This is a genomic window from Polaribacter gangjinensis, assembly GCF_038024125.1.
Classification (GTDB): domain Bacteria; phylum Bacteroidota; class Bacteroidia; order Flavobacteriales; family Flavobacteriaceae; genus Polaribacter; species Polaribacter gangjinensis.
In genome coordinates this window covers 1,978,168-2,035,838 of record NZ_CP150662.1, presented here as the reverse complement: position 1 = coordinate 2,035,838, position 57,671 = coordinate 1,978,168, and the positions used below count along the sequence as shown (strand labels likewise).

Here is a 57,671-nt window from a genome sequence, read left to right as displayed (position 1 = left end):
CTTTCTGTGTTTACAAGTTACAATGATAGTAATTTATCAAACTGGAACTGGACAAATTCTTTTTCATACAATTTATGGAAAAGTTTAGGATTAGGTTTTGAATTTGGTTTGCGAAACAACAAACAAGAAGCCTTAAACAATGCTTTAATAACTGATACAACTGCAACTTTTGGTACTATTGATAATAAAATCCAAAATTATTGGTTGTTTGGTGTGAGTTATGCGTTTTAATAAATCATAAAAAATCCAAAAACCTTATCATTCAATTGATAAGGTTTTTATCTTTGAGCCACTTTAAAACAACGATTCTATGAACGATTTTCGATTATATACAGAAATGGGTCTTTTCCATGTATTGGATATCAAAGCCTATGATCACATTTTATTTTTGATAGTTTTAGCGGTTATTTTTAGTTTTTCGGAATGGAAAAAAGTACTTTGGCTAGTAACTCTTTTTACCATTGGTCATTCACTTTCACTCACGTTAGCTGCTTTTGAAATCATCAATATAAAAGTTGAAATCATCGAATTTTTAATTCCTGTAACCATTTTTATCACAGGTGTAACCAATATTTTCAATGCCAAAAAAACATCCAAAACAAAAGATAGCATCAATTTGATTTTTGCCTTATTTTTTGGCTTGATTCACGGACTTGGATTTTCTAATTATTTCAGAGCCATGATTGGCAAAGAAGATGATAAATTGGTACCCTTGGCAGAATTTGCTCTTGGTATTGAAGCTGCACAAGTAATAATTGTGTTGCTAATTTTAACAATTGGCTACCTATTACAAAATGTTGCCAAAGTAACCAAAAGAGATTGGATTTTGGTTACCTCATCAATTGTAATAGGATTTTCAATTCAGATGATGCTTGACAGAGTGTTTTGGTAAATTATTAACTATTTTTACGCACAAATCTTTTTACTTTCGCTGTTGATGAATGATGAAAAACAACTAAAATACGATATTGCTTACTTAAAAATGGCGCAAGAATGGGGTAAATTATCTCATTGTAAACGCAAACAAGTAGGTGCATTAATTGTAAAGGACCGAATGATAATTTCTGATGGATTCAATGGAACTCCAACAGGTTTTGACAACTGTTGCGAGGACGAATCTGGCGCTACAAAATGGGAGGTATTACATGCAGAAGCCAATGCTATTTTAAAAGTTGCTGCTTCTACACAATCTTGTAAAAACGCAACTTTATATATCACAATGTCTCCTTGCACACAATGCAGCAAACTCATTCATCAAGCAGGTATTAAAAGGGTTGTGTATGCAAATGCTTACAAAGATCCTTCTGGTTTAGATTTTTTAGAAAAAGCTGGTGTAGAAATTAACCATTTACCATTATTATGAATAAAAATAATTTACCCATTTATTTTTCATTAGCAGTAATTATCGGAATTATTATCGGTATTTTTTTTGGTGGAAATTCTTCAAGTTCCGTTTTTTCAAAAAATAATTTACAAGAACAAAAAATAAAAAAACTCATCAATTTTATTGAGCAAGATTATGTTGATGATGTAAATACAGACAAACTTTTAGATGGTGCTATTGCTGAAATGCTCGAAAAATTAGATCCTCATTCTGTATACATTCCAAAAGAAAATTTGCAAGCTGTTACAGAAAGTATGGAAGGTAATTTTATTGGAATTGGCGTAGAATTCAGAATCATAAACGACTCAATTACAGTAGTTCAGCCCATTAAAGGAGGGCCAAGTATCAAAGCTGGAATTAGAGCTGGAGACCGAATTTTAATGGCAAATAACGACACTCTTTATGGGAAAAAAATTCGTGCAGCCAATGTTCCTAAATACCTAAAAGGAAAACCATTGACAAAAGTAAAATTGCAGATTTATAGAAAAACAACTGATTCATTATTCAATGTCGATTTAATTAGAGATAAAGTAAACATTAAAAGTGTCGATTTATCATACATGATTAACGAAAAATTGGGTTACATCAAAATAGATCGTTTTGCAAGAAATACCTACAGCGAATTCAAAACCGCTTTAACCGCTTTGAAAAAAAGTGGCATGACTGATTTGGTGTTGGATTTACGCGGAAATGGTGGTGGTTATATTGATATTGCTACACAAATTATTGATGAATTTCTTGAAAACAAAAAACTCATGGTATTCACCAAAAATAACAAAGGAACTGTAGAAGAATATTTTGCAACTGCCTTAGGCGCTTTTGAAAAAGGTGGATTGTATGTATTGATTGATGAAAATTCAGCCTCAGCATCCGAAATTGTTGCAGGAGCTTTGCAAGACAATGATAAAGGAAAAATTATCGGACGCAGATCGTTTGGAAAAGGATTGGTTCAAGTAGAAATGGATTTGGGTGATGGTTCTGCAGTGCGTTTAACAACAGCCCGTTATTACACACCAACAGGACGTTCTATTCAAAAACCTTACGGAAAAAATGCTTCAGAAAATTATTATGATGATTATGAAAACCGAATTCAAAGTGGCGAATTGTTAAGCAAAGACAGCATTAAAGTTGTTGATTCTTTAAAATACAAAACCCCAAAAGGCAAAATAGTTTATGGTGGTGGAGGTATTATTCCTGATGTTTTTGTGGCTATTGATACTACTTCTTATTTGTCTGGATTTTACTTTAATTCCATCAATAATTTTGCATTTGATTATGTGGATGCCAACAGAAAAAAACTAGAAAAATGGAAATTGAATGATTTTATTGAACAATTTGATAAAGACAAATCTGTGCTTCAAAAATATTTAGTTTCTATTAAAGAGCGTGCAAATCCATCTATGAAAACCAAAGAAAATATTGAAAAATATTTAAAAGCTTCTATTGCAAATGTACTTTTTGGTGATCTTGGTTTTTACAAAATAATTCATCAAGATGATAAAATGCTCCTAAAAGTTTTGGAGTTGGAAACTAAAAAAGAATAGTGTTTCTTTGTAAGCATGATTTCAATCACCACATCAAACCATAAAAAAGTCTATTTTGCATCAGACCAACATTTGGGTGCTCCTACAATGGAGGCAAGTTTGCCTAGAGAAAAAAAGTTTGTTGCTTGGCTAGAAAGCATCAAAAACGATACTGAAGCGATTTTTTTATTAGGCGATTTATTCGATTTTTGGTTTGAATACAAAAAAGTTGTTCCCAAAGGTTTTACAAGAGTTTTAGGCAAATTAGCCGAAATCTCTGATAGTGGAATTCCGATTTATTTTTTTGTTGGAAATCATGATTTGTGGATGAAAGATTACTTTGAAAAAGAGTTAAACATTGCTGTTTTTCATCAACCACAAGAATTTCTCATCAATCAAAAAAAGTTTTTAATTGGTCATGGTGATGGTTTAGGCCCTGGAGATATTGGTTACAAAAGGATGAAAAAAGTATTTACTTTTCCGCCATTTAAATGGATGTTTCGTTGGTTACATCCTGATTTGGGTGTAAAACTTGGTCAATACATGTCTGTAAAAAACAAACTTATTTCAGGTGAAGAAGACTTCAAGTTTTTGGGAGCAGAAAATGAATGGCTTGTGCAGTATTGCAAAAAAAAGTTACAAGAAAATCACTATGATTATTTTGTTTTTGGTCACAGACACTTAGCTTTAGAAATAAAATTAACCGAAAATAGTACTTATTATAATCTTGGAGATTGGATTCAGTACTATACCTTTGGTGTTTTTGAAGAAACCCGTTTTTCTTTATCAAAATTTAACTAAAATCCTTTAAAATAAGGCGTTTAACTAAAAACCTTTAACCTTGTTTTAACAAAATAATTTTGTTAAAATTGTAGTTTTGTTTACTTAAAAAATTAATCATCAATTATTATACATAATGGACGTAGATGTTAGAGCTATTAATGAAAAAATAGAGAGAGAAAGTGCCTTTATTGACCTTTTGAGTCGAGAAATGAATAAGGTAATTGTAGGTCAAAAACAAATGATAGAAAGTTTGTTGATTGGTTTGCTTGGAAATGGTCATATTTTATTGGAGGGTGTTCCTGGTTTGGCAAAAACGTTGGCAATCAATACCCTATCAAAAGCAGTGCAAGGAAGTTTTAGTCGTGTACAGTTTACACCAGATTTATTGCCTGCAGACGTTGTTGGAACCATGATTTACAACACCAAAGTGAATGATTTTTCCATCAAAAAAGGACCCATTTTTGCAAATTTTGTATTAGCAGATGAGATCAACAGAGCACCTGCAAAAGTACAATCTGCTTTGCTAGAAGCCATGCAAGAACGCCAAATTACTATTGGTGATACCACTTTCAAATTGGAAGAACCGTTTTTGGTAATGGCAACTCAAAACCCTGTAGAACAAGAAGGTACGTATCCTTTACCAGAAGCTCAAGTGGATCGTTTTATGTTAAAAGTAGTGATTGATTATCCACTTTTGGCAGAAGAACAAATCATCATGCGTCAAAATTTAACAGGCGATTATTCATCTGTAAATCCAGTAATTTCTACAGAGCAAATCATTAGAGCTAGAAAAATGGTGGATGAAGTGTATATGGATGAAAAAATCGAGAAATATATTTTAGACATCATTTTTGCAACACGTTATCCAGACAAATACAAATTAGGTCAATTGAAAGATTTGATCAGTTTTGGAGCTTCTCCACGTGGAAGTATCAATTTGGCAAAAGCAGCAAAATGTTATGCATTCATCAAACGAAGAGGGTATGTAATTCCTGAAGATGTTAGAGCTGTTGTTTTTGATGTTTTGCGTCACAGAATAGGAATTACCTATGAAGCTGAAGCTGAAAACTTCACCTCAGTTGACATTATCAACGCAATTATCAACGAGATTGAGGTGCCTTAGATTTAGTTTTCAGTAATCAGTATCAGCAAACAGTTATTTAGTAATAACGATAGCTGATATTGAAAATTACAACTGAAAACTGAAACTGAAAACTGTGACTGCAATATGGATACCAAAGAAATACTTAAAAAAGTTCGGAAAATAGAAATTAAGACAAAACGTTTGTCTAATAATATTTTTGGAGGCGAATATCATTCTTCGTTTAAAGGACGTGGAATGACGTTTTCTGAAGTGCGCCAATATCAGTTTGGAGACGATGTAAGAACCATTGATTGGAACGTAACTGCACGTTACAACGAACCTTATGTAAAAGTTTTTGAAGAAGAGCGTGAATTGACAATGATGTTGATGGTGGATATTTCTGGATCAGAATTTTTTGGAACAACCACACAATTCAAAAGAGATACTGCCACTGAAATTGCAGCAACATTGGCTTTTTCAGCAACACAAAACAATGATAAAGTTGGTTTGATTTTATTTTCTGATGCGATCGAATTATACATTCCGCCAAAAAAAGGAAAAAGTCACGTGTTGAGAATCATCAGAGAATTGATTGAATTTCAGCCAAAAAGCAAGCAAACGAACATTTCTGAAGCATTGAAATTTTTATCAAATGTGATGAAAAAAAGAGCGATTGTTTTTATACTTTCTGATTTTATGGATGATGATTACGAACGTACTTTAAAAATTGCTGGTAGTAAACACGACATTACAGGAATCAGAGTGTATGACAGATTTGATGAAGAAATTCCGAATTTAGGATTGGTACCCATGTTAGATGCTGAAACAGGAAATGTTCAATTGGTAAATACCTCGTCAAAAAATATCAGAACAAATTATAAAGCCAATGCTTTGCGATTGATGGATTATTATCAAAATACTTTCAAAAGAAGTGGCGCAGGAACCATCAGCACAAGAGTTGATGAAGGTTATGTAAAAAAATTATTAGGCTATTTCAAACAAAAAGGAAGATAGTTTTATCAACATGAAAAAAATTTTAACATACATATTCGTATTGTTTTCAGCTATTGGATTTGCCCAAAGTTCTATGGTAAATTCGCAAGTTGAAACATCTAGCATTCGAATTGGAGAGCAATTTCAATATAAAATTACCGTAAAAGGAACTGAAAACGTCATTCTACCAAAACTAGTTTTGAGTAAAGGTTTGGAAATTATTGATTCTGCAAAAGTAGATACTGTCAACAATATGTTGATTCAAAAATATGTGTTGACAGGTTTTGATAGTGGTGCTTATTACATTCCTCAACAACAAGTTTTTGTTAGAAATCAAGCATTTTTTACAGATTCATTGTTAATCAATGTAGCAACTGTTGAAATCGATACTACTAAAATCAAAAAGTATCCTATAAAATCCATCAAAAGTGAACCTTATGTTTTTGACGATTTCAAAATGTATATTTACTTACTTTTAGCAGCTTTAGCCATTATCGGATTCTGGATTTACTATTTTGTCATCAGAAAACGAAAAGTAGAAGAAGACAAACCAACCTATAAAGTATTGCCTCCTTTTGAAGAAGCTATTTATAAATTGAATGAATTGGATAGTAAATTATTGTGGCAAAACAATCAGGTAAAAGAATATTATAGTGAACTGACTGAAATTGTGCGAAATTATATTGAACGCGAATTGCAAGTGCCTGCTTTAGAAAAAACGACGGATGAAATCATTGGTATGTTGCGTGATTTTCAAAATGCAAATACCATTCAAACTTCTAAAGAAACCATCAAAAAATTAAAAGAATTATTGCAGGAAGCTGATTTGGTGAAATTCGCAAAATCGAAACCAATTGCCATAGAAATTGAAGAAGACAGAAAAGATGCTGAAGAAATCATCAGTAATTTGAAACCTAAACCAACACCAAAAAAAGATGAATTGGAATAATTTCGAATTTCTAAATCGCGAATTTTTGTGGTTGCTTGTTTTAATTCCTTTGCTTGCAATTTGGTATTTTTTATCACATAAAAAAGAAGGAGCAACCTTGTTAATGCCCAATGTAAAAGGGTTTAAAGCAAACACTTCTTTGCTTGCAAAACTAAAACCATTGTTGCATGTTTTACGTCTTTTGGCAATTGCGGCCATCATTATTGCTTTTGCAAGACCAAGAAATGTAGCAGTAAGTTCTAAAATAAAATCTAATAACGGAATTGATATTGTAATGGCAGTTGACGTTTCAGCAAGTATGTTGGCTCGCGATTTAAAGCCAAACAGATTAGAAGCTTTAAAAGTGGTTGCCATCGATTTTGTGGATAGAAGACCAAATGACAGAATTGGAATCGTTTTGTATGCTGGAGAAAGTTTTACACAAACTCCCATTACAAGTGATAAAAGCATTGTAAAAAGCGTCATTTCTGAATTGCAATGGGGACAATTAGATGGTGGAACTGCTATTGGAATGGGTTTAGGTTCGGCTGTTAATAGATTGAAAGACAGCAAAGCAAAAAGTAAAGTGATTATTTTGCTGACAGATGGTGTAAACAATTCTGGAAATATCGATCCAAAAACAGCAGCTGAATTGGCAAGAGAACTTGAAATAAAAGTATATACAATTGGAATTGGAACCAATGGAATGGCCGATTTTCCTTGGAGTAAAGATCCAAGAACTGGATTGTTGAATTTTAGAAAGCAACAAGTAGAAATTGATGAAAAACTGTTACAATACATTGCAGATCAAACAGATGGACAATATTTTAGAGCTACAAACAATCAAGATTTGCAAGAAATTTATGATGAAATTGACAAACTCGAAAAAACAGAAATAGAAGAATTTAAATATTACAATTACGAAGAGCTTTACAGACCTTTAATTTTTTTAGCTTTAGGTTTGCTTGTTTTAGAGTTTTTATTGAGAAACATTTTATTTAAAAGCTTTATATAATGTCAGAATTATACAGATTAGAAGAACCAAAATATTTTTTATTATTAGCCATCATTCCTGCAATGATAGTGGTTTTTCTGATGATTTTTTGGTGGAAAAAAAGAACACAACGTCTATTTTCTAATGCTGTTTTATTGAAAAAATTAGCGCCAAACACATCACCTTTTAAGGCAAGTTTAAAGTTAACAATGTTGCTTTTTGCCATTACTTTTTTAATAATTTCTTTGGTAAATCCAAAAATGGGTTCAAAATTAGAAACCGTAAAAAGAGAAGGTGTTGATGTTGTTTTTGCTTTAGACGTTTCCAAAAGTATGTTGGCTGAGGATATTGCGCCAAACAGATTGGAAAAAGCGAAACAAATCACCTCAAAAATTATTGATAATTTAGGTTCTGATAGAGTTGGAATGATTGTTTATGCAGGAAATTCGTATCCATTAATTCCAATTACAACAGATCATGCAGCTGCCAATATGTTTTTGCAAAATGCCAATCCTGAAATGGTTTCAAGCCAAGGAACAGCCATCAGTGAAGCATTAGAATTGGCAAAAACTTTTTTCAATGATGAAGAGCAAACCAATCGTTTTTTAATCATCATTTCTGATGGTGAAGATCATCAAGAAGAAACCAAAGAAGTTGCTCAAAGTTTGATAAATGATGGTGTAAAAATTTATACCATTGGTATTGGAACAGAAAAAGGAGGTCCAATTCCTATGCGTTTAAATGGCACAATGATTGGTTATAAAAAAGACAATCAAGGAGAAACTGTGATTACCAAAAGAAATTCAGAAATTTTAGAAGACATTTCTTCTATTGGCGAAGGAAAATACATTGATGGAAATTCAACAGAAAATCCAGTAAATGAAATAACAGAAATCATCACAAATGCTCAAAAAAGCGAGTTTGAAACCAAACAATTTTCTGATTATAAAGATCAGTTTCAATGGTTTTTGGCAATTGCAATTCTGTTTTTATTGCTAGATGCTTTCTTATTTGATAAAAAAACAAAATGGTTAAAAAATATCGATTTGTTTAACGAAGAAAAAACAACAACGTAACATGAAAACACTACTAAATACGCTTATCTTTTTAGGAATGTTCCTTGCTGGGTTGGAAATTGTCGCTCAAAAAGATTCGATTGCAATGCAAAGAAGTGCACGAAAATTAGTGAGAGAAGGAAATGCTTTGTACGAACGACAAAAATTTACAGATGCTTCTGTTGCCTATAAAAAAGCATTAAATAACAGCGCTTATTATGACAAGGCAAGTTATAATTTAGGCAATGCTTTGTATCAAGATAAAAATTATCAAGAGGCAATTCCGCAATACGAATTAACAGCAAAAACAGCTACTGATAAGTTTACAAAAGCAGAAGCTTATCACAATATTGGTAATGCCATGATGGAAACAAAAAATTATCAAGGAGCTGTTGATGCGTATAAAAACTCGTTGCGAAACAATCCAAATGATGATGAAACTCGCTACAATTTAGCGGTTGCTCAAAAAATGTTAGACAAACAAAATCAAGATAATAAAGATAATAAGGATAATAAAGACAATAAGGATAAAAAAGATAAAAAAGACCAAAATCAAGATAAAAAAGAAGGAGAAGACAAAGACAAAAAAGACGATAAAAACAAAGATGGTGAAGGAGATAAAGACAAAAAAGATCAGAATCAAGATAAGAAAGAGGATGAAAAAAACGATAAACAAAAACCAAAACCTCAACAAGGAAAAATGTCTCCTGAACAAATAAAACAATTGTTGGAAAGTCTTCAAAACGAAGAAAAAAAGACCCAACAAAAAATGAATGCTCAAAAAGCAAAAGGAGACAAGTTAAAACAAGAAAAAGATTGGTAAATTTGCCCGTTTTTTAGAAAAAAAATGAAACTTAAAATTTACATATCATTCATAATAAGCATATTATCATATTCAATTTTTGCACAACAGGCTGAATTGAGTGTTTCAATAAGTAAAAATACTTTGGGTTTAAATGAACGTTTGCGCATTGAATTTTCGATCAACAAACAAGGTGGAGATAATTTTACACCACCAAAATTCAAAGATTTTAAAGTGATTGCAGGCCCAAGTCAATCTGTGAGTCAGTCTTGGATTAACGGAAAAGTAACCTTTTCACAATCATATACTTACATCCTAAAACCAAACAGAAAAGGCGAATTAATTATTGAACCTGCATCTATTGAACTGAATGGATCAACTGTAAATTCAAAATATTTAAAAGTCGTTGTAACTGATCCAATTGATATTCCTGATGATCCAAATGACCCTGAATATATTGCGAATCAAAACATTCATTTGGTTGCTGAAGTTACCAAAACGAATCCTTATGTTGGCGAGGGAATTTATGTAGAATACAGATTGTATGTTAGTGAAAATGTGAGTGTTTACGACACTTCTGTAACAGAAGCTCCACAATACAATGGTTTTTGGAATCAAGAAATTCAGATTGATGGTTATCCTGTAAAAATGGGAAAATACAATGGTCAAAATTATAGGTATATTGTACTTCAAAAAGCATTGTTAGTCCCCACAAAAACTGGAAACTTAACGATTGATCCAATGAAAATGGATATTGTAATTGGCGTTCCAACAGGAAGAGCTGATTTTTTTGGAAATGTAATCACAAAAAATATCCGAAAAGAATTTGCTTCACCAAAAAAAACAATCAACCCAAAAGAATTGCCAATGAATGGAAAACCTGAAAATTTTACAGGTGCAGTTGGTGAATTTAATTTCAATGTAACATTAAGTAAAGAAGTGTTAAAAGCCAATGAATCATCGCAAATAAAAGTAGATGTTTCAGGAAAAGGAAATTTAAAATTGTTTGAACTTCCAACCGTAGAAACTCCTACTGAATTGGAAAAATATCAACCAGAAAGAAAAGAAAATGTTCGTATTAGTGCAGATGGAATCAGTGGTTCTGTGTCAGATTCTTACACAATTGTTCCTCAATTTAAAGGAAAATATAAAATTCCGAAAGTTTCATTTTCATATTTTAATCCAAAATTAGGCACCTATAAAACCATCACAACAGATGATATGTATGTGGATGTTTTAGAAGGAAAAGAATTGGTAACAAATAATACAACTTCATCAAATACTGTTGAAAAACAAGAAGTTGTATCATTAGGAAATAATTTTAGATACATTCAAACTAAAACGGTATTTCAACCCAAAAAGACGGAAGATTTTTACAATTCGAACTTATTTTATTTATTGTTATTAGTGCCATTTTTAGCGATTCCAATTAGTATTTTTATCGGAAAAAGAAATGAAGCACGAAATAGTGATTTAGCTGGACTTCGTTTGCGTAAAGCCGAAAAATTAGCTCGAAAATTCTTGTCAGAAGCTCAAAAACAATTGGGTAAAAAAGAGGCATTTTATGAAGCTCTAGAACGTGCTTTACACAATTATTTAAAAGCAAGATTAAATATTGAAACTGCTGATATTAGTAAAGAAAAAATCACTCAAATTTTAGAGGAAAAGAAAGTTGATGCTGAGACAATAACCAAATTTATTGAAGTATTACAAGCATCAGATTTTGCAAGATACACACCAGTTACGAATACTGAAATGAACAAAGAATTCGAAAAAGCAAAACAAGTAATCGTTCAATTAGACAAACAATTATAATTATGAAAAAAATAATTTTTTTATTGCTGATGTTTGCGAACACTTTATTTGCTCAAAATATTGACGATATTTTTTATTCGGCAAATGATTTTTATAAAAACGAAAAATTTGAAAAAGCCATTGAATTGTATCATCAAATTGAGTCGAAAGGAACAATTTCGGTTGAATTGTATTACAATTTAGGAAACTCGTATTATAAAATCAACAAAGTTGGACCAGCCATTTATTATTTTGAAAAAGCGTTGAAATTAGACTCAACAAACGAAGATGCTCAAAATAATTTGATTTTTGCAAAGCGATTGGCCTTAGACAACATTCAAGAAATTCCGAAAAATATCTTTCAAAAAATCAACGCAAACTATTTACAGAAACTTTCTTACAATCAATGGGCGATAGTTTCAGTAGTTTTTTCGTTCTTAGCTTGTATTTTATTTCTACTCTTTTATTTTGCAAATTCTCCTACTATAAAGAGAATTTATTTTAGTTCAAGTATCAGTAGTTTTTTGCTGTTAATTATTTCTTTTTCAATTACTTATAATCAGTTTTCATTCTCTCAAAACAATAAAGAAGCGATTGTTTTTGCAGAGACATCTGCTGTAAAAAATGCACCAACTTTCAACTCAGAAGAAGTGTTTATTTTACATGAAGGTACAAAAGTTATCGTTTTAGACGCAATAGATAACTGGAAAAAGATTAAATTAGCGGATGGAAAGCAAGGTTGGATCATTGCTAAAGAAATAAAAGAACTGTAAAATTTGATTGAAATCTCTAAATTATCTCTTTTAAAACTGCTCATTTTACTGTTATTAACGGTAAAGTTATCAAGTTTTCTGTCTGATAATTTTTCACTAAATACCCCAGAAAAAATTGTAAATTCTTGTCCTGACGAAATGGAAATTGAAGTAGAATCAGAAACTGCTTTTTTCCAAAAAATATCCAAAACCACTACCTTTACGTTTACCAAAGTTTTTTCTGTAAAAGCACCTGTTTTTAAAAACACCTTTTCTCAAATAACAAACCTTTTAGAGTTTTCTACACCACCTCCAGAGATTTTTTCATAACCTCGAAAATCAACCCTTTTTATCAATCATAAACTTACTTTTAGTAGTAAGTAAAAATTCATTTAAATGTTTAAAACGTTAAAAAACGATATTCCAGCAAGTATTGTAGTGTTTTTTGTGGCACTACCTCTTTGCTTAGGAATTGCTTTGGCAAGTGGTACCCCACTATTTTCTGGATTAATTGCTGGAATCATAGGTGGAATTATTGTGGGCTCTTTAAGTGGCTCAAAAATTGGTGTAAGTGGACCTGCTGCAGGTTTGGCTGCAATTGTATTAACTGCAATTGGCACTTTAGGAGGTTATGAAAACTTTTTAGTTGCCGTTGTTTTAGCGGGTGTTATTCAATTATTATTTGGTGTTTTAAAAGCCGGTATTATTGGATACTTTTTTCCTTCATCGGTAATTAAAGGGATGTTATCAGGAATTGGAATCATCATTATTTTAAAACAAATTCCTCATTTTTTAGGATATGATGCTGATCCAATTGGTGATGAAGCATTTTTACAAGTTGATGCAGAAAATACATTTTCTGAATTAGAAAATGCTATAAATAATATCATTCCAGGATCATTAATAATTGGTGTGATTGGATTATTGGTTATTCTTTTTTGGGATAAAGTTTTGGCAAAAAAAGCAAAATTTTTCACCATCATTCAAGGACCTTTTGTGGCTGTAGTTTTGGGAATTGTATTTTTTGTGGTTACACAAAATCATAGCAGTTTAGCTATTACCCAGTCACATTTAGTGAATGTTCCAATTCCTGATAGTTTCAGCTCTTTTTTAGGACAATTAACTTTTCCAAATTTTGAAGTTATTGCAAGTTATGATGTTTGGATAATAGCCTTTACAATTGCTTTAGTAGCTAGTTTAGAAACTTTATTGAGTGTGGAAGCCACAGACAAATTGGATCCTGAAAAAAATGTAACTCCTACAAATAGAGAATTGCTAGCGCAAGGAACAGGAAATATTTTATCTGGTTTAATTGGTGGTTTGCCAATTACTCAAGTAATTGTTAGGAGTTCTGCCAACATTCAATCTGGCGGAAAAAGCAAATTATCTACTATAATTCATGGATTTTTATTACTAATTTCTGTTTTGTTAATTCCAAGATTATTGAATAAAATTCCATTATCGGTATTAGCAGCCATTTTATTAGTTGTTGGATACAAATTGGCCAAACCATCATTATTTAAAAGTATGTATCAATTAGGCTGGAAACAATTTTTACCATTTATAGTTACTATTATTGGAATTGTTTTCTTAGATTTATTAAAAGGAATTGGACTAGGATTAATAGTTGGAATTGTAATAATTTTGATAAAAAGTTATCAAAATTCTCACTTTTTACACAAAGAAGTTGATATTAATGATAAAAATCATTTAAAAATGACACTAGCTGAAGAGGTAACTTTCTTTAACAAAGGGGCTATTTTAAATGAATTAGATAAAATTCCGCAAAATGCTCATCTTGAAATTGATGTAAGAAAAACACAATATTTAGATTATGATATCATTGAAATTTTAGACGATTTTATCATAAAAGCCAAAGATAGACACATTGAAATTAAAATAATATCAACCCAAAAAACAATTGAAAACCCTGAAAGTTTCGTGAAATTTTACAACGAAATTACACCAAAAAAATCAAAGAAATGAAAGGTACCTATTACGAAAATCTGCTTATAAACAATAAAGCTTGGGCAGAAGAGATGATTGCTAACGACAAAGATTATTTTTTAAAACTTTCTAAAGCTCAAACACCACCATTATTGTGGATTGGCTGCTCTGATAGTAGAGTGCCAGCAAATGTTATTACAGGAACACTTTCTGGTGAAATATTTGTACACAGAAATATTGCAAATATGGTTGTACATACAGATATGAACATGTTAAGTGTTTTAGATTATGCTGTAAATCACTTAAAAGTAAAACACGTTGTGGTTTGTGGTCATTATGGTTGTGGTGGTGTGGAAGCTGCAATGTCAAATAAATCTTTAGGATTGATTAATAAATGGATTCGAAATATCAAAGAAGTATATCGTGAAAACTATACTGAATTGAACAAAATTAAAGATGATAAAAAACGTTTTGACAGATTGGTTGAACTCAATGTAATCGCGCAGGTTTATGATTTGGCAAAAACATCCATAGTTCAAAAATCATGGAAAGATGATTCTGGTTTAGAACTTCATGGTTGGGTATATGGTTTGGATAATGGGCTTATCAAAGACTTAAAAGTAACTATGAAAAGCGATGCGCATCTAGAAGATATTTTTAAGTTAGATATTTAAATAAATCATTCAATTAAAAAATAAAACCATCAAAATAACATTTGATGGTTTTTTAGTTTTACAAAACTACTTATAAAACATCACTTTAAAATAACTGAACAACCGCATAATAAATGGGCATCCCAATAGTAATATTAAAAGGGAAAGTAATTGCTAATGCCATAGGAATATAAATTCCTGCATCTGCTCTTGGCTCTGCTAATTTCATAGTTGCAGGAACAGCAATATATGAAGCTCCTGCTGCTAAAATGGCAAATAACAACCTATTTCCATCACTTTCTGTGATAAAACCACTCAAATATGCTACCAACATTCCGTTAAAAAGCGGAACAATAATTCCAAATACGAATAAAAATACCCCATATTGTTGAAATCCTTTAATTCTGCTGGCAGTAACCATTCCCATTTCTAATAAAAAAAGTGATAAAAATCCTTTAAAAATATCGGTTGTAAAAGGTTCTATTCCTCTTGCTTGTGTGGCATCAGACACCAAACCAATCACTAAACTTCCTACTAACATTAACACACTTCCACTTGTAAATGAGTGTTTTAAAACAGCAGAAACCGATTTTTTATCCGTTTTTGTAGTATCATTCAGCATAATCAAAATAACTCCAACAATAATTGCAGGAGATTCCATTATTGCCATAATTGCAACCATATGTCCACCAAAAGTGACTCCTTGATTTTCTAAAAAAGAAACTGCCGTTACAAAAGTTACTGCACTTACTGATCCGTATGCAGCAGCAATTACACCTGCATTTGGCGTACCAACTTTTGATTTTAAAATATAAAACGTATATATAGGCACAATTACAGAAAGCGCAATGGCAAATAAAATGGAATATAAAATTTCTGAATCAAAATCACTATGAGATAGTTCTTGACCTCCTTTAAAACCAATCGCAAATAATAAATACAGAGAGATGAATTTTGATGAAGAATCAGGAATTTTCAAATCGCTTTTTACAAGCGACGCAATAATTCCCAAAACAAAAAACAATAACACTGGGTTTGTTAAATTACTGATTAAAATATCAATATTCATTTTGGTCGATTTTAAATTGCAGCAAAACTAATTCCATAAATTCATATATTTTTATTTAATTTTGTTATGCAACACATTAACATTATTTATGAACTTTACCTTACATCAATTAAAGGTATTTATTACCATAGTTGAACACAAAAGTATAACAAAAGCTGCAAATGAATTGAATATGACACAACCAGCAGCATCCATACAACTAAAAAACTTTCAGGATCAATTTGAAATTCCGTTGTCAGAAGTAATTGGAAGGCAATTTTATGTCACTGAATTCGGGAAAGAAATTTATCAAATTGCGCAAGAAATCCTTAATAAAACAGAAACCATTCAATACAAAACAGAGGCTTTTAAAGGCTTGCTTTCTGGAAAATTAAGAATATCTGTAGTGTCAACTGGAAATTATGTAATGCCCTATTTTTTAAATGGATTTTTAAAAAAACATCCAAATGTGGAATTGGTTTTAGACGTATCAAACAAAACTAATGTCATTAAAGATTTAGAGCAAAATTTGGTCGATTTTTCGCTAGTTACAGTCAGTCCAACGCATTTAGAAATCAATGAATTGCCAATTATGGAAAATAATTTGGTGTTGGTAGCTTCAAAAAACAACACGCTTTTGAACAATGATAACAATGAAAAGTCGATTTTTAAAACCATTCCATTAATTTTTAGAGAAGAAGGTTCAGGAACAAGACATACTATGATGGAATTTTTTAAGCAAGAAAAAATTGCTCCAAAAACGCAATTGGTTTTAACATCTAATGAAGCCATAAAACAAGCTGTTGTGGCTGATATTGGCGTTTCAATTGTGTCGTTATTGAGTATTAAAAATGAATTGCTACAAAACGAAATTAAAATAATCCCAACAAAAGGATTGCCTTTACAATCAACTTGGAAACTTATTTATCTAAAAAAGAAAGAATTATCGCCAGTTGCAGCTGCATTTTTAGCGTATGTAGCCTCAGAAAAAGAAAGTGTCTACAAGCAATATTTTGATTGGTTAGATGCTATTTTAGAGTAAGGCTTTTTTATAGTCAAAAACCCTTTTCCAGTCTTCAGGTTGTTCAGTAATTGAAGGAAAAAGTGTGGTTGAGATTATTTTAATTGGTTCATACAAAACTGATTCTTCTTTAACTTTTTCTGTTAGAAAAGGAATTTTGGTTTTTATTTTATCCATAAAAACAAAAATAAAACTAAAGATAAGTGCCGTTTTTAAAACCCCAAAAAAACCACCCAAAAGTTTATTGACCAATCCTAAAGCGGTTATATCGGCCAATTTTGTCAATAATTTTCCTGTAAAAATGACCAATAAAACAACGCCTAAAAAAGTAATAATATATCCTACAATTTTATTGGTTCTGCTGCTCCACCCTAAAATACTATCGCTTAAAAAATCTTCTGCATAATAGGAAAAATGAATAGCTACATAAATTCCCAACATCACTGCTACTAACGATGCAATTTCTGAAAAAAGTCCTTTTATAAAACCGCTTATAAAGCCTAAAACTAAAAAGGAAACCAAAACAATATCAAAAACAGTCATTGAAAAGAAAATTTATCCAAACCTACACCTTTTTTTTACAATTTAAAAATGAAGCGAGTATCTTTACATTTTTAAAATAGTGAATAATGACTAAAGTGGAAAGCTTAAAAGAAAAATGGGATTTTTTAGTAGAAAAACTAACCGAAAAATTTTCTGATGGAGAGGAATTAAATTTAGATGGAATTATTTATTTAATTGGTGTTCAAGAACTTGGACAAGGTTATCGCGCTTTTAAAAAAGATGAAAAAGTCAATTTAATGCACATTGCCATTTGCAAATTATTAGAACCTTATGGCTATTATGAATTCGATTTTTTTGATGAAGAAGGTTGGCCTCATTATAAAATTATTACTGAATTGCCCAACTTAAAACCAGGCGAACAAACCATTTTAATGAAAGAAGCCATTTTGGGTTATTTTGATGCAATTGAGTTTTTTAAAGATTAAGTAACACTCAATTTCCGAATCATAATAGACAAAACTTTCGGAAAAAATCGTTTTACGAAAACGCCCAATTTCTCTTTAAACCCGCCAATATATACTTCCTCTTTTTTTTGTTGAATTGCTTTTGCCATTAATTTTGCAAAACGCTCAGGTTGCATTCCGTTTTTTGTAGCAACATCCATTTTTTGTTGCGGAGTTCCATTGCCAGTCAACGCATTTTTGGAAACATTGGTATTTACAAACCCTGGACAAACCAACGTTACTAAAATATTATCGTGAAAATGCTCCGCACGCAAACTGTCAAAAAAACCATGCAATGCGTGTTTGCTTGCTGCATAAGTTGAACGTAAAGGCGTGCCAATTTTACCAACAATACTAGTGGTTACCACAAAATGTCCGCTTTTATTTTCAATGAAATGGGGCAAAATCGCTTTTGTTAATGCCACTGTTCCAAGATAATTAATGTCCATCAAACGTTTGTCAACCAAAATATCAGTATCTTTTACTAAAGAACGCTGACTAATTCCGCCATTGTTTACCAAAATATCTATCTTGCCAAAAACGGCAATTGCTTCCGTAACTTTTTTAGAAACCTGCGTATAATCTTCTAAATCTAAAGGAATGATTTGAACATTTTGGGGAATTTTACATTCTTTTTTTACCAATTCTAAGCTATTGATATCTCTTGAAGAAAGAATCAATTTGGCATTTTGTTGGCTCAATTCAATGGAAAGGGCTTTTCCAATTCCGGAAGAAGCTCCTGTAATCCAAACAATTTTATTTGAAAAATCCATGGGCATAATTTTAACGTTACAAGATACCAATTTTCAGCTAGAAATAGTACTTTTGATGTGAATTTGAAAAATGAATCAAAAAAGAAAAATTGACACAAAAATGACAAAAACAATCCTTGGATTCTTAATTTTCGTTAGTTCAATAAGTTTTTCACAACATAAAATTAAAGGAATTTTGGTTCCAAAAGTGAAAACAGATTGGGTAATTTTATATAAAATTGAAGGCACAAAACAAGTTTTTATAAGCAATACCAATTTAAAAACGGATTCTTTAAAAATTGGAAACAAAAAAGAAGCAGTAAGTGTTTTTGAAATCACACTTCCTTCCAATGCAAAATCAGGCGCTTACAGAGCAACATACGCTTTAGAAGGTGCAGGTTCTGTTGATTTTTTCTTCCATAAAGAGGATGTTACTTTTCGTTTAAATCCACAATATCCTGATGAAACGATTACTTTTTTAAAATCCGAAGAAAATAAATTATACAAAGAGTATCTAGCAAAAATTAGTGCAGCTCAAGAAAAGCTTGATTCTATTCAGATTTCAGCGTTTCAAAATCAAGGAACAAAAAACAAAGAAGCTTACAAAAAAGCACTCGCAAAAGTGCTAAAAACACAACAAAAATATGAAGAGCTTGCCAAAAATAAGTACATTTTTCCATTGGTAAAAGCAACTTTACGGAACAATATTCCTGAAATTGAAACTTCACCAGACGCTTACATGGAGGCAATGAAAGTTTCGTATTTTGATAAAATCGATTTTTCGAATGAAACATTGAAAAACTCTTCATTTATCACAGACAGAGTTGCTGATTTTGTATTTTATTTAAATTTTTCAGATGACGAAAAAACGCAACAAAACTTGTACAAAGAAGCCATCAAAAAAGTACTTGGAAAAATAAAAAGTCAAACGTATCAAAAAGAAATTATTGAGTATTTAATTACTCAATTTGAAGCCACTAAAAACCTTGAAATTATTGATTATATTTTTGAAAATCAATATAATAAATTGCCAGAAAATTTACAAGACACTACATTTAAAAAAGAAAAATTAGCCTTATTTGCAACTGAAATTGGTAGAATTGCCCCTAATTTTTCTTGGACAGAAAAAGGTAAAAAGATGCAATTATCTACCTTAAATGATGCATCACAATATGTATTGGTTTTTTGGAGTACAAGTTGCTCACACTGTTTGCGCGAAATTCCGCAATTACACACTTTTATGAAAGACAAAAAAAACATAAAAGTCATTGCTTTTGCACTTGAAAAAGAAGCTTCTGCTTGGGAAAGTTTTTCAAAAACAAATCTTTTTGGATTTCATAATGTCGTGGGTTTAAAAAAATGGGAAAACGAAATTGCCAGAACCTATCAAATTGTAGCTACACCAACTTATTTTGTATTGGATAAAAACAAAAAAATCATCGCAAAACCTGATGAAATTGATGATGTTAAGGCATTTTTTAATAAGAAATAAATAGAATAACTTTTTAAAACTCCATTTAAAAATACAAAAAAGCATCCTCTAAATGTTCTAATTTATGAGTGTTTTTTTCTAAGGTTATGGCAATAATATCAAAACGAACATTGACATCTAAATTTCGTTTAGTAACATAAAAGTCAATTGCAGAAACCAACAACTTTATCTTTTTTTTGGTCACAAAATCTTCTGGATTTCCGAAATAATTAGATGTTCTTGTCTTTACTTCTACAGCAATTAATGTGTTTTCTTTCTGTGCAATTATATCAACTTCTGCCTTTAAATACCGATAATTACGCTCACAGATTTTGTAGCCTTTATCTAGTAAATAGTCAATAGCCAATTGCTCTCCAATTTCTCCTAATTCGTTGTGTTCAGCCAATTTTTTATTTTATTTCTGATGAAAAACTACTATTGAGGTATCTTTTTGAATGGTTATATCCACTTTTCTTCCAAAAAATAAGGCTCTATTGTCTGCTTCATGACCAGCAGGAAAATCAAATAAAACCGGAATTTCCTTTGGTAAAACATCCAAAATTAGCTCTTCAATAGTGCTTCCCCAAGAGGTAGAATTTTTCCTGATTTTAGAGAAATTTCCTAACATAACTCCTTTTACATTTTTAAAATAACCCGCTCTTTTTAAACTCTGCAACATTCTGTCAATGGCATATTCATACTCCCCAATTTCTTCAATAAAAAGGATTTTTCCATCTGTTTTTAACTGACTTTTAGAACACAACATCGACATCAAAATGGATAAATTTCCGCCTACAATTTCTCCCGATATTTTTGCATTTCTATTGTATTTTGAAGACGGAATTTCATAACGCAATTCTTCACCAAAAAGTGCTTTTTTAAAGCTTGCGATCGTTTCGATAATTTCTTCTGGTTTTTCCTCCAAACTTGTAGGCATCATCGCATGTAAAGTTTCAAAACCCAATGAATTCAGGTGATTGTGAAAAGCAGTTATATCAGAATATCCAACAATCCATTTTGGTTTTTTTCGAAATTTTGAGAGATTTATTTTATCCAAAATTCGCACAGACCCATAACCTCCTCTTGCTGCCCAAATGGCTTTAATAGTTGGATCGTCTAAAGCTTCCTGAAAATCTTGTAAACGCTCATCATCTGTACCTGCAAAATGATTGTTTTGATTAAAAACATTTTTACCAATAACTACTTTTAATCCCCAAGATTCAAGTAATATTTTTGCATTTTCAATAGTTGTTTCTCTGTTTTTTAAAATTCCTGCAGGAGCAACAATTGCAACTGTATCTCCTACTTTTAAATAGGATGGTTTGATAAATTTTTCTTGACCAAAAGAAGAAGTAATATTCAATAAGAAAAAAGTAAAAATTATCAATTTATTTTTCATTTGCCATAATTTTTATAATTGCCTAATCCAATGGTAAGTCCAAGTCCTACACTTGATTTTTTTGCGATATTTGCATATAATTTGATGCCACTTGAAGCACCAAAACTTGTTAATTTACCAACTGGAATGAATCCAAAAATCTTAAATCGCTCTTTTTGGGGATTGAACCAATTTATTCCAATTTCTAATGGAAAACCAATATAATCATCGTTACTAACAAGAATATCATCCTGAGTTTCCTTAAAATTGACTTTTGATATTCCTCCTGAAAAATGATACGCGAATTCATTTTTAATATATCTTTTTCCAATTAAAAAAGAATATTCTTTTAATGATTTACTAAAAACATTATAAGGAAAAAACACTAAAAAATAATCCGCTTCATAAATTCTACTTGTCTCTAAAAATCGAAAAGTGAACAAATTATTTTTTCTTTGATAATTGAAACTAAAACCTCCTGAAAACCCTTTAACTGCACCAGATGAATAACTAATTATCATCTCACCAAAATAAATAGAATTACTTTTAAAAGGAATTGTGTCAAGTTCTTTTTGTCCAAAAACGGATAAAAAACTCATCATAAAAACAAATAAAAGTAATTTGTGGTTTTTCAAATTAAACACAATTTTCAATCTTTGTAAATGTATCAATTTCAATCGAAATTCAACCGCTGTTTTTTGTACTTTTGCCAATCAAACAAAGATTTTTATTCATAAATCAACCCAAATTTTAATGAATACTCCAAAAAGATATACTATCACAGCTGCTTTACCCTATACAAATGGGCCAATTCATATTGGACATTTGGCTGGAGTTTACGTTCCTGCAGATATTTATGCAAGATATTTACGTTTAAAAGGGCAAGATGTTGCCTATATCTGTGGTTCAGATGAGCATGGTGTTGCCATTCCAATGAAAGCAAAAAAAGAAGGTGTTTCTCCACAAGAAATTATTGATAAATACCATACAATCATCAAAAAATCATTTCAAGATTTCGGAATTTCTTTTGATAATTATTCCAGAACTTCGGCTGAAATTCATCATAAAACAGCTTCCGAATTTTTTACAAAATTATACAATCAAGGAGATTTTATTGAAGAAACTACTGAGCAATTATTTGACGAACAAGCCAATCAATTTTTGGCAGATCGTTTTGTGGTTGGTACTTGTCCAAAATGTGGATTTGATGGCAGTTATGGAGATCAATGCGAAAGTTGTGGTACAAGTCATAATGCCACAGATTTAATCAATCCAAAATCAGCAATTACTGGAAATATTCCTACTGTAAAAGAAACCAAACATTGGTTTTTGCCTTTAGACAGGTATGAAGATTTTTTACGAAAATGGATTTTAGAAGGTCATAAAAACGATTGGAAACCCAATGTTTACGGACAAGTAAAAAGTTGGATTGATGACGGTTTGCGTCCAAGAGCAGTAACTCGCGATTTGGATTGGGGAATTCCTGTGCCACTTGAAAATGCTCAAGGAAAAGTATTGTATGTTTGGTTTGATGCGCCAATTGGATACATTTCCTCTACCAAAGAATGGGCTGCAAGAGAAGGCAAAAATTGGGAAGATTATTGGTTAAAAGACGACACCAAATTGGTTCATTTTATTGGAAAAGACAACATTGTTTTTCATTGCATTGTGTTTCCAAGTATGTTAAAAGCACATGGTGATTTCATTTTACCTGAAAATGTCCCCGCAAATGAATTCCTGAATTTAGAAGGAAATAAATTGTCAACTTCAAAAAATTGGGCAGTTTGGTTACACGAATATTTAGAAGATTTTCCAAATCAACAAGATGTTTTGCGTTACACGTTAACCGCAAATGCACCAGAGACAAAAGACAATGATTTTACTTGGAAAGATTTTCAGGCAAAAAATAATAATGAATTAGTAGCTATTCTTGGAAATTTCATCAATCGAGTTTTTGTGTTAACTCATAAATATTATGACGGATTTGTGCCAACTCCAGGAGAATTTTCGGCAATTGATGAAGATGTTTTGGCAGCTTTAAAAGCATTTCCAACCACAATTGGCAATGCTATTGAACGTTATAGATTTAGGGAAGCTTCACAAGAATTGATGAATTTAGCACGTTTAGGAAACAAATATTTGGCGGATGAAGAACCTTGGAAAGTAATCAAAGTAGATGAAGAACGCGTAAAAACAATCATGTTTGTTGCCTTGCAAATTGTTGCTGGTTTGACAGTTGTTTCTGAACCATTTTTACCTTTTACAGCAACCAAATTGAAGAATTTATTGAACATTGTTTTTTGCAAAAAAGACAAAGGAATTTCTTGGGCGGATGTTGCTGAAAAAGATATTTTATTGCAACCTAATCATCAAATTTCACAAGGAGAATTGTTGTTTTCAAAAATTGAAGACAGCACTATTGAAGCACAATTGGAAAAACTGATTGCTACCAAAAAATCAAACGAACAAGAAAACAAACAAACTTCTCCGCAAAAACCAACCATTGATTTTGAAGATTTTACGAAATTAGACATCAGAATTGGAACTATTTTAGAAGCAGCAAATGTGCCAAAAACGAAAAAATTATTGCAACTAAAAGTAGATGTTGGAATGGATGTAAGAACCATCGTTTCAGGAATTGCAGAAAGTTTTTCACCATCAGAAATTATAGGGCAACAAGTAAGTGTTTTGGTCAATTTAGCTCCGAGAAACATCAAAGGAATTGAAAGTCAAGGGATGATTTTAATGACTGAAACCAAAGAGGGTAAATTGGCTTTTGTAGAGCCTTCTGAAAAAGTTACGAATGGAAAAGAAATAAGTTAACAATGATGATTAAAAAAATTTTATTCTTTTCTATTTTATTAGTGTCAAGCAACCTTTTAATATCTCAACAAAGATTAGTTTCATTTATAAATGACTTAAAAACAACTACTTCAAATTTAAAAGATGCAATACCAATTGTAAATGAAAAAACAGGGGAAATTGGGTATTTTATTGTTGATGCAAAAAATGTTTATGGATATAAATTAAATTCAGAATTTCAAGTCATAGACAAAATGGTATCTGAAGAAAAAAGTAGAGAATATAAAACTTTAATTGGATCAAGCGTTTCAGAATCAAATTCATATCGAGTTTTTTTAACAAATAAAAACAAAAATAAATTTTCTTCAATCAATTTCTCTTTTGAAAATAAAATTAGTTCTTCAAGTGATTTTATTATAAGTTCAGAAGAAAATTTCATACAAACTATTGACAGGAACAATCAATTTTATTTGATAACAGGGTCTAAATTAAACTATGACATCTATATCTATACTTTTGATGAAAATGGAGTTCCTAAAAAAAATCTAATAGAAATTAATATTATTGATAATAAGAAAAATTTATCTATTATACCAATTTTAATAAATTCTGGTTCAATCAAAAAAATTGAAGATAACACACCAATATCAATAGAGTTAGCTTCGGAAAAAGTAAAAATGTACTCAAGAGAAAATTTGATTGTTTTCACTACAGACAATAACAACAAATTTACCCAAGTTTTTGAAATAGATTTAAATACTTTTCAATCTTCGTTTAATAGATTTAATAAACCCATTTTTGAAGGGAATTCAACAAAGACTAATTCATTTTTAAATGGCGATGTTATCAGTACTTTAGCAGTAAATAAAGAAAATTTATCTATTGATTTTTTAAACTACAAAACTGGTGAATTAATAAAAAATTTAACAGTTAATGCTGATGAAACTATAATTTTTAAAAACACTCCAATTATACAAGAAGGAGGCAGTTTTGAGGATTATAGAGAGTTAGAAAAAACGAAACAGTTTTTAAGAAAAATTTCGTCTAGCAATGCTGGAATTTCTTTCAGAAAATTTTATGATAAATTCCATGTTGTAATTGGAGGCTATGTGATACAAAGAACAAATGGGGCAATGATGATGCCTTTTGGTGGAATTCCAATCGCAGGCATTGGTAATGTTACTGTATTTTTTAATCCAACTCAGTTAGCATTTAATTCAGCGTCCAATAATAAGGCAACAAGAATAGAATGTTTATTTGATCAAGAATTTAATCATTTTGAAGGGATAATTGGAAAAAATGCCTTTGATAAAATGCAAGATTACAGTATTAAAAACCCTGGAGAAACAGTTTTTAAATATAAAAACTACTTTATTAACGTTGATTATCATTTATTTTCAAATGAAGTTATTTTTAGAAAATTTGAAGATTAAGTTGGTTTAAACTAAAAATTATGTCAAAAAAACTCGCACTCATTGCATTTGTAGTCTCTTTAGGAGGATTTTTATTCGGATTTGATGCCGGAATTATTTCTGGGGTCATGTCGTATGCAAGTCCTGAATTTCAATTAACGGAGCTTCAAGAAGGTTGGGTGGTGAGCTCGCCCTCTTTTGCAGCCATGATTGCCATGTTATTTTCAGGAAGATTGAGTGACATTTTTGGTAGAAAAAAAATCTTACTGATTGTCGCATTTTTATATGCTTTGTCTGCTTTATTATCAGCAGTTGCGAATTCTTACGAAGTTTTATACATCGCAAGAATGATTGGTGGCTTGGCTTTTGGTGCGGCTTTGGTATTGGCACCTATGTATATTGCAGAAATTTCAACTTCCAAAAACCGAGGGAAATTAGTAGCAATTCAGCAATTAAATATCGTTTTAGGTTTTTTTGCTGCATTTTTAAGCAATTATTTTTTCAACAAATACAATACTCCTGAAAGTTCTTTTTTGACTGATGAAAATGTTTGGAGATACATGTTGGGGGTAGAATTGATTCCGGCTTTGCTCTATTTTTTCTTCTTGTTTTTTGTACCAAAAAGCCCAAGATGGTTGTATGTAAAAAACAAACCTGAAGAAGCAAAACGAGTTTTAATCCAAATTCATGGAAAAATTACTGCTGATGAAGAAATTGCTACCATCGAAAAAAATAGTTCTCATGAACTCACAAAATCAAAAGTAAGTTTCAAAGAATTACTTAAACCAGGCTTGAAATTTTTATTTTTAGTAGGATTGGTAATCGGAATTTTACAGCAAATTACAGGCATCAACGCTGTCTATTTTTATGCAACTTCTATTTTTAAACAAACAGGAATTGGCACAGATGCTGCGTTTTCATCCGGAATTTTATTGAGTTCAGTCTCTGTAATTTTTACCATTATTTCCATGTATTTGATTGATAAAACTGGCAGAAGATCACTTTTATTAGTAGGTACTTTTGGCATTGCTTTTAGTTTGATTTTATGCGCTTACGGATTTCAAAAAGCAACGTATCAACTCACTACTGAAAAAATAAATAATCTTAATTTCGAAAATTCATCCAAATTATTAACCATAGAAAATACGGTTTTTACAAACGATTTAGATTTTAAAAATGCTGCAAAATCGGCTTTAGGATTAGCTGTTTATCAAAAAAATGATGGCGCTATTTTAGAGGCAGCAACTAACATCAATGCAACTTTAGTTTTAATTGGAATTTTAGGATTTATTGCCTGTTTCGCATTTTCATTAGGTCCTGTAATGTGGGTATTGTTATCGGAAATTTATCCTATAAAATATCGTGGTTTGGCAATAGGAATCATTGCATTTATCAACTCTTTGATTAGTTCTTTGGTGCAATTGATTTTCCCTTGGGAATTGTCAAATTTTGGCAATGCATTGACTTTTTTTATCTTCGGATTTATTGCCTTGATTGGATTTTTTGTGATGTTAAAAATCGTTCCAGAAACCAAAGGAAAATCTTTGGAAGAAATTGAACAAGAATTTGTAAAAGCATAAATGCTAAAAATAGCTTTTCATCCTATTTATAAACATCCATTGCCTGAAGGTCATCGTTTTCCAATGGAAAAATATGATTTACTTCCACAGCAATTAGTGTACGAAGGTACTTGCAAAACAGCTAACTTTTTTGAACCTGAAATTCCCAATTACAAACACTTTTTTACAGTTCACAATTCGGACTATTTTTTTGAATTATTAAATGGAACACTTTCACAAAAAGCAGCCAGAAAAATAGGATTTCCGCTTTCTGATATGCTAATCAAACGTGAAATGATCATTGCTGATGGCACCATGAAAGCATCTGAATTTGCGATTCAATTCGGAATTGCCATGAATATTGCAGGAGGCACACATCACGCATTTTCAAATCGTGGTGAAGCTTTTTGCATGTTGAATGACCAAGCAATTGGTGCAAAATATTTGCAAAATAAGCAATTGGCAAACAAAATTTTAATGGTTGATTTAGACGTGCATCAAGGAAATGGCACTGCAGAAATTTTTCAAAATGATGAGACTGTTTTTACCTTTTCAATGCATGGAAAAAGCAATTACCCATTTCAAAAAGAAAAAAGTGATTTGGATATTGCGCTAGAAAATAATACGAATGATGAAACTTATTTGTCGATTTTAAAGGAAACATTGCCAAAACTCATCCATCAAGAAAAACCTGATTTCATGTATTATTTATGTGGTGTTGATGTGATTGCCACAGATAAATTAGGCAAACTTTCCCTAACTATTGAGGGTTGCAAAGAACGTGACCGATTTGTGTTACAAACTTGTTTCGATGACAAAATTCCTGTGATGTGTTCTATGGGAGGAGGTTATTCTCCTGATATAAAAACGATTGTAGAAGCACATGCAAATACCTTTCGTTTGGCGCAAGAGATTTATTTTTAAAAAAACTTTACCCCACAACAGAACTCTTCTTTAACGCTTTTACAAAAGGTTGGCTATAAACTCTTTTCCCTAAAGCAGCATTGATTGCGTTGGCAACTGCACCACCTGCAGGAGGCAATCCTGGCTCTCCTAAACCTGTTGGAGACGACTCATTTTGTAAAAAATGCACTTCTACTTTCGGAGTTTCTTGCATGCGAATCAATCTATATACATCAAAGTTTTGGGCAGTTGGTTTTCCGTTTTCAAATGACATATCCCCAAACATGGCATGTCCAATTCCATCAATTACACCACCTTCCACTTGGTTTTTAGCTCCTGAAACATTGATAACAACACCACAATCTACAGCTACAGTTACCTTTTTAATGATTGGAAAACCATCTTTCAACTCAATATCTGCTACTTCTGCAACATGGGTATTGTGACTATAATACGCTGCAAAACCTTGGTAAATTCCGTTTGGAGTTTTTCCCCAATTTGATTTTTCTCTGACTAATTTAATGGCATTTTCCATGCGTTCGCCAGAATATTGAATGCGTTTATCTGTCGTATTTTTCACCTTTTGTAATAAATCTAAACGCAATTGAATTGGATCAATATTGATGGCAGCAGCCAATTCATCAAAAAAACTTTGCTCAGCGAACGCTAAGAAATTGGTGTAAGGTGCTCTCCAAGCACCAGTGGTTATACTACTGTTATAGGTAGCAGCCTCTACTTTATAATTCGGAATACATCCTGCAGGAAAAAAATGAGCGATTGAGCCATACATATTTCCGTTAATAGCAGCTTCTTTAAGATGATATCCTGTGATTTTTCCGTCTTTAATGGCAGCTTTTATGCGATATTTTACAGAAGGTTTATATACACCTGTGGTCATATCATCTTCTCTTGCAGAAACCATCTTTACAGATTTTTGAATTTTATTAGAAATTTCTGCAGCTTCCATCGCAAAATCTGAATACAATCTTCTTCCAAAGCCTCCACCCATTCTCGTCATTTCAACTGTAATTTCTTCTACTTTTCTATTTAACAAAACAGCAACTGCTTTTGAAACTTCTTCTGGGGTTTGAGTTGGACCAACCAATTCAATTTTTGATGCAGTTACGTTTGCATAAAAATTCATAGGTTCTAAGCAATTATGGGGTAAAAATGGCGAATGATACGTTCTTTCAATAACGGAATCTGCTTGTTTAAAAGCATCATTAATGTTGCCATCTTCTCTAATTACTTTTAAAGTATCACCATCTAAAAGCGTGGTTAATTTTTGATCATGAAACGTTGAGCTTTCCAATTCAGTGGCTGGTTTCCAGTTTGCTTTGATGGCTTTTTTGGCTTTCAATGCAGCCCAAGTTGACGTTGCAACTACCACAATTTTATCACTTTCACTTAAAATTGCTGTCCAACTTACATATCCTTTGCTTAAAAAATTTCGGGCTTTTTCTCCAATAGTAAACACATCTAGCACTCCAGAAATTGATTTGGCTTCTGTTGCATCAAACGAAACCAATGTTTGACCAAAAGCTGGAGGTCTAACCACAGTTGCATATACCATTCCTTCTGTTTTGAAATCCAATCCAAAAAGTGGTTTTCCTGTGATGATTTTATCGATATCAACATTGACAATTTCTTTGCCAATGATGTGAAAATCTTTGATGTTTTTAAGTGAAACTTTTTCAGGAATTGGCAACGTAGCTGCTAATTTTACTACATCTCCATAATTCAATGTTTGTCCTTTGACATTTGAAATAATTCCTTTGGATGCAGTACACGTTGATGGATCCACATTCCATTTTTGAGCAGCAGCATTGATAAGCATTTGCTTGGCAGTTGCCCCTGTTTGGCGTAACACATTCCAATTACTTCTTATGGATTGACTTCCACCTGCAATTTGTCCTTTGAAACTTTTAGTGTCTAAACCAGCTTGAACTACAGTAACTTTATTCCAATCAACATCCAATTCTTCTGCAATAATCATTGGCATGGAAGTTTTTACTCCTTGTCCAATTTCAGGATTTGGAGAAAAAATAGTGACAAAACCTTCATCAGAAATTTTGATATATGCGTTAAAATCATTGAAATTTAAGTTTTCAATAGATGTTGGCATGATTGCTTTTGGTTTACAGGCTGCTACAAGATTGAAGCCAATAAGCAACCCTCCACTTGCTAAAAGAGATGTTTTTAAGAAGTTTCTTCTACTAAAATCGATATTTGTTTGAGATTCCATGTGTTTCTTTTTTAGTGGATTAAGACATTTTTTGTGAAGCAACTTTCACTGCTTTTTCTATTCTGTTGTATGAGGCGCATCTGCAAATATTTCCATGCATAGCTTCTCTAATTTCTTCTTCTGTTGGATTTTTATTTTCTGCTAAAAAAGCAGCAGCTGTCATGATTTGCCCTGCTTGACAATACCCACATTGTGGCACATCAATTTCTTTCCAAGCTTCTTGCACAGGATGTGTTCCATCAGCAGACAAACCTTCAATAGTTGTAATTTTTACATCTTCTAAAAAAGAAATTGGCATTTGACAACTTCTAGTTGCCATGCCATCAACATGAACTGTACAAGCACCACATTGCGCAATTCCGCACCCAAATTTGGTTCCTACCATATTGAGTTCATCTCTTAAAATCCATAACAAAGGTGTATCTGCATCAGCAGTTACAGTTTTTGTTTTTCCATTGATTGATAAGGTATATGTTGGCATATGAAGCAGATTTAATTTACCGCAACAAGTTACAAAAAATATTTTGATGATTTTTACAAACAAATTTTAGGAAAATCTTGCAAAAAAAAATCCGAACTTCAATAGAAATTCGGATTTTCAAAACAAAAAGAACTAACGATTTACTTTCCCCCTAACATCAATAATTCGTTTACCAAAATTTCTGTAATGTATCTTTTATCACCATCTTTAGTGTCATAAGATCGATTTGTTAATTTGCCTTCAATGGCAATTTCTTGTCCTTTTTTAACATAGCCTTCCACTACTTTTACCAAACCACCACTTACAACAATATTGTGCCAATATGAGCGCTCTACTTTATTACCGGATTTGTCTTTGTAGCTATCATCTGTAGCCAAAGAAATTTTTGCGATTTTTTTTCCATCTTGGAAAGTTACTACTTCTGGATCTTGACCCAATCTTCCAATCAACTGTACTGTGTTTCTTAACGTATTCATAAGATAAGTTTTAAAAAATGATTAATTTATTTTTGTCAATTCGTTTTGACACTGCAAAGATGTGACAGCAAAAAAGGTTTATTCGGTTGAAAAGCAATTACTTTCGATTGTAAACGTTTGTAGTCGTTTACTATCAAATAAAAATTGTACATTTACACTTATAAAACCTTATTATGAAAGCATTTAGGAATGAAGAATGGAAATTGCTAACAGATGAAAAATACGATGCTGAAAAAGAAAAAATTTTAATCTCGAATTATGGTCGTGTTAAAAGAGAAATTGCCACAAATGATTTTAAAGAAAAAAAACTAACCACCATAAATAGTTTCAACACCTTTTCATATCCAAAAAAAGGGAAAAAAAGTCCTTCCGCATTTTACGTTCATAAGGCAGTTGCAGCAGTGTTTTTAAAAAAACCAGAAGGTGCAAAATTTGTAATTCATAAAGATCATGATTTAACCAATAATCATGTTTCTAATTTGCAATGGGTAACTCAAAAAGAGTTAACAATGCATCAATTAAAAAATCCAAAAAGAATTGCAAAATTTGGTATAAAACCCGCTGCAAAGTTATCTGAAGCTAAAGTAAGAGTTATCAAAAAAAAATTGCTAGATCCTAATAGAAGAACTCGTTTGCGAATAATTGCGAATCAATTTGGTATCACAACCACGCAATTGTATCGAATTAAATCAGGAGAAAATTGGGGTGAAATAAAAGTATAAAAGAAAATGTAATTGCTATGACTAAAAAAAATTGCCTTGAATGTGGTGAGAAAATTACTGGTAGAATTGACAAGAAATTCTGCTCTGATTATTGCAGAAATACGTATAACAATAGTATTGCCAAAGACAGCAAAAATTTGGTTCGGAACATCAATAATCGATTGAAAAAAAATTATAAAATTTTATCCGAATTAAATTCATCAGGCAAAACCAAAGTTTCTAGAACCAAGTTGTATGACAAAGGTTTTGATTTTCAGTTGTTCACATCCATCTATCAAACAAAAACAGGAAACACCTATTTTTATGTATATGATGAAGGTTATTTAGCGTTAGAAAATGATTTGTTTTTATTGATTAAAAAGGAAATTTAAACCCTTAAATAATAATTTGAAAATCACCAAGTATTCCCTTTTACCTTTAAAGCTGCTTTTAAAACATCTTTTTGACTTAATTGTCCTAAAAGAACGCCGTGTTCATCAACAACAGGAAAACGTCTTCTGCGCGAAGCTAAAAACTTAAAAGCGGCATCAAAAATATTCATATTTTTATCAATCGTATCAACATCTGTTACCATGTTGTTGCCTACAGTATTGTTGATATCTGAAGGCATGTTGTAATATTTGCTTTCAGAAATATGTTTGATGCAATCAGTCTCGGAAATAATGCCAATCAATTCATTTTTATCATTCACAACAGGTCCACCAGAAATATGGTGTTTTATCAACAAAGCAATCACATCATCCAAAGAATCCTCAGCTTTAAATGTGATTAATTTGGTTGTCATATAATCTGAAACCAAAATTTGTTCTTCTGCTTTGTTTGTTTGAGATGTATCTCTTTTTCCTTGAAAGCTTTTAATTCCCATAGTAGATTGATTTTAAGTTGATTGAAATTTACATTTTTTTTGAATGGAAGTCAACAAATCAACAAAGTTTTTTTTTCATACTTTTATGCAATCAAATTTCTCTAATGAAAAAATACGCATCACTCATTGCAATCCTTATAGTTTTAGGGACAATTTACTGGAGTTTTTCCGATTTAAAACCTAGTATTTCAAGCCAAAAAGAGCTACTTCAAACAGGTTTTTCATTAGATAGTGCATTGTTTCATTTAAAAAACATCAGTCAAAAACAGCATTATGTTGGTTCTGAAGGGCATAAAGAAGTTCAGAATTACTTAGTTTCAGAACTCAAAAAATTAGGTTTTGAAGTTGAAATTCAACAAAAAGTAGCTGTCAATAAAAAATGGTTTGCAGCAACAAATACCGAAAATATCATTGCAAAACTACAAGGAACCTCTTCAGGAAAAGCCTTGTTATTACTTTCGCACTACGATTCTGCCATGTTTTCTTCTACAGGCGCTAGTGATGCAGGATCTGGAGTAGTTATTATTTTAGAGGGAATTAGAGCGTTTTTAGCCAAAAATGCAGCTCATAAAAACGATATCATTCTGTTATTTACTGATGCTGAAGAATTAGGATTGTTGGGAGCACAAGCTTTTGTTACACATCATCCTTGGGCAAAAAATATTGGTTTGGTGCTCAATTTTGAAGCACGTGGAAGTGGTGGTCCTAGTTATATGTTATTAGAAACAAATGGAAAAAACAGCAAACTTTTAACGGAGTTTTTAGCTGCAAAGCCTAATTTTCCTGCAGCAAATTCATTAATGTATAGTATTTATAAAATGCTGCCAAATGATACTGATTTGACAGTTTTTAGAGCAAATGCGAATATCAATGGTTTTAATTTTGCATTTATTGGCGATCATTTTGATTATCATACAGCACAAGATTCTTTTGAACGGATGGATCGTGAATCGTTGTTACATCAAGCTGATTATTTGATGACGTTGTTACCCCATTTTGCCAATTCAAATTTGGAGAATTTAAACTCAACAGAGGATTTTGTGTACGTGAATTTTCCTTTTATTGGCATGTTAACATTCTCTTTTTCGTGGGTTTTACCTTTTTGTTTTATTGCCACTTTTTTGTTTTTAGTGATTCTTTTCTTTGGAATTGGGTTGAATAAAATCACCATAAAAGGTTCTTTAAAAAGCTTTGTCCCGTTTTTACTTTCAACAGTTTTGGCTGGAGGAATTTCTTATCTGCTTTGGAAATTAATCGTTTTGATTCATCCTCATTACAAAGATATTTTACACGGTTTTACCTATAATGGATATGGATATATTGTTGCTTTTATATTCTTGAATTTATATGTAATTCTAAAAATTTATAACTCTTTTTTCAAAGAAGAAAAACCTGCAAGTTTGTTAGTTGCTCCCATCTTTTTTTGGTTGATAATCAATTTTGTAATCAGTTTTTACTTAAAAGGTGCTGGATTTTTCATCATTCCTGTTTTTAGCGCTTTGTTGATTTTGGCAATTGCTGTTTTCACCAATTTGAATAAACACATTCTTAAAATTGTATTTGCGATCACTTCAATTCCAACAATATATATTTTTGCTCCTTTAATTAAAATGTTTCCTGTTGGTTTAGGATTGAAAAATCTTTTTATCAGCGGAATTTTAATTGCCCTAGTTTTTGGATTATTAGTGCTTGTTTTCTTTGAAAAAAAGAATCAATTACTGGTGAAAATTTCAGGAGTTTTTGCATTGATTTTCTTTGGATATGCCACTTTTAATAATGGTTTTACTGAAGAAAATAAAAAACCTAATAGTTTGGTATATGTTCAGAATGATGATGAAAAAACTGCTTATTTTGGCACCTATAATCAAACTTTAGATGCTTATACAGAGCAAATTTTTAATGACGGATTTAAGGAAGGAAGTTTGCAAAATGCCGAAACAAAAAGCAAATACAATACGCGTTTTCGCTTTTATAAAGAAACGGAATTTAAAGATATTGAATCTTCGAAAATCAAGATTTTAAAAGATTCTACTCGTGGAGAAAACAGGATGATTGAGCTTGTTTTGAAACCAACAAAAAAAATCAATAGATTGGAATTTATTACCAATCAAAAAATATCCTTAACAAACTTTACAGTCAATGACGCCTTGATCAATGAAGGAAAAGAATACACTGTTAAAAAAGGTACTTTTTTAATTTATTATGTAGCAAATGCTGACAAAGAAATTACAGTTTCATTAACCGTTGATAAAAAAGAGGCACTAGACATCATTGTCAATGAAATTTCATTTGATTTACTTTCACATCCGAAGTTTTCAATCAAACCAAGATCCGCTGCAATGATGCCTATGCCATTTGTTACTAATGATGCAATTATCATCAGTAAAAAAATAAAACTTTAGTTATTTTATTTCAGAAACTCGTAAGGTATTTACCATTCCTCGAGCTTCAGCTGGCATAGAAGCCAAATTGATAACAATATCACCAGATTTTACAAAACCCTTTTCTTTGATAATTTGGTTGATGTCTTCAACTGTATCATCAGTAGAAAGGTCTTTGTCATAATAATATGCTCTTACTCCCCAAAGTAAATTGAGTTTTCCTAAAATACGTTTGTCTGTAGAAAAAGTTAAAACGTGAGTTCTTGGTCTCCAAGCTGAAATTTGAAAAGCAGTGTATCCACTATTTGTTAAGGTACAAATTGCAGCTGCGTCTGTATTATTTGCCATTAATGCAGCATGATGACAAATGGATTTTGTAATGAAACGATTTGTTCTAACTGTTGGTGCTTCGTGTGGAACTTTAATCATTTTTGAATGTTCAACACTCATAATGATTTCAGACATTTTTTGAATTACTTTGATTGGATGTTTTCCAACTGAAGTTTCTCCAGAAAGCATTACAGCGTCAGCTCCATCCATAATTGAATTCGCAACGTCATTTACTTCTGCTCTTGTTGGTACGGCATTTTCAATCATTGTTTCCATCATTTGAGTAGCAATAATTACAGGAATTCTGGCTCTTTTTGCTCTCCTAACAATTTTTTTCTGAATCAAAGGCACTTCTTGCATCGGAATTTCAACTCCCAAATCACCACGAGCTACCATCAAACCATCACAATAAGGAATCAATGCGTCTAAGTTTTTAACAGCTTCTGGCTTTTCAATTTTTGCAATAATCGGAATTCTATAATCTGAATGTTGTGCAATTAAATCGCGTAACATTCTTAAATCATCTGGAGTTCTAACGAAAGATAAGGCAATCCAATCTACTTTTTGACCAATGGCAAAAACGGCATCTTCCATATCTTTTTCTGTCAAAGCAGGTAAAGAAACATTGGTATTAGGAAGGTTAACTCCTTTTTTAGATTTTAATTCTCCACCAACAATCACTTTCACAACAACTTCATTTTCTTTGTTTGTAGAAATTACTTCGAACATCAATTTTCCGTCATCAACCAAAATATTTTCACCAACTTTTACATCTTTTGGGAAACGTTGATAGGTCATGTAAGCTTTTTCTTTGGTTCCAATACATTTATCAGTGGTGAATGTAAACGTATCCCCAGCGTTTAATTCTACGCCATCTTCCATAACGCCAACACGTAATTTTGGACCTTGTAAGTCTGCCAAAATTGCAACGTTCCATCCATTTTCTTCATTGATTTCTCTAATCGTTTTAATTTTGTTTTCAACATTTGAATAGTCTGCGTGTGAAAAATTTACCCGAAAAACATTCACGCCATTTCTGGCTAACTCTGTTAAAACTTCTTTAGAATCTGTTGCAGGACCCAATGTCGCTACAATTTTGGTTTTATTATAATTTGGCATAATTTTTAAAATATTAAAAAATCTTTTGATTTTAAACTGTCTGTATCAATTGAATAAGAGGTAATTACTTGTTCAATAGTTTTAATTTTTTTGATGGTTTTAGAAATAAAAGATGGTTCAACTTCTCCAGAAATTTTGATGAAAAAATCGACATTCTTTTTCTCAGGTATTAAATATGTTTTGGTTTCTGTGGTTAATAAAAGTTGGTTTTCTGAAGTGCTATTTTCTGTTTTTGAACTGTTTGCAATCAGATACCAATCGTATTCATATGTGGTGTTTTGATAATTAAAAATTGAAAAAAATGCTTTGTTTTGATTATTTTCAATCACTAATTCTTTCTTTAATTTATAGAAATTGGTAGATAAATTTTTATTTAATAAATACGCTAACTTATAATCCTCTAAAGTAGTGTGAATACCAATTAATGAGTATTCGTCTTCAAAATAAGAATCATGACTTAGCGAATGAATTTGCATAAAAATGAATCAATTAGACATTGGGTGCTAAATTACTAATAGTTTATGAGTTTTAAATGGATTTTAACGAAAAGCATTTCGTTAATTAGTTCGTTGTAATTTGCTTTTGAAAGGCAAAATAGACTCTTTTTGCAGCAAGCTCTTCAGCTTTTTTCTTAGAGGTTGCTCTTCCTTTGGCAACTTGCACACCATCAATACTAACTTTTACACTGAAATGTTTTATCAGTTCATTGCCAGTATCTTCGTAAGTTTCAAACTTATATTTTTTCTTTTGTTTTTGGCACCACTCAATAATTAACCCTTTGTAGCTGGTGATTTTTCCTTCTAGTTTTTCAATATCCACATGTGGAATAATAACATTTCTATAAATAAATCGTTCGCAAATATTATACCCTTTATCAAGATAAATAGCTCCAATTAAAGCTTCGAAAATATTTCCATGAATATTATCTCCAATATTTGTCTGGTCGATATTACTTTTTACAAATCGAATTAAATTCAATTCTTTTCCAAGTTCGTTTAAATGCTCTCTACTTACAATTTTAGATCGCATTTGAGTTAAATATCCTTCAGAAGCAGTGGGTACTTTTTTATATAAATACGCAGCAATTACTGATCCTAAAATAGAATCGCCCAAAAACTCAAGCCGTTCATAATTCATAGGATTTCCCTCAACATCTACTAATTGAATAGATCTATGGGTAAAAGCTTTTCTGTATTTTGAAATATTTCTAGGAGAAAAATTGAGTATTTTTTTTAATTCGTTATAAAATTGTTGATCCTCTTCAGAAAAAGAATGAACTATTTTACTAATAAAATTCATAAACTACTCATCAAGTTTCTTGAAAGCTACACAAGCATTGTGACCACCAAAACCAAACGTATTGCTCATTGCAACTTTAACGTCTCTCTTCTGAGCTTTATTTAACGTTAAATTTAATAATGGATTGATGTTTTCGTCAACAGTTGTATGATTAATAGTAGGAGGAACTATTCCATGCTTTATAGTTAAAATAGTAGCAATTGCCTCAATGGCACCTGCAGCACCCAACAAATGTCCTGTCATTGACTTTGTTGAATTGATATTGATGTTTTTGGCATGTTCGCCAAACACTTCTGAAATTGCTTTTAACTCAGCAACATCTCCTAAAGGCGTTGAAGTTCCATGAGTATTGATATGATCAATTTCTTCAGGACGCAATCCTGCGTTTTCTAAACAGTTTTTCATTACTGCAATTACACCAATTCCCTCAGGATGTGGGGCAGTCATGTGATATGCATCAGAAGACATTCCTCCACCAACAAGTTCTGCATAAATTTTTGCACCTCTTGCTTTGGCATGCTCATACTCTTCTAGTACAATGGCACCTGCACCTTCACCTAAAACGAATCCATCTCTTTCAGCATCAAAAGGTCTTGAGGCTGTTTCTGGACTTTCATTTCTTGTTGATAATGCGTGCATTGCATTGAAACCTCCCATGCCTGCAATAGTTACTGCAGCTTCAGAGCCACCAGTAACAATGATATCACAAGTACCTAATCTGATATAATTTAATGCATCAATCATGGCATTTGCAGAAGAAGCACATGCAGAGACTGTAGTATAATTAGGACCCATAAATCCATTTTTGATGGAGATGTTTCCTGGAGCAATATCAGCAATCATTTTTGGGATGAAAAAAGGATTAAACCTCGGAGATCCATCACCTGCGGCAAAATCGAGTACTTCGTTTTGAAAAGTCTCTAAACCTCCAATTCCTGCACCCCAAATAACGCCCACTCGTAATTTATTGATTTTATCAAGATCCAAACCTGAATCTAAAATTGCTTCATCTGAAGCAACCAAAGCATATTGCGTAAAACGATCCATTTTACGCGCTTCTTTTCGATCAATAAAATCGGTGACATTAAAGTTTTTTAATTCACATGCAAAACGAGTTTTGAACTTGGCAGCATCATAGTACGTTACGGGCGCAGCTCCACTAACTCCATTAATTAAGCCATTCCAATATTCATCTATAGTATTACCAATAGGCGTTAATGCGCCAAGTCCAGTGACAACAACTCGTTTTAATTGCATATAAATATTACTTTTTTGCGCTTTCTATGTAGCTAATTGCTTGACCAACAGTTCCAATGTTTTCTGCTTGATCGTCTGGAATTTGAATATCGAATTCTTTTTCGAATTCCATAATCAATTCAACAGTATCCAATGAATCTGCTCCTAAATCGTTTGTGAAGCTAGCTTCTAATGTTACCTCGTTATCGTCAACACCTAATTTGTCTACGATAATCGCTTTTACTCTTGATGCAATGTCTGACATAATTTTTTAGTTTTTAAAATTTAAATCGGGGACAAAAATACAAATCTTATTAGTTTTATCTAATTTTTGTCGAAAAAATGATGTTTAAAAGTAAATAAAAAACTTTTAACTTTTAAAAAAAATAGCTCTTTGTTCATAATTATTGCTTTTTTTTGTAATCTCTTACGAATTATATGATACGAATTGTTGTTTTTGCCTCTGGCTCTGGAACGAATGCCGAAAATATTATCAATCATTTTAACAACTCTAGCAAAGTAGTTGTAACAAATGTGCTTTGCAACAATCCAACTGCCAAAGTTTTTGATCGCTGTGAAAAACTTAATGTTCCTTGTTCTTTATTTGAAAAAGAAGCATTTTTCAAGGAAAATACAGTGCTTCATTTTCTACTTCAAGAAAAAACGGATTTTATCATTTTAGCGGGTTTTTTATGGAAGATCCCAAAAAATATTTTGGCTGCATTTCCTAATAAAATCATCAATATTCATCCTGCATTGTTACCAAAATATGGTGGAAAAGGCATGTATGGAATGCACGTGCACAATGCTGTAAAAGCAAATAACGAATCTGAAACTGGCATTACAATTCATTATGTGAATGAAAATTATGATGAAGGTGCCATTATTTTTCAAGCAAAAACAGCTCTTTTATTCGAAGATACTCCTGAAACAATTGCCGCAAAAATTCATTTGCTAGAGCAAGAACATTTCCCAAAAATGATTGAAAACGTCGTGTTGAAAGATGGCTAAAACTAAATTTTATGTGGTTTGGAAAGGTAGAAAAACAGGCGTTTTTACTTCTTGGAGCGTTTGCAAACAACAAATTGACGGATTTGAAGGCGCGCAATACAAATCTTTTAGTGATTTAGAAGAAGCTGAAATTGCATCTAAAGGAAATTATAACGATTACAAAGGAAAAGACACCCAAAAACCTGTTTTATCTGCTTCAGAAAAAATAAAATTTGGAACACCTATTTTAGAAAGTATTGCAGTAGATGCAGCTTGTGCTGGAAATCCAGGAATCATGGAATATAGAGGTGTTTTTACCCATAATAAACAAGAGATTTTTAGAAAAGGTCCCTATAAAAACGGAACAAACAATGTTGGTGAGTTTTTAGCATTGGTTCATGGAATTGCCTTATTGAAATCTAAAAATCAAGAAAACATACCTATTTATTCTGATTCTAAAACAGCCATTAGTTGGATTCGTCAAAAAAAATGTAAAACAAAACTCGAATTCAATGAATCAAATGCAACATTGAAAGGCTTAATTCTAAGAGCAGAAAAATGGTTGCAAGAAAATACATTCAAAAATCCGTTGTTAAAATGGGAAACAAAAGCTTGGGGTGAAATTCCTGCTGATTTTGGAAGGAAATAATTATTGTAATTTATTTGTTAAAGTTTTCTTAATTTTATTAAATTTGAATCTTATAAACATTTATATCGCAGTAAATGCTTCCATCAAAATTCAATTTCTTAGTAATTTTTGTAGTTCAGTTGTTTTTTTTAGGTTGTAAAAAAAATGATGATAACGAAAAAAAATATCTTCTTCAAAAACTTTCTCCAGCAGAAACTGGAGTTTCTTTTCAAAATAACTTAACTGAAGACGAAGCTCATAGTATCATTAATTACATTTATTTTTATAATGGTGGTGGTGTTAGCGTAGGTGACATCAATAATGATGGTTTACCTGATATTTATTTTGTTTCAAATCAAGGATATAACAAATTATACCTTAACAATGGAAATCTAAAATTCGAAGATATTACCGCAAAAGCAAAAGTTGGTGGATCTTCTGATTGGAGTACAGGATCTACAATGATTGACATCAATAATGATGGTTTGCTTGATATTTATGTCTGTGCAGTTGCTGGTTTGCTTGATTTTAAAGGGCATAATGAACTTTTCATTAATAATGGTGATGGTACTTTTAGTGAAAAAGCAGCAGCATATGGTCTTGATTTTAAAGGATATTCAACACAAACTTACTTTTTTGATTACGATAAAGATGGCGATTTAGATGCGTACATTGTAAATCATGCTGTTCATACCAATTTATCTCATGGACCAGCAAGCGAAAGAAACAATCGAAGACCACTTGTGGGAGATGTTTTATTGCAAAATAATGAAGGGAAATTTACAGATGTTAGTGAAAAAGCAGGAATTTTTGGCGGCGTAAATGGCTATGGATTAAGCGCTTCAATTGCTGATTTTAATAATGATGGTTGGGATGATATATACATTTGCAACGATTTTCATGAAGATGATTATTACTACATCAACAATAAAAACGGAACCTTTACTGAAAAACTTTCAAGTGCATTTTCTACTATAAGTAGGTTTTCTATGGGAAGTGATGTTTCTGACATTAATGGAGATGGTTTTCAAGATTTGATTGCTTTAGACATGCTACCCAATGACGAAAGGATTGTTAAAGAAACAGAGGGTGATGATGTAATGTTAAACATGCAAATAAACCTAAAAAACTTAGGATATAAAGATCAATATTCTAGAAATGTACTGCAAATAAATATTGATGGAGACTTTTTTTACGAAACTGCATTTTTGAATGGTGTTGCTGCCACAGATTGGAGTTGGTCTCCGCTTTTTGCGGATTATAACAATGATTCTCATCAGGATTTATTTATATCAAACGGAATTTTAAGACGTCCAAATGACTTAGATTTTAAAAATTATGTTTCCAACACTTTCAAAAGATATGGAGAAGCTAAAGGGGTACAATGGCTCTTTAAATCAATAGATCAAATGCCAAGTGGTAAAGTTCCGAATCAAATTTTTAGTGGAAATTCCAATCGCTTTTCAGAAAAAACAGGATCTTGGATTGCAAAAGAACTTTCGCTTTCTAATGGTGCTGTATATGTTGATTTAGATTTGGATGGCGACTTGGACATCATCACGAATAATGTAAACGATTTTGCTACAATTTATCAAAACAATACCAATGCAACAAAAAACTACATTGCGTTAAAATTCGATTATTTAGCAGGAAATAAAGAAGCAATTGGAGCAAAAACAACTCTTTATTTCAATAATAAAAAGCAATTCAAACAAGTTTTTAAATCGCGCGGATTTTTATCATCAATAGAAAGTAAGGTTCACTTTGGATTAGATACAATCTCTAAAATTGATTCTCTTGAAATTATCTGGCCTAACCAAAAACGCCAAGTTGAAAAAAATCTGAGCATCAATAAATTGCATAAAATTGGATATAACCCAACTTCTGATGTAAATTTAATTGCGTCTAAGATGTCTACAAAAAATTACTTTACTCAAAATAATTTGATTGATTTTATCCACAAAGAAGATACTTATAATGATTTTTTTGCAGAAAAATTAACTCCTTACAAAGTATCAACTTTAGGTCCTGCTTTAGCAATTGGCGATATTGATAAAAACGGTTTTGATGATATTTATTTGGGTGGCGCATCAGGAAAACCGGGAGAATTATTTTTAAATACTGGCACAAAATTCATCAAATCTTCTCAAAAAACTTTTGATGTTGATGCTGAATTTGAAGATAACGATGCTGTATTTTTTGATGCAGATAATGATGGAGATTTGGATTTATACGTAGCTTCTGGAATCCATTCTCAACGAAATAAAAATTTTGAAATTGATAGATTGTACCTCAACAATCAAGGGAAATTTACCAAAACTTCCAAACAAATTTTGACAAATCCTTTGAATACTTCTTGCGTTATAAATTACGATTATGATGCAGATGGTGATGAAGATTTATTTATTGGCACACTTTCAAATCCTGATAGTTTTGGAGAATTTGTAAACTCAACCATCCTTAAAAATAACGGAAAAGGAGTTTTTGAAGTAGATTCTAATTTTATTATTTCAGGCAAAACTACAGCTGCAATTTGGACCGACATCAATAATGACAATCAAAAAGATTTATTAATTGCCTCAGAGTGGGATGTTCCTAAAATTTACATCAACAATAAAGGAAAGTTGACTTTACAAAAAATCCCTGATAACATGAATGGTTTTTGGCAATCTATTGCTGCTTTTGATATGGATGAAGATGGAGATTTAGATATCGTTTTAGGAAATTGGGGCGAAAACAATAAGTTTCAACAATTTTTAGAAAAACCACTCATCATGTATTATGGTGATTTGGATAACAATGGCAAAAAAGAAGCTGTAATTTCATATGCTATTGGTAATCAATATTTTCCAATGAATTCTAAAAGCGAATTGGCTTCCCAAATGAATTTTATCAGTAAAAAATTCGTAACACACAAAGAATTTGCCTTGCAGACAATGGAAAATATTTTCTCAAAAGAAGCACTTAACAAAGCGCAAAAAAGAAAAATACATACTTTAACTTCTGGATATTTAGAAAACAATAATGGGAAATTTGACACTTTTGTAAAGCTTCCAATTGCATTTCAATTGGCTCCAATTAACTCTATGTCAGAAATTACAATACAAGATAAAAAACACTTGTTGATTAGTGGAAACTCCGAAAAGACTTCCAATTATCACGGAAATTATAATTCTTTAAAAGGCATTCTTGCAACGTCAAAAAGTGATTACAAATTTGTCAATCAATTTGGAATTGCACCTTTTAAAAATCAAATCAAAGAAACCGCTGTAATAAAAATGAAAGGCAAAAATGCATTGTTGGTTGTGGCAAATAATGACAGCGTAAAAACTTATACTTTTAAAAATTAAAAAATGCGTTTTTTTAAAATTCCGATTTTTCTATTAACCCTATTTTTATGGATTTCTTGCCAAAAAGAATCCATAAAAATCGAGTCAAAAGACTATCATTTTTTGGTAGATGAAGTAACAGAGGTTATGATTCATGATATTTTTTCACCTCCAGTTGCAAGTAGAATTTATGCTTATCCAAACATTGCTGCTTATGAAGTTTTGAATGCAGAAAACGGAAAATATCAATCTTTAACGAATCAATTAAATGGGTTAAAAACGATTGAAAACCTACCAAAAAATCAAGAAATCAACAAACCTTTAGCGGCTTTAATTGCCTATTTGGATGTTGCAAAAGAGCTCGTTTTTTCAAAAGAAGAATTGATTGCGGTAAAAGACAGTTTAAATATTCATTGGAAATCCATCAATAAAAAAGAATTTTTAGCGGCTGAAAAATATGGGTTAGCAGTTTCGTCTCACATCATTGATTGGATGAAAAAAGACAATTATATTGAAACGCGCACAATGCCGAACTTCAATGTGCATTCTGATGATCCATCAAGATGGCAACCAACTCCACCTGCATATATGAACGGAATTGAGCCAAATTGGAATAAAATTCGCCCTTTTGTGTTGGATTCTGCAGCACAATTCAAACCCATTCCTCCTCCAACTTTTTCGCTTGAAAAAGGCTCTGATTTTTATAAAGAAGTGATGGATTTGTATGAAATGACGAACAACATCAGAAAAAATGGAGATACCTCTAAAGAAGTTGCAATTGCACAATTTTGGGATTGCAATCCCTATGTTTCTGTGAACAAAGGGCATTTTATGTTTGCTTCTAAAAAAATAACCCCTGGCGCACATTGGATTGGTATTTGTAAAATTGCTACTAAAAAAAGTAATTCTGACTTTGAAAAAACGGTATTTGCTTACACCAAAACTTCCATAGCTATTATGGATGGTTTTATAAGTTGTTGGGACGAAAAATACCGAAGCAATTTGATTCGTCCAGAAACGCTTATTAATAAATATATTGACAATACTTGGACGCCTTTGTTACAAACACCTCCATTTCCTGAATATACAAGTGGACATTCTGTAGTCTCAGGAGCTGCATCAGAAGTATTGACAAACATTTTCGGTGATAATTTTTCTTTTGAAGATACTACTGAACTTCAATTCGGATTGCCTGTAAGAAACTTTACTTCTTTTAGAAATGCAGCCAAAGAAGCCGCAATTAGCCGACTTTATGGAGGAATTCATTACAATTCAGCAGTAAAAAACGGACTTTCTCAAGGAATTTTATTAGGAAAATTTGTAAATGAAAAGCTTGATTTTATCAAATAACTTTTAAAATAAAAAACCCAAAACGAAATTGTTTTGGGTTTGTATAAAATGTTGTTGTAAAACTCTTTAAATCGCAGCTTTCATTAATTCTCTGTTCATACGTGCAATAACATCTAATGAAATTCCTTTTGGACACTCCACTTCACAAGCACCTGTGTTTGTACAGTTTCCAAAACCTTCTAAATCCATTTGAGCAACCATGTTTTTTACACGATCTGCAGCCTCCACTTGTCCTTGTGGCAATAACGCATATTGCGAAACTTTTGCACCCACAAACAACATCGCAGATGAGTTTTTACAAGTAGCGACACAAGCTCCACAACCAATACAAGTTGCAGCATCCATAGCTGTATCTGCTGCATGTTTTGAAATTGGAATTGCATTAGCATCCTGTGTATTTCCTGAGGTATTTACAGAAATATAACCTCCTGCATGTTGAATTCTATCAAAAGCAGATCTGTCAACCACTAAATCTTTAATTACTGGAAATGCTGATGCTCTAAAAGGTTCAATGGTGATGGTGTCACCGTCTTTAAACATACGCATGTGTAATTGACAGGTAGTAACACCTCTGTCAGGACCGTGAGCTTCTCCGTTGATATACATAGAACACATTCCGCAAATGCCTTCTCTACAATCGTGATCGAAAGCTACAGGCTCTTCTCCTTTCGCTACTAATCCTTCATTTAAAACATCAATCATTTCTAAAAAAGACATATGTTCTGAAATATCAGTAACTTTATAATCGACCATTTGACCCTTAGATTTTGAGTCTTTCTGTCTCCAAATTTTTAATGTTAAATTCATTTTTATTTGTGCTTTAAGCTGTTAGATTTTAGCAATTAGCAAAATGCTAATAACTAAATGCTAAGAGCAAATATTATTTATAAGATCTTTCTTTTACTTCGATATTTTCGTATTCCAAAATTTCTTTGTGCAATACTGCATCTTTTGGTTCGCCTTTGTACTCCCAAGCAGCAACATATTGGAATTCTTTTCTTCTTTGTGCTTCTCCTTCAGGAGTTTGGTATTCTTCTCTAAAATGTCCTCCTGCAGATTCTTCTCTCTCTAAAGCATCTTTAGCAAACAATTCTCCCAATTCTAAGAAATCAGCTACTCTGCCTGCTTTTGCCAATTCTTCATTGTATTGTTTGTCTGATCCAGGTACTGAAACATTTTTCCAGAAATCTTTTCTCAATTCCGAAATTTCTTCAATAGCCTCTTTTAATCCAGCTTCGTTTCTAGACATTCCGCATTTATCCCACATAATTTTTCCTAATTTCTTGTGATAATAATCTACAGAATGAGTTCCTTTATTGTTGATGAAAAAATCGATTCTATCTTTCACTGATTTTTCAGCTTCATCAAATTCGGGCGTATTTGTAGGAATTTTTCCAGTTCTGATGTCATCAGCTAAATAATCTCCAATTGTATATGGCAATACAAAATATCCATCAGCCAAACCTTGCATCAATGCAGAAGCACCCAATCTGTTTGCTCCATGTTCTGAAAAATTAGCTTCGCCAATTGCATAACAACCTGGAATTGTAGTCATTAAATTATAATCTACCCAAATACCTCCCATGGTATAATGTACAGCTGGATAAATCATCATAGGTGTTTTGTATGGATTTTCATCTACGATTTTTTCATACATCTGGAATAAATTTCCATATTTTGCCTCGACAATTTTTTGCCCTAATTCATAGATTTTAGCCGTAGAAGGATTGTCAATATTTTGAATTTTCGCTTGCTCTTTTCCATATCTTTCAATAGAAGAAGCAAAATCTAAAAAAACAGCTTCACCAGTTGCATTTACGCCAAAACCAGCATCACAACGCTCTTTTGCAGCTCTTGAAGCCACGTCTCTTGGCACTAAATTACCAAAAGCAGGATAACGTCTTTCTAAGAAATAATCTCTTTCGTCTTCTGATAATTCAGTTGGTTTTTTCTTTCTTTCTCGGATTAATTTCGCGTCTTCTAAGTTTTTTGGAACCCAAATTCTTCCATCATTTCTTAGTGACTCTGACATCAATGTTAATTTTGATTGATAATCTCCTGAACGTGGAATACACGTTGGGTGAATTTGTGTAAAACAAGGATTTGCAAAAAAGGCTCCTTTCTTGTGAACTTTCCAAGCAGCTGTAACATTTGAACCCATTGCATTTGTAGAAAGGAAATAAACGTTTCCATAACCTCCTGAAGCAATTACTACTGCGTGTGCAGAATGACGCTCAATTTCGCCTGTTACTAAATTACGTGCGATAATTCCTCTTGCTTTTCCATCTACCAAAACAATATCCAACATTTCGTGTCTGTTGAACATTTCGATTTTTCCACGAGCAATTTGTCTATTCATAGCAGAGTATGCTCCTAATAATAATTGTTGACCTGTTTGTCCTTTTGCGTAAAAAGTTCTAGAAACTAGTACTCCACCAAAAGAACGATTGTCTAACAATCCTCCATAATCACGTGCAAAAGGAACTCCTTGCGCCACACATTGGTCAATGATATTTGCAGAAACTTCTGCCAATCTGTAAACATTTGCTTCACGTGAACGATAATCACCTCCCTTTACGGTATCGTAAAATAATCTGTAGGTTGAATCACCATCTCCTTGATAATTTTTTGCTGCATTAATTCCACCTTGAGCTGCAATTGAATGTGCTCTTCTTGGAGAATCTTGGTAACAAAATGTTTTTACATTATAGCCCAATTCTGCTAATGTTGCAGAAGCAGAACCTCCAGCCAAACCTGTTCCAACCACAATAATATCAATGTGACGTTTGTTGGCAGGATTAACCAAGTTGATTTTGTTTTTATAATCAGTCCATTTATCTTTTAATGGGCCTTTTGGAATTTTAGAATCTAAAGTCATAGTGTAAGATTAATGGTTAAAATGGTGAAACAATGCAATAAAAATAAATCCTAAAGGAACAATGATTGCATAGGCTTTACCAACATTTTCAAGTTTTTTACGCAAAGATGCTGCTCCTACAGATTGAAAAGCTGAGGTAAATCCGTGTGCTAAATGCAATCCTAAAAAAACGAATGCCAACGCATAAGCACCAACTCGAATCGGATTTACAAATTTGTGCGTTAATTCTTCATAATAACGCAAACCTTCTACGCCTTCCATAGTTCCTGACCAATCACCTTTGATGAATTTGGTATTGATTTCTGGAAACCAAAAATCGATAAAATGCAATACAATAAATGCTAAAATTACAACGCCACTCCAAATCATATTTCTACTCATCCAAGTAGCATTGGCAGCACCATTGTTTTTTACATATTTTGTTTGTCTTGCGTTGTTGTTTTTGATTTCGAGTATAAAACCCATCACAAAATGAAACACAACTCCAATAATCAATACTGGCTGTAACGCGAATTGAACCAAAGGATTTGTTCCCATAAAATGAGAAACTTCGTTGAACAACTCTGGACTAAAAACCGATAATGTATTGATAAAAAGGTGTTGCAATAAGAAAATCATTAAGAAGAAAGCTGAAAGTGCCATCGCTACTTTTCTTCCTATTGACGATTTGAAAAATCCGCTCATTGTAGTTTAGTTAAAATTTTGACTACAAAAATACGGCGAAAGGAAATGTATTTCAAAGAAATTACAACGTTTTCGAAGGTATTTAGAACAATTTTAAATAAAATTTAAGGAATTTGATTTGAAGACACCAAACACTTGTTATTTTTCCATTTTCCTTTCAAAGAATCTGTCGAAATTATTTGTCCATCACAGGTTAAAAAATTGCCATTTGCATCTTTTTTAATGATTTTCATTTTTCCTTCATGAATGGCATTTATCACTCTGTAAATCAATCCTGTTTTGGAAATATCGCTGTTTTTGGAAATCAATAACAAACCTTGATTGTTATTGTATAAATCCATTTTTGAAGAAATTTCATCAGGAACTATTCCGTCTTCTAATTTTTGATTTTTAAACATCAAATAATTTTCTTTTTCATGCGCTTTTCCAAGTGATTTTGCAGCCGATTTTCCAATTTCTTGACGCAATCTTGCCATCCAATAAGCATGTCTAAAGGCATCTACTTGACCACCTGAAGCATCACCGTCCAAAAGGTTTGTTTTGCTAATTGAATCTGCAATTCGTGTTACTTCAACTGAAATTTCGTATGCCTTTTTTGCTTTTAAAGCATGCAACAGGACCCAACTTTTTTTGGGTCCTGAAAGTGCAAAAAAACTTTTTAAATCGGATTGAGAATGCGCAAAAAATGATAAAAACAAAAAGAAAATTACACTCGTTTTCTTCATTTATTTGATTTCAAACGTTGCTTTTTCATCTCCTATTTTTACAGTATATGTTCCTTTTGGTAGATAAAATTTGCCGTTTTTAGCTTTTTCTAACTTGTTGTTTTTATTAGCGTCTTCATAGGCTTTTTTTCCTTTTTCGTTAAAAGATAGATCAAATGAAACTTCGTTATATCCTTTATCTGGTGTAACAATAAATGTGTTTAAAATTACATCATTCATCACAATTTCTACAGTTGTTTTTCTATTAGAATTAACATAAAAAGGAATTGTCATTGCTGGCTCGTAAACTTCAGACCAATCATTTCTTGCTGAACCCCAATTGTTTCTTTTTTGAATTGCTTCCATTTTAAAAATATGAGTTCTTTTATTCATAAACTCTTTTGTAAACAATTGCAGATTTGCAATATTTGCTTTGTACAAACTACGACCATGAGTTCCTAAAATCAGGTGTTTTTCTCTTTCTTGAATCACCAAATCATGAACAGCAACATTGGGTAAGTTTTTATTGAAAATTTCCCAAGAATCTCCTTTATCAAAAGAAATGTAAGCGCCATTATCTGTACCAACATATAAGATGTTTTCGTTTGCAGGATCTTCTTTTATCACATTTACAGATGAAGTTGGAATGCTAATTCCAATGTTTTTCCAAGTTTTTCCGAAATCTTCAGAAACATAAATATAAGGTGTAAAATCATCAAATCTGTAGCCATTTAAGGTTACGTAAACACGCTCTTTTTGATGTGCAGAAGCAATGACTCTTGAAACCCACAAACCTTGAGGCAAATTGTCAGAAATTTTTTCCCAAGAACCTCCACCATTTTTGGTAATATGCACCAAACCATCATCAGAACCAGTGTATAACAATCCGAATTGAAATGGACTTTCAGAAATGCTTGTTAATGTTCCAAAAGCGACATTTCCTTTTTTGCCACCAGTTGTTAAATCATCAGAAATAGTTTCCCAATCATCTCCTTGATTTAATGAACGATGCAATTTATTGCCTCCTAAATATAAAATATCTTGATTGTGTTTTGATAGCAAAATAGGCGTTTGCCAGTTGAATCTATAAGGCGATTCACCTAACGTATGTTTTGGTTGGATGTAGGTATTTTTACCCGATTTTCTATCAATTCTGAAATAATTTCCAAACTGATATCCTGTGTAAACAATGTTCGGATTTCGTTCATCCACTTGCACTTGCATACCATCTCCACCCATGATTGACTCAAAAGGATTTTGTCCTGATTGATGCCAACGTTTGTCAATGCGAGCATTGTGGCTTCCAACCCAAACCCCATTATCTTGCAAACCTCCATAAACTTGATAGTCTTTTTGATTGTCAACATACACTGCATAAAATTGCCCAACAGAGGGCTCATTCAATTTTGACCAATTTTCACCATCATCATAAGAAAGATTCAATCCACCATCATTTCCATTTAATAAATGCCCTGATTTTTTTGGATTTACCCACAATGCTTGATGATCTGCATGCACGTTTTCTCCATTGATCCCGATAAATGTTTTGCCACCATCTTTCGATTTTAAAATAGGAACTCCCAGTACGTAAATTTTATTTTCATCTTGTAAATCCACTCTAATTTCACCAAAATAATAGCCATAAGAAGAATACAATCCATCAATATTGCCTGTGTGTGTTTTTTTCCAGGATTTTCCGCCATTGGTCGTTTTAAAAACCTCAGCACCAATTACAGGAGTGTCAAAAACAACTTCGTTTTCGTCCTCTAAATATCTTGCAAAATCAATGGGTTTTATAGTACCAACTCTCACCATTTGTTTTACATTTTCAGCACGGTATTTTTCTTGAAAGCCATAGGTTTTTAAATACGTATTCAGGTCTTTATCTGATAATGCTAAAAAAGCATCTGTAGTCATGGTTTTAAAATCTTCTTTGGTCAAAGATTTTGAAGCTGATTTTTTATCGCTTTTTGCTTCTCTAAACTGACTATCATGCAAAACATACACTGTGTTTTCATTAAAAACAGCTAAGCCAATTCTTCCAACTCCATCACCATTTGGAAATCCATTATTATCAGAAATTTTTGTCCAAGTAGTTCCTGCATCTGTGCTTTTATAAATGGCAGAGTTTTTTCCATCGCCATCAAAATCCCATGCTTTTCGTTCTCTTTCCCAAGAAGCAGCATACATGATATTAAAGTTGTTTGGAGCAGGTTCTACATCAATAATCCCTGTATTTTCGTTGATATATAATGTTTTTTTCCATGTTTTTCCACCATCTGTAGTTTTAAAAATACCTCTTTCCTCATTGGATGAATACAAATGTCCGATGACACCCACAATCACTTCATCCGAATTTGTTGGATTGATGACAATTCTACTTACGTGATGAGAATCTAACAAACCAACATTTTTCCAAGATTTTCCTTTGTCTGTAGATTTTAACATTCCAATTCCTGCATACGAAGAACGTGATGAATTTTTTTCGCCTGTACCAACCCAAATTGTTCCAGATTTCCAATCAACGGCAATATCTCCAATATTTTGAGTTTCGGAATTGTCCATGACTGGCATAAAAGTGATGCCATTATTGTTGGTATACCACAATCCACCAGAAGCATATCCTACATAAAACTCAGTTGTATTTTCAGGATTTACATCAACATCTGCAACACGTCCACTCATGATATTAGGACCAATATTTTGAAAAGGTAGATTTTTTACAAGAGACGTTTTTGAAAGCTGCTCTTTTTTGGTTAAAGCACCTTTTACCTCATTTGCTGTTGTTGGTTTTTGCTGTCCAAATACAATTGATGTAAAAAATAAAACGAAATAAAAAATAGTATTCTTCATGATGTAACTATTAAAAATGATTGATTAGTTGGTAATTAATTTCAAATATCTTGAAATTTATATAGATTTTTGATTAAATTGGCACTAATTTAACAATTAACTTTTAAAACTATGGATGGTATTATTTACACAATTATTATTGGAGCTGTCTGCGGATATATTGCAGATGTATTAATGAGTGACAACGGTTATGGACTTTTAGTAAGCATTATTATTGGTATTGCAGGAAGTTTTGTTGGAACCTGGGCTTTTGGTGAATTAGGTATTAAAGTAGGAAGTGGTGTAGTGAGTGATATAATTAAAGGAGCTTCTGGTGCAATCATTATTTTGTTTGTTTTAGGACTTTTTAAACGTGGACTTTCTAAAAAAAGATAATACAATAAGTGCGTTTATAAATTTTAAAGAGGTTTTATAACCTCTTTTTTATTGTTTTATATTACTGATTTTGAATATAATCTCATAATTTGTCGTTTTGTAGACAAGATTCAACCTACTTTTGTAGCAGATTTAGAACAACAAAAATGTTGTTTCTTAAAAACCATTTATGCCATTCAAATCTTTAGGATTAACAGCTGCATTTGTAAAAGCAGTAGAAGAAAAAGGATATACAACTCCTTCTCCCATTCAACAAAAAGCAATTCCACATATTTTAGAAGGAAAAGATGTACTAGCATCTGCACAAACTGGAACTGGAAAAACAGCAAGTTTTACACTGCCAGTTTTACAATATTTAACCGAAACAAAACATCCAAAGTTCAGACCTTTGCGCGCTTTAGTTTTAACGCCTACAAGAGAATTGGCTGCTCAAGTATATGAAAACATCAAAGAGTACAGTAAATATGTGAATATAAAATCGGGAGTTGTTTTTGGTGGCGTAAATATTACTTCGCAAAAAGCAATGCTCAAATATGGGGTTGATATTTTGGTGGCGACTCCAGGAAGATTATTGGATTTGCATGAACAAAACTCAGTATCATTCAAACGAATTGATGTCTTGATTTTAGATGAGGCTGACAGAATGTTAGACATGGGTTTTGCAAGAGATTTAAATAAACTCATCAGTTTTATGCCTGTAAAGCGTCAAAATTTGATGTTTTCTGCAACTTTTTCTCCTGAAATTCGAAAATTAGCGGAAGGAATTTTAAACAATCCTGTTTCTGTTGCTGCTGAACCACAAAATTCAACAGCCGTAAAAGTGACACACAAAGTATATAAAATCGATAAAAACAAGAAAACGGATTTTATGATTCAACTCATAAAAAACAATGATTGGCAACAAATATTGGTTTTTACGCGCACAAAACATGGCGCAAACAAATTGACTGAAAAATTGATAAAATCAAACATTTCTGCAGCTGCAATACATGGAAATAAAAGTCAAGGTGCAAGAACAAAAGCCTTGAAAACTTTCAAAGAAAATTCTATAAAAGTATTGGTTGCAACTGACATTGCTGCTCGTGGTTTGGATATTCCTTTATTACCTCATGTAATCAATTTCGAATTGCCAAATGTTCCTGAGGATTATGTACACAGAATTGGAAGAACTGGAAGAGCAGGTGCTGCAGGAGAAGCAATTTCATTGGTTTGTAGTGAAGAAACTGAATATCAAAATGAGATTGAAAAACTACTCAATGAAAAATTAGATTCAGAAATTGTAAAAGGTTTTGAACCTACAGATACTGCAGAGCCTAAAAGAGCTGCAACTCAAAGCAAAGGTTCGTTTGGAAAAAAGAAAAAAGCATCAAATACGACAACTCCAGAGGTAAAATCAATTAAAAAGAAAGGTTTTTTTGGGCGAAAAAAACCAGGAAATTCAGCTCCTAAAAAGAAGTTTTAAAGGATTTTAAATGTAAAGGGTTTTCACAAAGTTCTCAAAAGATTATTTAAAGTCTTTATGATCTTTGCGTGTGCTTAGAATCTTTGCCATAAAACCAAATTTTTAGTTGCTAATAATATTCCTACATTTGTATTTTAAAACTTTTTATCATGAAATACCACCCAATAAACGCATCACTTTTTATTAAAAACCGCAAAAATTTTGCTTCTCAAATGAAGCCAAATAGTTTGGCAATTTTTAATTCGAATGATATTTATCCTACAAGTGCAGATGGCACCATGCCTTTTGAACAACATAGAGATATTTTTTATTTGAGTGGTGTAGATCAAGAAGAAAGTGTATTAATGATTTTTCCTGATTGTCCAAATCATGAATTGCGTGAAGTACTTTTTGTGCGCGAAACCAATGATCATATTGCAGTTTGGGAAGGTGAAAAACTAACTAAAGAAGCTGCCTTTGCAACTTCTGGAATAAAAACCGTTTTTTGGTTGCAAGAATTGGAAAAAGTGTTGTTTGAAATGGCTTCTTATTGCGATACTTTTTACATCAATACCAACGAACATTACCGTGCAAAAGTAGAAACTGAAACGCGTGAAGATCGCTTTACAAAATGGTTGTTGGCAAAATATCCTGCACATAGTGTTGCAAAAAGCAATCCAATATTGCAACGTTTGCGTTCTGTAAAAGATGCTATTGAGTTGGATTTGATGCAACAAGCATGCAACATCACTGAAAAAGGTTTTCGCAGATTGTTGCAATTTGTAAAACCGGGAGTTTGGGAATATGAGATAGAGGCTGAATTGCTGCACGAATTTGTAAGAAATCGCTCTAAAGGGTTTGCATACACACCTATTATTGCTTCAGGCAACAATGCAAATGTGTTGCATTACATCGAAAATAATCAAGAGTGTAAAGCTGGTGATTTATTATTGCTAGATGTTGCTGCAGAATATGCCAATTATAAGAGTGATTTAACGAGAACAATTCCGGTTTCTGGACGTTTTACTGAAAGACAAAAAGCGGTGTACAATGCTGTAAATAATGTAAAAAAAGAAGCTACAAAAATGTTAGTTCCTGGCGTTTTTTGGAAAGAATATCATGTAGAAGTTGGTAAAATCATGACCTCAGAATTGCTAAAATTAGGGTTGATAGACAAAGCAGATGTTCATAATGAAGACCCAAAATGGCCTGCCTATAAAAAATATTTTATGCACGGAACAAGTCATCATATTGGTTTAGACACGCATGATTATGGTTTGATTCACGAACCCATAAAAGCAAATATGGTGTTTACTGTTGAGCCTGGAATTTACATCCCAAAAGAAGGTTTTGGAATTCGTTTAGAAGATGATGTGGTTGTACAAGAAAAAGGTGAACCTTTCAATTTGATGAAAAATATTCCGATTGAAGCAGATGAAATTGAAGATTTGATGAATCAGAAATAAGGAATTCGAATCTTTATATTTTCTAATCTTTAAAAATTTTTATACACCTCACAGGTTTTAAAAACCTGTGAGGTGTTTTAAATTATAGATTATTTTTTTACGCCAAAGATTGGATAAAACGAATCGTTTGTACATTGAATGTTGCAGGTTTTTCAACATTTACAACATGACCACAATTTTCAATTACAAAAAGTGTTGAACTAAGATGCTCAGAAACAACATGTTTGATAGATGGCAAAAACAAATGATCTTCAGCACCCATAATGTATAAAGTGGGGATTTTAATGTCTTTCGCTCTAAAAAAACGCAGTAAAGGATTGATTTCAGCCGTCAATTTAAACCATCGTAAAAACTCTTTTTGATATAGTTTTTTGGCTTCATTTACAAATAACAAACGTGATTTTTTGTGATTCTTTTTGGGCATTATGATAAATGCAAACAACTTGTATAAAAACATATAAGGCACAACTGATTTGAAAATATTTCCAATTTTCATCAAGATTTGAGAGCGAACATCCAATTTGATAATGGCACCACCCAAAATCATACTTTGCACTAAATCAGGACGCATTTCTGCCAAATTTCTAATGAGAATTGTCCCTAAAGAAATGCCAATAAAATGTGATTTTTGAATCTGTAAATGTTCAATTACCTCTACAATATCATTCGTAATTGTTTCGAAAGTATATTTCGGATTGAAGGTGTCTTTTAAACTCGGTTTGCTATTTCCATGACCACGCAAATCCAACATCAATACATTGAATTCTTTTTTAAAATCACGCACTTGTTTGTACCAAATAGAACTGCTTCCTCCTGCACCATGCACAAAAGTAACCCATTCTGTGGCGTTTGCATTTGGATATGAATAATAGTGTAGCAAATGTTAAATTTTAAAAAAGCAAAAATAGGGATTTTATTACTGATTTTAAGATTGTGAAAAATTAAGAAAATTAAATTTCTGTTAAATCAATTTTATTGTTGCCCCAAAAATTCACCACCACAAAAACCAACAAACTCGGCAAAACCCAACCCAAATTATTGTTGGCTAAAGGAATAATATTTTTAATAGTTACTAGATATTTTTCATCAATTATAAATCCTAAAAAATCAGGAATGCTGAATAAAAATGTGGTGAAAACAACTGCTCTAAAAACCAATTTTGACCCATATTTATTAGGCAAAACATTCAATACAATCAACACAATCGTAATTGGATATAAAAACATCAACGCTGGTACAGCCAAAATGATGATAAAATCTACTTGAAAACTGCCTACTAAAATGCCAATAATCGCACAAATTCCAGTAGTAATTACAAACGCTTTTTGCGAGTTTTTACAAATTCCTTTTATATAATCTGCAGTACCTGTAACCACGCCAACAGCCGTTGTAAAACAAGCTAAAGCCACTAAAACACTTAAGAAAATCCTTCCAAAATCACCCAAAGTTTGCAAACTCAAACTCGTTAAAATATCAATTCTTGTGGCATTTTCAGGAAAAGTAGCACTGAATAAAAAGCCACTAAAAATCAATCCACCATAAATGAGCAACAATCCAAAACCTGCAATCAATCCTGATTTTGAAATGACATTCTTTTTTTCATCAAAAGTGTGAAGGTTTCCTAAGTTTAAAGAAACAATCATTACTGCTCCAACAACAACGCCTGCAATGGCATCAAAAGTTTGATATCCTTCTAAAATTCCATCTACAAAAGGACTTTTTATAGTTGGTAACAAGTTATTTTCTGGAGAAGAAATAATAGCTAACACAATGA

At 31.9% G+C, this 57,671-nt stretch carries 55 protein-coding genes (2 of these 55 only partly in view); 33 read left to right on the top strand and 22 right to left on the bottom strand.

Annotation, left to right across the window (positions count from 1 at the left end; translation table 11 throughout):
• The 16 genes from WHA43_RS09195 to WHA43_RS09120 all read left to right on the top strand — a co-directional run.
• On the top strand, positions 1 to 231 hold the final stretch of the coding sequence (locus WHA43_RS09195; RefSeq protein ID WP_340828256.1) for a DUF3078 domain-containing protein. Its footprint begins 693 nt before the window's first position; the window shows 231 of its 924 coding nt (coding positions 694-924); its start codon lies beyond the left edge, outside the window; the stop codon is at positions 229 to 231.
• A gap of 79 nt (positions 232 to 310) precedes the next feature.
• On the top strand, positions 311 to 892 hold the full coding sequence (locus WHA43_RS09190; protein ID WP_105046759.1) for a HupE/UreJ family protein: 582 nt from the start codon (positions 311 to 313) through the stop codon (positions 890 to 892).
• A gap of 45 nt (positions 893 to 937) precedes the next feature.
• The gene (locus WHA43_RS09185; RefSeq protein WP_105046758.1) at positions 938 to 1,363 is read left to right on the top strand and encodes a deoxycytidylate deaminase; all 426 of its coding nucleotides are present in this window, start codon (positions 938 to 940) and stop codon (positions 1,361 to 1,363) included.
• On the top strand, positions 1,360 to 2,928 hold the full coding sequence (locus WHA43_RS09180) for a S41 family peptidase (protein ID WP_105046757.1): 1,569 nt from the start codon (positions 1,360 to 1,362) through the stop codon (positions 2,926 to 2,928). The genes WHA43_RS09185 and WHA43_RS09180 overlap by 4 nt, the downstream gene beginning before the upstream one ends.
• 15 nt (positions 2,929 to 2,943) lie before the next feature.
• Entirely contained in the window at positions 2,944 to 3,708 is a 765-nt protein-coding gene (locus WHA43_RS09175; RefSeq protein WP_105046756.1) for a UDP-2,3-diacylglucosamine diphosphatase, read from the top strand.
• 115 nt (positions 3,709 to 3,823) lie between these two features.
• On the top strand, positions 3,824 to 4,813 hold the full coding sequence (locus WHA43_RS09170; RefSeq protein ID WP_105046755.1) for an AAA family ATPase: 990 nt from the start codon (positions 3,824 to 3,826) through the stop codon (positions 4,811 to 4,813).
• Between the two features lie 105 nt (positions 4,814 to 4,918).
• Positions 4,919 to 5,788, top strand: coding sequence for a DUF58 domain-containing protein (locus WHA43_RS09165; RefSeq protein WP_105046754.1), 870 nt, complete (start codon positions 4,919 to 4,921; stop codon positions 5,786 to 5,788).
• A gap of 10 nt (positions 5,789 to 5,798) precedes the next feature.
• On the top strand, positions 5,799 to 6,716 hold the full coding sequence (locus WHA43_RS09160; protein WP_105046753.1) for a hypothetical protein: 918 nt from the start codon (positions 5,799 to 5,801) through the stop codon (positions 6,714 to 6,716).
• A complete protein-coding gene (locus WHA43_RS09155) occupies positions 6,703 to 7,710 on the top strand; it encodes a vWA domain-containing protein (protein ID WP_105046752.1) in 1,008 nt (335 codons plus the stop codon). Before WHA43_RS09160 ends, WHA43_RS09155 begins: the two co-directional genes overlap by 14 nt.
• A complete protein-coding gene (locus WHA43_RS09150) occupies positions 7,710 to 8,765 on the top strand; it encodes a VWA domain-containing protein (RefSeq protein WP_394372827.1) in 1,056 nt (351 codons plus the stop codon). The genes WHA43_RS09155 and WHA43_RS09150 overlap by 1 nt, the downstream gene beginning before the upstream one ends.
• Before the next feature lies 1 nt (position 8,766).
• Positions 8,767 to 9,567, top strand: coding sequence for a tetratricopeptide repeat protein (locus WHA43_RS09145; protein WP_105046751.1), 801 nt, complete (start codon positions 8,767 to 8,769; stop codon positions 9,565 to 9,567).
• A gap of 24 nt (positions 9,568 to 9,591) precedes the next feature.
• Positions 9,592 to 11,361: a BatD family protein gene (locus WHA43_RS09140; RefSeq protein ID WP_105046750.1), complete on the top strand. Its 1,770-nt coding sequence runs from the start codon at positions 9,592 to 9,594 to the stop codon at positions 11,359 to 11,361.
• 2 nt (positions 11,362 to 11,363) lie between these two features.
• Positions 11,364 to 12,113, top strand: coding sequence for an SH3 domain-containing protein (locus WHA43_RS09135; protein ID WP_105046749.1), 750 nt, complete (start codon positions 11,364 to 11,366; stop codon positions 12,111 to 12,113).
• A 3-nt stretch (positions 12,114 to 12,116) separates the two neighbouring features.
• Positions 12,117 to 12,422 (top strand): hypothetical protein, encoded by a 306-nt coding sequence (locus WHA43_RS09130; protein ID WP_146104915.1) that lies wholly within the window; start codon positions 12,117 to 12,119, stop codon positions 12,420 to 12,422.
• 66 nt (positions 12,423 to 12,488) lie between these two features.
• Positions 12,489 to 14,078 (top strand): SulP family inorganic anion transporter, encoded by a 1,590-nt coding sequence (locus WHA43_RS09125; RefSeq protein WP_105046748.1) that lies wholly within the window; start codon positions 12,489 to 12,491, stop codon positions 14,076 to 14,078.
• Positions 14,075 to 14,713 carry a carbonic anhydrase gene (locus WHA43_RS09120; RefSeq protein ID WP_105046747.1) on the top strand — a complete coding sequence of 213 codons (639 nt, stop codon included), beginning with the start codon at positions 14,075 to 14,077 and terminating at the stop codon, positions 14,711 to 14,713. The genes WHA43_RS09125 and WHA43_RS09120 overlap by 4 nt, the downstream gene beginning before the upstream one ends.
• Before the next feature lie 85 nt (positions 14,714 to 14,798).
• On the opposite strand, the gene WHA43_RS09115 is transcribed toward WHA43_RS09120, so the two are convergent.
• The gene (locus tag WHA43_RS09115) at positions 14,799 to 15,761 is read right to left on the bottom strand and encodes a sodium-dependent bicarbonate transport family permease (RefSeq protein WP_105046746.1); all 963 of its coding nucleotides are present in this window, start codon (positions 15,759 to 15,761) and stop codon (positions 14,799 to 14,801) included.
• Positions 15,762 to 15,849: 88 nt separating this feature from the next.
• On the opposite strand from WHA43_RS09115, the gene WHA43_RS09110 reads away from it, so the two are divergent.
• Positions 15,850 to 16,782, top strand: coding sequence for a LysR family transcriptional regulator (locus tag WHA43_RS09110; RefSeq protein WP_105046745.1), 933 nt, complete (start codon positions 15,850 to 15,852; stop codon positions 16,780 to 16,782).
• Here WHA43_RS09110 and WHA43_RS09105 read toward each other — a convergent pair.
• The gene (locus WHA43_RS09105; protein WP_105046744.1) at positions 16,774 to 17,304 is read right to left on the bottom strand and encodes a CvpA family protein; all 531 of its coding nucleotides are present in this window, start codon (positions 17,302 to 17,304) and stop codon (positions 16,774 to 16,776) included. The genes WHA43_RS09110 and WHA43_RS09105 overlap by 9 nt on opposite strands.
• 86 nt (positions 17,305 to 17,390) lie before the next feature.
• Here WHA43_RS09105 and WHA43_RS09100 point away from each other — a divergent pair, with 86 nt between their 5' ends.
• Positions 17,391 to 17,750: a hypothetical protein gene (locus WHA43_RS09100; protein WP_105046743.1), complete on the top strand. Its 360-nt coding sequence runs from the start codon at positions 17,391 to 17,393 to the stop codon at positions 17,748 to 17,750.
• Here WHA43_RS09100 and WHA43_RS09095 read toward each other — a convergent pair.
• Complete coding sequence (locus WHA43_RS09095; protein ID WP_105047359.1) at positions 17,747 to 18,541, bottom strand: SDR family oxidoreductase; 795 nt, start codon at positions 18,539 to 18,541, stop codon at positions 17,747 to 17,749. The two genes, WHA43_RS09100 and WHA43_RS09095, sit on opposite strands and share 4 nt — an antisense overlap.
• A gap of 100 nt (positions 18,542 to 18,641) precedes the next feature.
• On the opposite strand from WHA43_RS09095, the gene WHA43_RS09090 reads away from it, so the two are divergent.
• Entirely contained in the window at positions 18,642 to 20,012 is a 1,371-nt protein-coding gene (locus WHA43_RS09090) for a TlpA family protein disulfide reductase (protein WP_105047358.1), read from the top strand.
• Between the two features lie 25 nt (positions 20,013 to 20,037).
• Here the strand turns inward: WHA43_RS09090 and WHA43_RS09085 are convergent, their stop codons facing one another.
• The 3 genes from WHA43_RS09085 to WHA43_RS09075 are packed head-to-tail and all read right to left on the bottom strand — an operon-like array spanning position 20,038 to position 22,082.
• Positions 20,038 to 20,397: a YraN family protein gene (locus WHA43_RS09085; protein WP_105046742.1), complete on the bottom strand. Its 360-nt coding sequence runs from the start codon at positions 20,395 to 20,397 to the stop codon at positions 20,038 to 20,040.
• Between the two features lie 9 nt (positions 20,398 to 20,406).
• On the bottom strand, positions 20,407 to 21,390 hold the full coding sequence (locus tag WHA43_RS09080) for a S66 peptidase family protein (protein WP_105046741.1): 984 nt from the start codon (positions 21,388 to 21,390) through the stop codon (positions 20,407 to 20,409).
• A complete protein-coding gene (locus tag WHA43_RS09075; protein WP_226742879.1) occupies positions 21,387 to 22,082 on the bottom strand; it encodes a hypothetical protein in 696 nt (231 codons plus the stop codon). The genes WHA43_RS09080 and WHA43_RS09075 overlap by 4 nt, the downstream gene beginning before the upstream one ends.
• Before the next feature lie 40 nt (positions 22,083 to 22,122).
• Here WHA43_RS09075 and metG point away from each other — a divergent pair, with 40 nt between their 5' ends.
• From metG to WHA43_RS09055, 4 genes are read left to right on the top strand one after another with little or no spacing between them, the layout of a single operon-like run.
• Positions 22,123 to 24,192, top strand: coding sequence for a methionine--tRNA ligase (metG, locus tag WHA43_RS09070; RefSeq protein WP_105046740.1), 2,070 nt, complete (start codon positions 22,123 to 22,125; stop codon positions 24,190 to 24,192).
• A gap of 2 nt (positions 24,193 to 24,194) precedes the next feature.
• Positions 24,195 to 25,604, top strand: a complete 1,410-nt coding sequence (locus WHA43_RS09065; RefSeq protein ID WP_105046739.1) for a hypothetical protein — start codon at positions 24,195 to 24,197, stop codon at positions 25,602 to 25,604.
• Between the two features lie 20 nt (positions 25,605 to 25,624).
• A complete protein-coding gene (locus WHA43_RS09060; protein ID WP_105046738.1) occupies positions 25,625 to 27,163 on the top strand; it encodes a sugar porter family MFS transporter in 1,539 nt (512 codons plus the stop codon).
• Positions 27,164 to 28,066 carry a histone deacetylase family protein gene (locus tag WHA43_RS09055; protein WP_105046737.1) on the top strand — a complete coding sequence of 301 codons (903 nt, stop codon included), beginning with the start codon at positions 27,164 to 27,166 and terminating at the stop codon, positions 28,064 to 28,066.
• 7 nt (positions 28,067 to 28,073) lie between these two features.
• Here the strand turns inward: WHA43_RS09055 and WHA43_RS09050 are convergent, their stop codons facing one another.
• The 3 genes from WHA43_RS09050 to WHA43_RS09040 form a co-directional block, all read right to left on the bottom strand.
• Complete coding sequence (locus WHA43_RS09050) at positions 28,074 to 30,290, bottom strand: xanthine dehydrogenase family protein molybdopterin-binding subunit (RefSeq protein ID WP_105046736.1); 2,217 nt, start codon at positions 30,288 to 30,290, stop codon at positions 28,074 to 28,076.
• Between the two features lie 19 nt (positions 30,291 to 30,309).
• Positions 30,310 to 30,771, bottom strand: coding sequence for a (2Fe-2S)-binding protein (locus tag WHA43_RS09045; protein WP_105046735.1), 462 nt, complete (start codon positions 30,769 to 30,771; stop codon positions 30,310 to 30,312).
• Between the two features lie 140 nt (positions 30,772 to 30,911).
• Positions 30,912 to 31,247 carry a single-stranded DNA-binding protein gene (locus WHA43_RS09040; RefSeq protein ID WP_105046734.1) on the bottom strand — a complete coding sequence of 112 codons (336 nt, stop codon included), beginning with the start codon at positions 31,245 to 31,247 and terminating at the stop codon, positions 30,912 to 30,914.
• 173 nt (positions 31,248 to 31,420) lie between these two features.
• On the opposite strand from WHA43_RS09040, the gene WHA43_RS09035 reads away from it, so the two are divergent.
• Together WHA43_RS09035 and WHA43_RS09030 are read left to right on the top strand one after the other, a co-directional pair.
• Positions 31,421 to 31,969: an HNH endonuclease gene (locus tag WHA43_RS09035; protein ID WP_105046733.1), complete on the top strand. Its 549-nt coding sequence runs from the start codon at positions 31,421 to 31,423 to the stop codon at positions 31,967 to 31,969.
• Between the two features lie 17 nt (positions 31,970 to 31,986).
• Positions 31,987 to 32,340 carry a hypothetical protein gene (locus WHA43_RS09030; RefSeq protein WP_105046732.1) on the top strand — a complete coding sequence of 118 codons (354 nt, stop codon included), beginning with the start codon at positions 31,987 to 31,989 and terminating at the stop codon, positions 32,338 to 32,340.
• Between the two features lie 23 nt (positions 32,341 to 32,363).
• Here WHA43_RS09030 and WHA43_RS09025 read toward each other — a convergent pair whose 3' ends face one another.
• Positions 32,364 to 32,834 carry a CBS domain-containing protein gene (locus WHA43_RS09025; protein ID WP_105046731.1) on the bottom strand — a complete coding sequence of 157 codons (471 nt, stop codon included), beginning with the start codon at positions 32,832 to 32,834 and terminating at the stop codon, positions 32,364 to 32,366.
• 104 nt (positions 32,835 to 32,938) lie between these two features.
• Between WHA43_RS09025 and WHA43_RS09020 the strand changes: the two genes are divergently transcribed.
• Positions 32,939 to 35,236 carry a M20/M25/M40 family metallo-hydrolase gene (locus tag WHA43_RS09020; RefSeq protein WP_105046730.1) on the top strand — a complete coding sequence of 766 codons (2,298 nt, stop codon included), beginning with the start codon at positions 32,939 to 32,941 and terminating at the stop codon, positions 35,234 to 35,236.
• Here the strand turns inward: WHA43_RS09020 and pyk are convergent, their stop codons facing one another.
• From pyk to WHA43_RS08995, 5 genes are all read right to left on the bottom strand, one after another.
• Positions 35,237 to 36,664 (bottom strand): pyruvate kinase, encoded by a 1,428-nt coding sequence (pyk, locus tag WHA43_RS09015; protein ID WP_105046729.1) that lies wholly within the window; start codon positions 36,662 to 36,664, stop codon positions 35,237 to 35,239.
• 5 nt (positions 36,665 to 36,669) lie between these two features.
• Positions 36,670 to 37,140: an IPExxxVDY family protein gene (locus WHA43_RS09010; protein ID WP_105046728.1), complete on the bottom strand. Its 471-nt coding sequence runs from the start codon at positions 37,138 to 37,140 to the stop codon at positions 36,670 to 36,672.
• Positions 37,141 to 37,225: 85 nt separating this feature from the next.
• Positions 37,226 to 37,963 (bottom strand): ribonuclease III, encoded by a 738-nt coding sequence (rnc, locus tag WHA43_RS09005; RefSeq protein WP_105046727.1) that lies wholly within the window; start codon positions 37,961 to 37,963, stop codon positions 37,226 to 37,228.
• Between the two features lie 3 nt (positions 37,964 to 37,966).
• Positions 37,967 to 39,220: a beta-ketoacyl-ACP synthase II gene (gene fabF, locus WHA43_RS09000; RefSeq protein ID WP_105046726.1), complete on the bottom strand. Its 1,254-nt coding sequence runs from the start codon at positions 39,218 to 39,220 to the stop codon at positions 37,967 to 37,969.
• Positions 39,221 to 39,227: 7 nt separating this feature from the next.
• The gene (locus tag WHA43_RS08995; RefSeq protein WP_105046725.1) at positions 39,228 to 39,464 is read right to left on the bottom strand and encodes an acyl carrier protein; all 237 of its coding nucleotides are present in this window, start codon (positions 39,462 to 39,464) and stop codon (positions 39,228 to 39,230) included.
• Positions 39,465 to 39,637: 173 nt separating this feature from the next.
• Here WHA43_RS08995 and WHA43_RS08990 point away from each other — a divergent pair, with 173 nt between their 5' ends.
• The 4 genes from WHA43_RS08990 to WHA43_RS08975 all read left to right on the top strand — a co-directional run bounded on the left by WHA43_RS08990 (position 39,638) and on the right by WHA43_RS08975 (position 45,496).
• Entirely contained in the window at positions 39,638 to 40,210 is a 573-nt protein-coding gene (locus tag WHA43_RS08990; RefSeq protein WP_105046724.1) for a phosphoribosylglycinamide formyltransferase, read from the top strand.
• Positions 40,203 to 40,838 (top strand): viroplasmin family protein, encoded by a 636-nt coding sequence (locus WHA43_RS08985; protein WP_105046723.1) that lies wholly within the window; start codon positions 40,203 to 40,205, stop codon positions 40,836 to 40,838. Before WHA43_RS08990 ends, WHA43_RS08985 begins: the two co-directional genes overlap by 8 nt.
• Positions 40,839 to 40,912: 74 nt before the next feature.
• Positions 40,913 to 44,167 (top strand): VCBS repeat-containing protein, encoded by a 3,255-nt coding sequence (locus tag WHA43_RS08980; protein WP_105046722.1) that lies wholly within the window; start codon positions 40,913 to 40,915, stop codon positions 44,165 to 44,167.
• 3 nt (positions 44,168 to 44,170) lie between these two features.
• Positions 44,171 to 45,496: a vanadium-dependent haloperoxidase gene (locus WHA43_RS08975; RefSeq protein ID WP_105046721.1), complete on the top strand. Its 1,326-nt coding sequence runs from the start codon at positions 44,171 to 44,173 to the stop codon at positions 45,494 to 45,496.
• Between the two features lie 66 nt (positions 45,497 to 45,562).
• Here WHA43_RS08975 and WHA43_RS08970 read toward each other — a convergent pair whose 3' ends face one another.
• From WHA43_RS08970 to WHA43_RS08950, 5 genes are all read right to left on the bottom strand, one after another.
• A complete protein-coding gene (locus WHA43_RS08970; RefSeq protein WP_105046720.1) occupies positions 45,563 to 46,303 on the bottom strand; it encodes a succinate dehydrogenase/fumarate reductase iron-sulfur subunit in 741 nt (246 codons plus the stop codon).
• A gap of 73 nt (positions 46,304 to 46,376) precedes the next feature.
• Entirely contained in the window at positions 46,377 to 48,374 is a 1,998-nt protein-coding gene (locus tag WHA43_RS08965) for a fumarate reductase/succinate dehydrogenase flavoprotein subunit (RefSeq protein ID WP_105046719.1), read from the bottom strand.
• Positions 48,375 to 48,383: 9 nt separating this feature from the next.
• On the bottom strand, positions 48,384 to 49,058 hold the full coding sequence (locus tag WHA43_RS08960) for a succinate dehydrogenase cytochrome b subunit (RefSeq protein WP_105046718.1): 675 nt from the start codon (positions 49,056 to 49,058) through the stop codon (positions 48,384 to 48,386).
• Positions 49,059 to 49,162: 104 nt separating this feature from the next.
• The gene (locus WHA43_RS08955) at positions 49,163 to 49,783 is read right to left on the bottom strand and encodes a DUF6973 domain-containing protein (RefSeq protein WP_105046717.1); all 621 of its coding nucleotides are present in this window, start codon (positions 49,781 to 49,783) and stop codon (positions 49,163 to 49,165) included.
• On the bottom strand, positions 49,784 to 52,615 hold the full coding sequence (locus WHA43_RS08950; protein ID WP_105046716.1) for a WD40/YVTN/BNR-like repeat-containing protein: 2,832 nt from the start codon (positions 52,613 to 52,615) through the stop codon (positions 49,784 to 49,786). It lies immediately after the preceding gene.
• Positions 52,616 to 52,726: 111 nt separating this feature from the next.
• Here WHA43_RS08950 and WHA43_RS08945 point away from each other — a divergent pair, with 111 nt between their 5' ends.
• From WHA43_RS08945 to WHA43_RS08935, 3 genes are all read left to right on the top strand, one after another.
• Positions 52,727 to 52,990, top strand: a complete 264-nt coding sequence (locus WHA43_RS08945) for a GlsB/YeaQ/YmgE family stress response membrane protein (RefSeq protein WP_105046715.1) — start codon at positions 52,727 to 52,729, stop codon at positions 52,988 to 52,990.
• 169 nt (positions 52,991 to 53,159) lie between these two features.
• Positions 53,160 to 54,452: a DEAD/DEAH box helicase gene (locus tag WHA43_RS08940; RefSeq protein WP_105046714.1), complete on the top strand. Its 1,293-nt coding sequence runs from the start codon at positions 53,160 to 53,162 to the stop codon at positions 54,450 to 54,452.
• Between the two features lie 149 nt (positions 54,453 to 54,601).
• Positions 54,602 to 55,897, top strand: coding sequence for an aminopeptidase P family protein (locus tag WHA43_RS08935; protein ID WP_105046713.1), 1,296 nt, complete (start codon positions 54,602 to 54,604; stop codon positions 55,895 to 55,897).
• Positions 55,898 to 55,994: 97 nt separating this feature from the next.
• Here WHA43_RS08935 and WHA43_RS08930 read toward each other — a convergent pair whose 3' ends face one another.
• A complete protein-coding gene (locus tag WHA43_RS08930; RefSeq protein WP_105046712.1) occupies positions 55,995 to 56,777 on the bottom strand; it encodes an alpha/beta fold hydrolase in 783 nt (260 codons plus the stop codon).
• A gap of 70 nt (positions 56,778 to 56,847) precedes the next feature.
• Positions 56,848 to 57,671, bottom strand: partial view of a branched-chain amino acid transport system II carrier protein gene (locus WHA43_RS08925; RefSeq protein ID WP_105046711.1) — the 3' portion only. 469 nt of this gene lie beyond the right edge of the window; the window shows 824 of its 1,293 coding nt (coding positions 470-1,293); its start codon lies beyond the right edge, outside the window; the stop codon is at positions 56,848 to 56,850.

Coding starts and splice junctions, on each gene's coding strand:
- WHA43_RS09190 (WP_105046759.1), top strand. CDS start 311: ATGAACGATTTTCGATTATATACAGAAATGGGTCTTTTCCATGTATTG.
- WHA43_RS09185 (WP_105046758.1), top strand. CDS start 938: ATGAATGATGAAAAACAACTAAAATACGATATTGCTTACTTAAAAATG.
- WHA43_RS09180 (WP_105046757.1), top strand. CDS start 1,360: ATGAATAAAAATAATTTACCCATTTATTTTTCATTAGCAGTAATTATC.
- WHA43_RS09175 (WP_105046756.1), top strand. CDS start 2,944: ATGATTTCAATCACCACATCAAACCATAAAAAAGTCTATTTTGCATCA.
- WHA43_RS09170 (WP_105046755.1), top strand. CDS start 3,824: ATGGACGTAGATGTTAGAGCTATTAATGAAAAAATAGAGAGAGAAAGT.
- WHA43_RS09165 (WP_105046754.1), top strand. CDS start 4,919: ATGGATACCAAAGAAATACTTAAAAAAGTTCGGAAAATAGAAATTAAG.
- WHA43_RS09160 (WP_105046753.1), top strand. CDS start 5,799: ATGAAAAAAATTTTAACATACATATTCGTATTGTTTTCAGCTATTGGA.
- WHA43_RS09155 (WP_105046752.1), top strand. CDS start 6,703: ATGAATTGGAATAATTTCGAATTTCTAAATCGCGAATTTTTGTGGTTG.
- WHA43_RS09150 (WP_394372827.1), top strand. CDS start 7,710: ATGTCAGAATTATACAGATTAGAAGAACCAAAATATTTTTTATTATTA.
- WHA43_RS09145 (WP_105046751.1), top strand. CDS start 8,767: ATGAAAACACTACTAAATACGCTTATCTTTTTAGGAATGTTCCTTGCT.
- WHA43_RS09140 (WP_105046750.1), top strand. CDS start 9,592: ATGAAACTTAAAATTTACATATCATTCATAATAAGCATATTATCATAT.
- WHA43_RS09135 (WP_105046749.1), top strand. CDS start 11,364: ATGAAAAAAATAATTTTTTTATTGCTGATGTTTGCGAACACTTTATTT.
- WHA43_RS09125 (WP_105046748.1), top strand. CDS start 12,489: ATGTTTAAAACGTTAAAAAACGATATTCCAGCAAGTATTGTAGTGTTT.
- WHA43_RS09120 (WP_105046747.1), top strand. CDS start 14,075: ATGAAAGGTACCTATTACGAAAATCTGCTTATAAACAATAAAGCTTGG.
- WHA43_RS09115 (WP_105046746.1), bottom strand. CDS start 15,761: ATGAATATTGATATTTTAATCAGTAATTTAACAAACCCAGTGTTATTG.
- WHA43_RS09110 (WP_105046745.1), top strand. CDS start 15,850: ATGAACTTTACCTTACATCAATTAAAGGTATTTATTACCATAGTTGAA.
- WHA43_RS09105 (WP_105046744.1), bottom strand. CDS start 17,304: ATGACTGTTTTTGATATTGTTTTGGTTTCCTTTTTAGTTTTAGGCTTT.
- WHA43_RS09100 (WP_105046743.1), top strand. CDS start 17,391: ATGACTAAAGTGGAAAGCTTAAAAGAAAAATGGGATTTTTTAGTAGAA.
- WHA43_RS09095 (WP_105047359.1), bottom strand. CDS start 18,541: ATGGATTTTTCAAATAAAATTGTTTGGATTACAGGAGCTTCTTCCGGA.
- WHA43_RS09090 (WP_105047358.1), top strand. CDS start 18,642: ATGACAAAAACAATCCTTGGATTCTTAATTTTCGTTAGTTCAATAAGT.
- WHA43_RS09080 (WP_105046741.1), bottom strand. CDS start 21,390: ATGAAAAATAAATTGATAATTTTTACTTTTTTCTTATTGAATATTACT.
- metG (WP_105046740.1), top strand. CDS start 22,123: ATGAATACTCCAAAAAGATATACTATCACAGCTGCTTTACCCTATACA.
- WHA43_RS09065 (WP_105046739.1), top strand. CDS start 24,195: ATGATGATTAAAAAAATTTTATTCTTTTCTATTTTATTAGTGTCAAGC.
- WHA43_RS09060 (WP_105046738.1), top strand. CDS start 25,625: ATGTCAAAAAAACTCGCACTCATTGCATTTGTAGTCTCTTTAGGAGGA.
- WHA43_RS09055 (WP_105046737.1), top strand. CDS start 27,164: ATGCTAAAAATAGCTTTTCATCCTATTTATAAACATCCATTGCCTGAA.
- WHA43_RS09050 (WP_105046736.1), bottom strand. CDS start 30,290: ATGGAATCTCAAACAAATATCGATTTTAGTAGAAGAAACTTCTTAAAA.
- WHA43_RS09045 (WP_105046735.1), bottom strand. CDS start 30,771: ATGCCAACATATACCTTATCAATCAATGGAAAAACAAAAACTGTAACT.
- WHA43_RS09040 (WP_105046734.1), bottom strand. CDS start 31,247: ATGAATACGTTAAGAAACACAGTACAGTTGATTGGAAGATTGGGTCAA.
- WHA43_RS09035 (WP_105046733.1), top strand. CDS start 31,421: ATGAAAGCATTTAGGAATGAAGAATGGAAATTGCTAACAGATGAAAAA.
- WHA43_RS09030 (WP_105046732.1), top strand. CDS start 31,987: ATGACTAAAAAAAATTGCCTTGAATGTGGTGAGAAAATTACTGGTAGA.
- WHA43_RS09025 (WP_105046731.1), bottom strand. CDS start 32,834: ATGGGAATTAAAAGCTTTCAAGGAAAAAGAGATACATCTCAAACAAAC.
- WHA43_RS09020 (WP_105046730.1), top strand. CDS start 32,939: ATGAAAAAATACGCATCACTCATTGCAATCCTTATAGTTTTAGGGACA.
- pyk (WP_105046729.1), bottom strand. CDS start 36,664: ATGCCAAATTATAATAAAACCAAAATTGTAGCGACATTGGGTCCTGCA.
- WHA43_RS09010 (WP_105046728.1), bottom strand. CDS start 37,140: ATGCAAATTCATTCGCTAAGTCATGATTCTTATTTTGAAGACGAATAC.
- rnc (WP_105046727.1), bottom strand. CDS start 37,963: ATGAATTTTATTAGTAAAATAGTTCATTCTTTTTCTGAAGAGGATCAA.
- fabF (WP_105046726.1), bottom strand. CDS start 39,220: ATGCAATTAAAACGAGTTGTTGTCACTGGACTTGGCGCATTAACGCCT.
- WHA43_RS08995 (WP_105046725.1), bottom strand. CDS start 39,464: ATGTCAGACATTGCATCAAGAGTAAAAGCGATTATCGTAGACAAATTA.
- WHA43_RS08990 (WP_105046724.1), top strand. CDS start 39,638: ATGATACGAATTGTTGTTTTTGCCTCTGGCTCTGGAACGAATGCCGAA.
- WHA43_RS08985 (WP_105046723.1), top strand. CDS start 40,203: ATGGCTAAAACTAAATTTTATGTGGTTTGGAAAGGTAGAAAAACAGGC.
- WHA43_RS08980 (WP_105046722.1), top strand. CDS start 40,913: ATGCTTCCATCAAAATTCAATTTCTTAGTAATTTTTGTAGTTCAGTTG.
- WHA43_RS08975 (WP_105046721.1), top strand. CDS start 44,171: ATGCGTTTTTTTAAAATTCCGATTTTTCTATTAACCCTATTTTTATGG.
- WHA43_RS08970 (WP_105046720.1), bottom strand. CDS start 46,303: ATGAATTTAACATTAAAAATTTGGAGACAGAAAGACTCAAAATCTAAG.
- WHA43_RS08965 (WP_105046719.1), bottom strand. CDS start 48,374: ATGACTTTAGATTCTAAAATTCCAAAAGGCCCATTAAAAGATAAATGG.
- WHA43_RS08960 (WP_105046718.1), bottom strand. CDS start 49,058: ATGAGCGGATTTTTCAAATCGTCAATAGGAAGAAAAGTAGCGATGGCA.
- WHA43_RS08955 (WP_105046717.1), bottom strand. CDS start 49,783: ATGAAGAAAACGAGTGTAATTTTCTTTTTGTTTTTATCATTTTTTGCG.
- WHA43_RS08950 (WP_105046716.1), bottom strand. CDS start 52,615: ATGAAGAATACTATTTTTTATTTCGTTTTATTTTTTACATCAATTGTA.
- WHA43_RS08945 (WP_105046715.1), top strand. CDS start 52,727: ATGGATGGTATTATTTACACAATTATTATTGGAGCTGTCTGCGGATAT.
- WHA43_RS08940 (WP_105046714.1), top strand. CDS start 53,160: ATGCCATTCAAATCTTTAGGATTAACAGCTGCATTTGTAAAAGCAGTA.
- WHA43_RS08935 (WP_105046713.1), top strand. CDS start 54,602: ATGAAATACCACCCAATAAACGCATCACTTTTTATTAAAAACCGCAAA.